The 56,641-nt window shown below is 60.9% G+C and carries 58 protein-coding genes (2 of these 58 cut by a window edge); 26 read left to right on the top strand and 32 right to left on the bottom strand.

Annotated elements, in window-relative coordinates; all coding sequences use genetic code 11:
* The 3 genes from C453_RS11700 to C453_RS11690 form a co-directional block, all read right to left on the bottom strand.
* Nucleotides 1-50, bottom strand: the beginning of a protein-coding gene (locus C453_RS11700; RefSeq protein ID WP_008324728.1) for an NAD-dependent epimerase/dehydratase family protein. 895 nt of this gene lie to the left of the window's left edge; 50 of the gene's 945 nt are visible here — the first part of the coding sequence; the start codon lies at nt 48-50; its stop codon lies beyond the left edge, outside the window.
* A 101-nt stretch (nt 51-151) separates the two neighbouring features.
* Entirely contained in the window at nt 152-1,846 is a 1,695-nt protein-coding gene (locus C453_RS11695; protein WP_008324727.1) for a thiamine pyrophosphate-binding protein, read from the bottom strand.
* Between the two features lie 7 nt (nt 1,847-1,853).
* Nucleotides 1,854-2,174 carry an EthD domain-containing protein gene (locus C453_RS11690; protein ID WP_049907658.1) on the bottom strand — a complete coding sequence of 107 codons (321 nt, stop codon included), beginning with the start codon at nt 2,172-2,174 and terminating at the stop codon, nt 1,854-1,856.
* Between the two features lie 124 nt (nt 2,175-2,298).
* On the opposite strand from C453_RS11690, the gene C453_RS11685 reads away from it, so the two are divergent.
* Nucleotides 2,299-3,066, top strand: a complete 768-nt coding sequence (locus C453_RS11685; protein ID WP_008324725.1) for an IclR family transcriptional regulator — start codon at nt 2,299-2,301, stop codon at nt 3,064-3,066.
* Here the strand turns inward: C453_RS11685 and C453_RS20835 are convergent.
* The 3 genes from C453_RS20835 to C453_RS11675 all read right to left on the bottom strand — a co-directional run bounded on the left by C453_RS20835 (nt 3,053) and on the right by C453_RS11675 (nt 5,381).
* Complete coding sequence (locus C453_RS20835; protein ID WP_275039771.1) at nt 3,053-3,184, bottom strand: hypothetical protein; 132 nt, start codon at nt 3,182-3,184, stop codon at nt 3,053-3,055. The two genes, C453_RS11685 and C453_RS20835, sit on opposite strands and share 14 nt — an antisense overlap.
* Nucleotides 3,185-3,687: 503 nt before the next feature.
* Nucleotides 3,688-4,500, bottom strand: coding sequence for an enoyl-CoA hydratase/isomerase family protein (locus C453_RS11680; protein WP_008324724.1), 813 nt, complete (start codon nt 4,498-4,500; stop codon nt 3,688-3,690).
* Nucleotides 4,497-5,381, bottom strand: a complete 885-nt coding sequence (locus C453_RS11675) for a 3-hydroxyacyl-CoA dehydrogenase family protein (protein ID WP_008324723.1) — start codon at nt 5,379-5,381, stop codon at nt 4,497-4,499. The genes C453_RS11680 and C453_RS11675 overlap by 4 nt, the downstream gene beginning before the upstream one ends.
* Nucleotides 5,382-5,466: 85 nt before the next feature.
* On the opposite strand from C453_RS11675, the gene C453_RS11670 reads away from it, so the two are divergent.
* A complete protein-coding gene (locus C453_RS11670) occupies nt 5,467-6,618 on the top strand; it encodes a thiolase family protein (RefSeq protein ID WP_049907678.1) in 1,152 nt (383 codons plus the stop codon).
* A 27-nt stretch (nt 6,619-6,645) separates the two neighbouring features.
* Here C453_RS11670 and C453_RS11665 read toward each other — a convergent pair whose 3' ends face one another.
* Together C453_RS11665 and C453_RS11660 are read right to left on the bottom strand one after the other, a co-directional pair.
* A complete protein-coding gene (locus C453_RS11665; protein ID WP_008324721.1) occupies nt 6,646-8,088 on the bottom strand; it encodes a zinc ribbon domain-containing protein in 1,443 nt (480 codons plus the stop codon).
* On the bottom strand, nt 8,085-9,248 hold the full coding sequence (locus tag C453_RS11660; protein ID WP_008324720.1) for a thiolase domain-containing protein: 1,164 nt from the start codon (nt 9,246-9,248) through the stop codon (nt 8,085-8,087). Before C453_RS11660 ends, C453_RS11665 begins: the two co-directional genes overlap by 4 nt.
* Nucleotides 9,249-9,348: 100 nt before the next feature.
* Between C453_RS11660 and paaK (C453_RS11655) the strand changes: the two genes are divergently transcribed.
* Entirely contained in the window at nt 9,349-10,638 is a 1,290-nt protein-coding gene (gene paaK, locus C453_RS11655; protein WP_049907657.1) for a phenylacetate--CoA ligase PaaK, read from the top strand.
* A gap of 90 nt (nt 10,639-10,728) precedes the next feature.
* Here the strand turns inward: paaK (C453_RS11655) and C453_RS11650 are convergent, their stop codons facing one another.
* Complete coding sequence (locus C453_RS11650; protein ID WP_008324718.1) at nt 10,729-11,136, bottom strand: PaaI family thioesterase; 408 nt, start codon at nt 11,134-11,136, stop codon at nt 10,729-10,731.
* A gap of 94 nt (nt 11,137-11,230) precedes the next feature.
* Here C453_RS11650 and C453_RS11645 point away from each other — a divergent pair, with 94 nt between their 5' ends.
* Nucleotides 11,231-11,695: a MaoC family dehydratase gene (locus C453_RS11645; RefSeq protein WP_007541022.1), complete on the top strand. Its 465-nt coding sequence runs from the start codon at nt 11,231-11,233 to the stop codon at nt 11,693-11,695.
* 28 nt (nt 11,696-11,723) lie between these two features.
* Here C453_RS11645 and C453_RS11640 read toward each other — a convergent pair whose 3' ends face one another.
* The gene (locus C453_RS11640) at nt 11,724-12,185 is read right to left on the bottom strand and encodes a VOC family protein (RefSeq protein WP_008324717.1); all 462 of its coding nucleotides are present in this window, start codon (nt 12,183-12,185) and stop codon (nt 11,724-11,726) included.
* 77 nt (nt 12,186-12,262) lie between these two features.
* Between C453_RS11640 and C453_RS11635 the strand changes: the two genes are divergently transcribed.
* From C453_RS11635 to C453_RS11600, 8 genes are all read left to right on the top strand, one after another.
* On the top strand, nt 12,263-13,267 hold the full coding sequence (locus tag C453_RS11635; protein WP_008324716.1) for an LLM class flavin-dependent oxidoreductase: 1,005 nt from the start codon (nt 12,263-12,265) through the stop codon (nt 13,265-13,267).
* A 99-nt stretch (nt 13,268-13,366) separates the two neighbouring features.
* Complete coding sequence (locus C453_RS11630) at nt 13,367-14,623, top strand: ABC transporter substrate-binding protein (protein ID WP_275039773.1); 1,257 nt, start codon at nt 13,367-13,369, stop codon at nt 14,621-14,623.
* Between the two features lies 1 nt (nt 14,624).
* Nucleotides 14,625-16,601 carry an ABC transporter permease gene (locus C453_RS11625; RefSeq protein WP_049907655.1) on the top strand — a complete coding sequence of 659 codons (1,977 nt, stop codon included), beginning with the start codon at nt 14,625-14,627 and terminating at the stop codon, nt 16,599-16,601.
* Nucleotides 16,594-17,358 carry an ABC transporter ATP-binding protein gene (locus tag C453_RS11620; RefSeq protein ID WP_008324712.1) on the top strand — a complete coding sequence of 255 codons (765 nt, stop codon included), beginning with the start codon at nt 16,594-16,596 and terminating at the stop codon, nt 17,356-17,358. The genes C453_RS11625 and C453_RS11620 overlap by 8 nt, the downstream gene beginning before the upstream one ends.
* Entirely contained in the window at nt 17,355-18,080 is a 726-nt protein-coding gene (locus C453_RS11615; RefSeq protein ID WP_008324710.1) for an ABC transporter ATP-binding protein, read from the top strand. Before C453_RS11620 ends, C453_RS11615 begins: the two co-directional genes overlap by 4 nt.
* Before the next feature lie 47 nt (nt 18,081-18,127).
* Nucleotides 18,128-19,417 carry a phenylacetate--CoA ligase PaaK gene (gene paaK / locus C453_RS11610; RefSeq protein ID WP_008324709.1) on the top strand — a complete coding sequence of 430 codons (1,290 nt, stop codon included), beginning with the start codon at nt 18,128-18,130 and terminating at the stop codon, nt 19,415-19,417.
* A gap of 78 nt (nt 19,418-19,495) precedes the next feature.
* Nucleotides 19,496-19,879, top strand: coding sequence for a PaaI family thioesterase (locus C453_RS11605; RefSeq protein WP_008324708.1), 384 nt, complete (start codon nt 19,496-19,498; stop codon nt 19,877-19,879).
* A 132-nt stretch (nt 19,880-20,011) separates the two neighbouring features.
* The gene (locus C453_RS11600; protein ID WP_008324706.1) at nt 20,012-21,460 is read left to right on the top strand and encodes an aldehyde dehydrogenase family protein; all 1,449 of its coding nucleotides are present in this window, start codon (nt 20,012-20,014) and stop codon (nt 21,458-21,460) included.
* 283 nt (nt 21,461-21,743) lie between these two features.
* Here the strand turns inward: C453_RS11600 and paaE are convergent, their stop codons facing one another.
* From paaE to paaA, 5 genes are read right to left on the bottom strand one after another with little or no spacing between them, the layout of a single operon-like run.
* Nucleotides 21,744-21,914, bottom strand: a complete 171-nt coding sequence (gene paaE / locus C453_RS20435) for a 1,2-phenylacetyl-CoA epoxidase subunit PaaE (RefSeq protein WP_007541004.1) — start codon at nt 21,912-21,914, stop codon at nt 21,744-21,746.
* A gap of 2 nt (nt 21,915-21,916) precedes the next feature.
* On the bottom strand, nt 21,917-22,342 hold the full coding sequence (paaD, locus tag C453_RS11595) for a 1,2-phenylacetyl-CoA epoxidase subunit PaaD (protein WP_008324703.1): 426 nt from the start codon (nt 22,340-22,342) through the stop codon (nt 21,917-21,919).
* Nucleotides 22,335-23,207, bottom strand: a complete 873-nt coding sequence (gene paaC, locus C453_RS11590) for a 1,2-phenylacetyl-CoA epoxidase subunit PaaC (protein ID WP_008324701.1) — start codon at nt 23,205-23,207, stop codon at nt 22,335-22,337. Before paaC ends, paaD begins: the two co-directional genes overlap by 8 nt.
* Nucleotides 23,207-23,536, bottom strand: a complete 330-nt coding sequence (gene paaB / locus C453_RS11585; protein WP_007540998.1) for a 1,2-phenylacetyl-CoA epoxidase subunit PaaB — start codon at nt 23,534-23,536, stop codon at nt 23,207-23,209. Before paaB ends, paaC begins: the two co-directional genes overlap by 1 nt.
* 12 nt (nt 23,537-23,548) lie before the next feature.
* The gene (paaA, locus tag C453_RS11580; protein WP_008324700.1) at nt 23,549-24,496 is read right to left on the bottom strand and encodes a 1,2-phenylacetyl-CoA epoxidase subunit PaaA; all 948 of its coding nucleotides are present in this window, start codon (nt 24,494-24,496) and stop codon (nt 23,549-23,551) included.
* Nucleotides 24,497-24,588: 92 nt separating this feature from the next.
* On the opposite strand from paaA, the gene C453_RS11575 reads away from it, so the two are divergent.
* A complete protein-coding gene (locus C453_RS11575; protein ID WP_008324699.1) occupies nt 24,589-25,236 on the top strand; it encodes a helix-turn-helix domain-containing protein in 648 nt (215 codons plus the stop codon).
* A 23-nt stretch (nt 25,237-25,259) separates the two neighbouring features.
* Entirely contained in the window at nt 25,260-26,024 is a 765-nt protein-coding gene (locus tag C453_RS11570; RefSeq protein WP_008324698.1) for an enoyl-CoA hydratase/isomerase family protein, read from the top strand.
* A 13-nt stretch (nt 26,025-26,037) separates the two neighbouring features.
* On the opposite strand, the gene C453_RS11565 is transcribed toward C453_RS11570, so the two are convergent.
* The 3 genes from C453_RS11565 to C453_RS11555 form a co-directional block, all read right to left on the bottom strand.
* Nucleotides 26,038-26,496, bottom strand: coding sequence for an SRPBCC family protein (locus C453_RS11565; protein WP_008324692.1), 459 nt, complete (start codon nt 26,494-26,496; stop codon nt 26,038-26,040).
* 104 nt (nt 26,497-26,600) lie between these two features.
* Entirely contained in the window at nt 26,601-27,473 is an 873-nt protein-coding gene (locus tag C453_RS11560; RefSeq protein ID WP_008324689.1) for an amidohydrolase family protein, read from the bottom strand.
* A 78-nt stretch (nt 27,474-27,551) separates the two neighbouring features.
* Complete coding sequence (locus C453_RS11555; protein ID WP_008324688.1) at nt 27,552-28,166, bottom strand: hypothetical protein; 615 nt, start codon at nt 28,164-28,166, stop codon at nt 27,552-27,554.
* Nucleotides 28,167-28,305: 139 nt separating this feature from the next.
* On the opposite strand from C453_RS11555, the gene C453_RS11550 reads away from it, so the two are divergent.
* The 3 genes from C453_RS11550 (at nt 28,306) to C453_RS11540 (ending at nt 31,664) form a co-directional block, all read left to right on the top strand.
* Nucleotides 28,306-29,502: an ABC transporter substrate-binding protein gene (locus tag C453_RS11550; protein WP_008324687.1), complete on the top strand. Its 1,197-nt coding sequence runs from the start codon at nt 28,306-28,308 to the stop codon at nt 29,500-29,502.
* 141 nt (nt 29,503-29,643) lie between these two features.
* Entirely contained in the window at nt 29,644-31,008 is a 1,365-nt protein-coding gene (locus C453_RS11545) for a S8 family serine peptidase (RefSeq protein ID WP_160163397.1), read from the top strand.
* 47 nt (nt 31,009-31,055) lie between these two features.
* The gene (locus C453_RS11540; RefSeq protein WP_008324685.1) at nt 31,056-31,664 is read left to right on the top strand and encodes an ArsR/SmtB family transcription factor; all 609 of its coding nucleotides are present in this window, start codon (nt 31,056-31,058) and stop codon (nt 31,662-31,664) included.
* 27 nt (nt 31,665-31,691) lie between these two features.
* Here the strand turns inward: C453_RS11540 and C453_RS11535 are convergent, their stop codons facing one another.
* The 5 genes from C453_RS11535 to C453_RS11515 all read right to left on the bottom strand — a co-directional run bounded on the left by C453_RS11535 (nt 31,692) and on the right by C453_RS11515 (nt 37,643).
* On the bottom strand, nt 31,692-33,944 hold the full coding sequence (locus C453_RS11535; protein ID WP_008324684.1) for an NADP-dependent malic enzyme: 2,253 nt from the start codon (nt 33,942-33,944) through the stop codon (nt 31,692-31,694).
* 120 nt (nt 33,945-34,064) lie between these two features.
* Nucleotides 34,065-34,670 carry a class I SAM-dependent methyltransferase gene (locus C453_RS11530; RefSeq protein WP_008324683.1) on the bottom strand — a complete coding sequence of 202 codons (606 nt, stop codon included), beginning with the start codon at nt 34,668-34,670 and terminating at the stop codon, nt 34,065-34,067.
* Between the two features lie 56 nt (nt 34,671-34,726).
* A complete protein-coding gene (locus tag C453_RS11525) occupies nt 34,727-35,941 on the bottom strand; it encodes an inorganic phosphate transporter (protein ID WP_008324682.1) in 1,215 nt (404 codons plus the stop codon).
* On the bottom strand, nt 35,941-36,825 hold the full coding sequence (locus tag C453_RS11520) for a universal stress protein (RefSeq protein ID WP_008324681.1): 885 nt from the start codon (nt 36,823-36,825) through the stop codon (nt 35,941-35,943). Before C453_RS11520 ends, C453_RS11525 begins: the two co-directional genes overlap by 1 nt.
* A 53-nt stretch (nt 36,826-36,878) precedes the next feature.
* Entirely contained in the window at nt 36,879-37,643 is a 765-nt protein-coding gene (locus C453_RS11515; protein WP_008324680.1) for a hypothetical protein, read from the bottom strand.
* 133 nt (nt 37,644-37,776) lie between these two features.
* On the opposite strand from C453_RS11515, the gene C453_RS11510 reads away from it, so the two are divergent.
* Nucleotides 37,777-38,649: a universal stress protein gene (locus tag C453_RS11510; protein WP_008324679.1), complete on the top strand. Its 873-nt coding sequence runs from the start codon at nt 37,777-37,779 to the stop codon at nt 38,647-38,649.
* Between the two features lie 8 nt (nt 38,650-38,657).
* Here C453_RS11510 and C453_RS11505 read toward each other — a convergent pair whose 3' ends face one another.
* Nucleotides 38,658-39,512 (bottom strand): DICT sensory domain-containing protein, encoded by an 855-nt coding sequence (locus tag C453_RS11505; RefSeq protein WP_049907654.1) that lies wholly within the window; start codon nt 39,510-39,512, stop codon nt 38,658-38,660.
* Nucleotides 39,513-39,650: 138 nt separating this feature from the next.
* A complete protein-coding gene (locus C453_RS11500) occupies nt 39,651-40,346 on the bottom strand; it encodes a cob(I)yrinic acid a,c-diamide adenosyltransferase (RefSeq protein WP_008324677.1) in 696 nt (231 codons plus the stop codon).
* A gap of 151 nt (nt 40,347-40,497) precedes the next feature.
* On the opposite strand from C453_RS11500, the gene C453_RS11495 reads away from it, so the two are divergent.
* Nucleotides 40,498-41,070, top strand: coding sequence for a hypothetical protein (locus C453_RS11495; protein ID WP_049907653.1), 573 nt, complete (start codon nt 40,498-40,500; stop codon nt 41,068-41,070).
* 97 nt (nt 41,071-41,167) lie between these two features.
* Nucleotides 41,168-41,635, top strand: coding sequence for an FKBP-type peptidyl-prolyl cis-trans isomerase (locus C453_RS11490; protein WP_007540966.1), 468 nt, complete (start codon nt 41,168-41,170; stop codon nt 41,633-41,635).
* Between the two features lie 132 nt (nt 41,636-41,767).
* Here C453_RS11490 and C453_RS11485 read toward each other — a convergent pair whose 3' ends face one another.
* The 3 genes from C453_RS11485 to C453_RS11475 all read right to left on the bottom strand — a co-directional run bounded on the left by C453_RS11485 (nt 41,768) and on the right by C453_RS11475 (nt 44,579).
* Nucleotides 41,768-42,904, bottom strand: a complete 1,137-nt coding sequence (locus C453_RS11485; RefSeq protein ID WP_049907677.1) for a DUF7118 family protein — start codon at nt 42,902-42,904, stop codon at nt 41,768-41,770.
* 128 nt (nt 42,905-43,032) lie between these two features.
* Nucleotides 43,033-43,689: a DUF7504 family protein gene (locus tag C453_RS11480; RefSeq protein WP_008324671.1), complete on the bottom strand. Its 657-nt coding sequence runs from the start codon at nt 43,687-43,689 to the stop codon at nt 43,033-43,035.
* A complete protein-coding gene (locus C453_RS11475; protein WP_008324667.1) occupies nt 43,686-44,579 on the bottom strand; it encodes a GAF domain-containing protein in 894 nt (297 codons plus the stop codon). The genes C453_RS11480 and C453_RS11475 overlap by 4 nt, the downstream gene beginning before the upstream one ends.
* Nucleotides 44,580-44,846: 267 nt before the next feature.
* Between C453_RS11475 and C453_RS11470 the strand changes: the two genes are divergently transcribed.
* Together C453_RS11470 and C453_RS11465 are read left to right on the top strand one after the other, a co-directional pair.
* Entirely contained in the window at nt 44,847-45,857 is a 1,011-nt protein-coding gene (locus C453_RS11470; protein WP_008324666.1) for an aldo/keto reductase, read from the top strand.
* 286 nt (nt 45,858-46,143) lie between these two features.
* The gene (locus C453_RS11465; RefSeq protein WP_008324665.1) at nt 46,144-47,568 is read left to right on the top strand and encodes a YjiH family protein; all 1,425 of its coding nucleotides are present in this window, start codon (nt 46,144-46,146) and stop codon (nt 47,566-47,568) included.
* A gap of 81 nt (nt 47,569-47,649) precedes the next feature.
* Here the strand turns inward: C453_RS11465 and C453_RS11460 are convergent, their stop codons facing one another.
* On the bottom strand, nt 47,650-48,294 hold the full coding sequence (locus tag C453_RS11460; protein WP_008324664.1) for a helix-turn-helix domain-containing protein: 645 nt from the start codon (nt 48,292-48,294) through the stop codon (nt 47,650-47,652).
* Nucleotides 48,295-48,471: 177 nt separating this feature from the next.
* Between C453_RS11460 and C453_RS11455 the strand changes: the two genes are divergently transcribed.
* Complete coding sequence (locus C453_RS11455; protein ID WP_008324660.1) at nt 48,472-49,014, top strand: hypothetical protein; 543 nt, start codon at nt 48,472-48,474, stop codon at nt 49,012-49,014.
* A 43-nt stretch (nt 49,015-49,057) separates the two neighbouring features.
* On the opposite strand, the gene C453_RS11450 is transcribed toward C453_RS11455, so the two are convergent.
* Entirely contained in the window at nt 49,058-49,825 is a 768-nt protein-coding gene (locus C453_RS11450) for a cytochrome b family protein (RefSeq protein ID WP_008324659.1), read from the bottom strand.
* A 525-nt stretch (nt 49,826-50,350) separates the two neighbouring features.
* Between C453_RS11450 and C453_RS11445 the strand changes: the two genes are divergently transcribed.
* The gene (locus C453_RS11445; protein WP_049907651.1) at nt 50,351-51,700 is read left to right on the top strand and encodes a cyanophycinase; all 1,350 of its coding nucleotides are present in this window, start codon (nt 50,351-50,353) and stop codon (nt 51,698-51,700) included.
* 571 nt (nt 51,701-52,271) lie between these two features.
* On the opposite strand, the gene C453_RS11440 is transcribed toward C453_RS11445, so the two are convergent.
* Together C453_RS11440 and C453_RS11435 are read right to left on the bottom strand one after the other, a co-directional pair.
* Nucleotides 52,272-52,559, bottom strand: coding sequence for a MarR family transcriptional regulator (locus C453_RS11440; protein ID WP_008324657.1), 288 nt, complete (start codon nt 52,557-52,559; stop codon nt 52,272-52,274).
* Nucleotides 52,560-53,479: 920 nt separating this feature from the next.
* Complete coding sequence (locus C453_RS11435) at nt 53,480-54,280, bottom strand: IclR family transcriptional regulator (RefSeq protein ID WP_008324656.1); 801 nt, start codon at nt 54,278-54,280, stop codon at nt 53,480-53,482.
* 277 nt (nt 54,281-54,557) lie between these two features.
* Here C453_RS11435 and C453_RS11430 point away from each other — a divergent pair, with 277 nt between their 5' ends.
* Nucleotides 54,558-55,904, top strand: coding sequence for a M28 family metallopeptidase (locus C453_RS11430; RefSeq protein ID WP_008324655.1), 1,347 nt, complete (start codon nt 54,558-54,560; stop codon nt 55,902-55,904).
* 112 nt (nt 55,905-56,016) lie between these two features.
* Nucleotides 56,017-56,641 carry the beginning of an ABC transporter substrate-binding protein gene (locus tag C453_RS11425; protein ID WP_049907650.1) on the top strand. Its footprint extends 1,130 nt past the window's final position, so the window shows 625 of its 1,755 coding nt (coding positions 1-625); its start codon is at nt 56,017-56,019; its stop codon lies off the right edge, out of view.

Genomic DNA, 56,641 nt, shown 5'->3' with positions numbered 1-56,641 from the left:
AGGTCCTGTGCGACGTAGGAACCGATGAACCCGGTTCCACCGGTGACCAACACGGTCGATGATGACATGCTATCATAGGTCTACCTGCATGCGAGAAAAGTGTTTCCCGGACTGCTACGGGAAACCGGAGTGGGTGTCCGGCCGGGGCGAACTATTCGTGCAGTCCGCCTACCGAGGCGTAGAACGACGACTGGAGCGTCTCGGCCATGTCCTGCTCGCGGTCGATACGAACGTCGATGACCGTCGGAAGGTCGTTCGACGCCGCATCTGTGAGCGCATCACCGAGTTCGTCGGGCGTCTCGACACGGACGCCGATTGCGCCGAACGCTTCTGCGACGCGGACGAAGTCGGTGTCGTGGAACTCGACTCCTGAGATGTCGTCCGGGCCGTGTTGCATCTGTCGGACCATCCCAAGACTGGTGTCGTTCAGGACGACGAACGTCGGCGCGACACCGTACTCGACGGCCGTCTCGACGCTGTTCATCGTCATCGAGAAGCCGCCGTCGCCCGCGACGCCGATAACGTGTTTGTCGGTTTCGAGCGCCGCGGACACTGCCGCGGGCGTCGCCCAGCCCATGCCGCCAACGCCACCAGAGCCGTAGTAGGTTCCGACCGCCGGAACTTGGAGGTAGTTCAGGAGCCAAAAGCGGTTGTTCCCCGAGTCGGCGGTGACGATTGTGTCCTCGTCGACGACGCGTTCGATTTCTTTGACGGCGCGTTGCGGGAGAATCGGCGTCGCGTCGGATTCGCACTCGGGCGCGTGGAACGACTCGCGGGCGTCGCTGGCGCGGTCTTCAGCCCACTCGTTGTCGTTGCCACCGCTGGCGGCGAGTTCGCGAAGTGACTCTGCCGCGTCACCGATGAGGCCCACGTCGGCCGGATAGACCCACCCGGCGTTCCGGGGGTCGATGTCGGCGTGGATAATCGTCTGCTCGTCGGGGCGGATGAAGTCTGGTGCCTGCCAGTTGGTGTCCATCGGGTTCATCCGACACCCGACGACGAGGAGGACGTCTGCCTCGCTTACGACCTGATTCGCTCCCTCGTGGCCGAACGAGCCGATGACGCCACCTGCGAGTCGGTGCGTCTCAGGGAACGTGGACTTGCCGAGATACGACGTGACGACTGCCGCCTCGTACGCTTCAGCAGCGTCTTGCAGTTCGTCGTAGGCGTTCGCCGCGTGGACACCGTTTCCAGCGATGATGACCGGCCGCTCGGCCGATTCGAGGGCCTCTGTCGCGGCCGCCACGTCGTGTGGCGTCGGCGCAGCCTTCCACATCCGCGTTTGGGTCTCTTCGTCCCACACCGGTGGAATCGAGTCCTCGGGGAACTCCTCTGTAATCGCGTCGCCGTCGAGGATGACCGCAGTCGGGCCGGGGCGACCTGCAACGGCGTGTTTGAACGCGAGTTGGAGGCTTCGAATCGTCTCGTTCGGTGTCCGCGGGAACCAGTGTTCCTTGGTGACCGAATCGAGGATGTTCGGTAGGTCGAGACCGCCGTAGTCACCGCGTGACTGCTGGTAGGGCGCGATAGTCGAGTAGTCACCGCGCTCAGAGGCTTCGGTGATGGCGACCATCGGCGACGATGCGAGACGGGCTTCCATCTGTCCGATGAGTCCCAGACTTCCAATCCACGGTCCCTGTCCGGCGAGGACTCCGGGTCCACCAGTGAGTCGGCCGTGCATCTCGGCCATGACGCTCGCCTCACGCTCGTCACGCGGTCGGACGAGGTCAATACTCGACTCCGGCAAGTCGTCGAACAGTTCGATGACTCGGCCGCCGGGGTAGCCGAAGATACGCGTTACGCCGAGTCGCTCGAGACTCTCGACGAGTCGTTCGCTCGTGTCCATGAGAACTTCACGACCTGTCGAGTTGCACGGTCTCTTCGACGTACTCCGTCGGACCCTGTTCCATGTCGATAAATTCGGCTGCGTCGGCGTTGACTGCCTCGCCGATTTCGGAGGAAAAAGCCGCCTTCAGCGACTCCATGTCTTCGAAGTAGAGTTCGACGATGCCGTCGTACTCCGAACGCTCGGGCGCCGTGGGAAGGCTCGTCACGTACTTCTTGAGGCCCGGGAGGTCCTTCGCGAGGTCAGCGTGCTCGCCAGTCCATCGCTCGACGAACTCCTCGTGTGTGTACTCATCCTTGCGGACGACCAAATTTACCAATTTAATCATGCACCTCAGGTATCATACTGGGTGGTACTTTGCTCTATCGCCGGTTCGCATTATTCGAACAAATCGAACAAGCGTTCGAATAGTGCGAACAACACTTATTACGGTCGACTACAGATGACAAACGATGACAGTTGACCGACAACGCCGCCCAGTGAAGACGGCAGCAACGTCTTTCGCCATTCTCGAGCGTCTCAAAGAGCAGGGCACGCTCGGGCCGACGGCCCTCGCCTCGGAGCTAGACCTCGCGAAGAGTACCGTCCATAGACACCTGAAGACGCTCGAACAGGAGGGATACGTCGTCCTCGACGAGGATGGCTATCGGGTCGGACTTCGCCTCCTCGACTTCGGTATCCACGCACGTAACCAACACAATCTCTACGAAGTGGCGAAACCGAAAGTCGACGAACTCGCCGAACAGACCGGCGAGAAGGTGTGGTGCGTGACTGAAGAACAGGGTCGGGGCTACCACCTCTACGGTGCTGGCGGCAAGCACTCGGTTCGGACGCCCGCTCGTGAGGGCACGCGGTCGTACCTCCACCAGCTCGCCGCCGGGAAAGCGATTCTCTCTGCGTTCTCCGACGACCGCGTCGACGAGATAATCGACCAACACGGCCTCCCGGCGAAGACGAACGCGACCATCACCGAGCGAGACGAACTCTTCGAGCAGTTAGCGACTATCAGAGACCGTGGATTCGCCCTCAACCGCGAAGAAATCGTTCCGAAACTCCACGCAGTCGGTGTTCCTATCACCGACCAAGCCGGCCACCCAGTCGGTGCGATTAGCCTCTCAGGGCCGTCGAATCGACTCACAGACGACCGGTTGGAAGACGAACTCGCGAACCTCCTCCTCGGGGCGGCCAACGAGGTCGAAATCAACCTCAGTTTCTCCTGATTCGAGCGAATAGCTTGAACAACTGTTCGAACTGTTCGAACATCGGTTCGGAGCGTTTGTCGCCGTCTTCGACGCTCGTATCAACCAATTCTGGTCGTTCCTCAGGTTTCAGAGCCATAATTGTCCTCTCTATGATGGTGGGACAGCCGTTCGAATAGTTCGAACAGATTTGTGAGGTACGATAATGAACATTGTGGGGAAATTGTCAGGGCTCTCGATAAACATTACAGACGTACGTTTGTAATGTATTGGCTCGATTGCCAGTCGTAATTTTAAGATGTCATTTACGACTGTATGGGTGTAATAGCCACAGTGTCGATTGTCGTCTGTACAGCATAGTCACCTGACGTGGGAGCGTAGAGCTAGCCTCGTGGCAGTTCTCACCTATCGAACGGCTGTTCCTCTCGCTCGTACGGTCGTTCTACCAGCACGGACGCTCGTTCGAATATGTGGAACAGTGCACTTCCGTTGGAGTATCCCTGTTAGCTAATCACAAGTAGAGGAACGAGCACCATTTCGCCCGACTCCACGAGTCCATCAACTCTTCTACCGTACAACGGTGCTGAGAGCAACGTACGTTCGATAAGCAGTACTAGAGGTGGTGTTCGAATTATTCGAACGCTATCTGTCTTCCCACTGGGGGTCTCTGTCTTCGAAGAACGCGTCGATTCCCTCGTCCTTGTCGGGCCAGGCGAACAGTTGCGCGAACAGTTCTGCCTCGTACTCGATTCCCTGTTCGAGGTCCATCCGCGAGGCGGCCTTGATTGCCTTCTTCGCGTATTCGAGCGCGACAGGGCTCTTTTCGGCCATCATCCCGGCGAGTTCGTACACTCTGTCGTCGAAGGTGTCCTCGCCGTGGACCTCGTCGACGAGGCCGATATCGGCGGCTTCGTCCGCGGAGATGAGTTCACCGGTCAGGATGAGGCGCATCGCGTGCCCCTCACCGACCAACCGCGGGAGTCGCTGGGTGCCGCCACCGCCGGGCATGATTCCGAGGTTGATTTCCGGCTGTCCGATTTTCGCTCGCTCGTGGGCGATGCGCACGTCGCAGCCCTGAATGAGTTCGCACCCGCCGCCGAGCGCGTGACCGTTGATGCGCGCGATAACCGGTTGGCGAAGGTCGTCCACGTATTCGTACACACGGGGCCGCTTGCTCGCTTCGCGCTGTTCGAGCATGTCTCGCTCGCGGAGTTCTTTCACGTCAGCGCCGGCGACGAACGCCTTCGCTTCGTCGGACCCGGTGAGGACGACCACGCGGGTGTCACTCTCCTCGATAGCGTCGAGGACGCGCTTGAGTTCTGCACGGAGCGTCGCGTTCAGCGCGTTTCGGGCGTCGGGGCGCGAGAGCGTGACAGTCGTGACGCCTTCGACTCTGTCGTCGACGGCGACGTTCACTGTCTCGCACTCCGCGGCGACGGACTGGACCTCACTCATCGGTCCATCACGTCCTCGCTGACACCGACGATTTCGCCGTCTTCCCAGACGTAGAACCCTTCACCGGTCTTCTTGCCGAGTTTTCCGGCGCGGACCTTCCGCTTGAGAATCTGCGGTGGGCGGAAGCGCTCGCCGAGTTCTTCGCGGAGGTATTCGAGGATGCCGAGTCGAACGTCGAGACCGACGACGTCGCCGAGTTCGATTGGCCCCATCGGGTGGTTGTACCCGAGTTCCATCGACGTGTCGATGTCGCGGGGCGACGCGACGCCCTCCTGAACCATGCGCATCGCTTCGACGCCCAGTGCGACGCCGAGACGCGAGGAGGCGAAGCCGGGCGCGTCACCGACTTCGACGACCGTTTTGTCGATGCCTTCGACGTAGTCGCGGGCGAATTCGAGCGTCTCAGTCGCGGTCTGCTCGGCGACGACGACTTCGACCAGCGCCATGATGTGGACCGGGTTGAAGAAGTGCAGTCCGATGCCGCGGCTCGGGTCGTCGAGCGCGCTCATGATCTCGGTGACAGAGAGCGACGACGTGTTCGACGCGATGACGGTGTCCGCGTCGGCGAGCGCTTCTACGTCTCGAACCGTCTCCTGCTTGAGTTCCATGTCTTCCGGCACCGCTTCGACGACGAGGTCAGAACCCGAAACGGCGTCTTCGAGCGACGTCGTCCCCGAGAGTCGGTCGAGCGTCGCCGACTTCTCTTCGGGCGTCACCTTGTCCCTGTCGACGCCGCCTTGGAGGTTCGATTCGATAGCGTCCAATCCGTTCTGGACGTATTCGTCCTCGATATCGCGCATCGTCACGTCGTGGCCGGCCATTGCGGACACTTGGGCGATGCCGTGTCCCATCGTGCCGGCTCCGAGTACGCAAATCTTCATCACCGAAAATGGGTTCGGGGACCATCATAATCGTTTGCCTTCTTCTGACGAAGGTTCAAGGCGAATGCCCGCAGACACAACAGACATGAGCAGTGAGCGTGAGCACGCGGTAGTCGTCGATGCGGTTCGAACGCCACAGGCGAAGAAGGAAGGCGGATTCGCAGACCTCTATCCCGAGGACCTCGTCAACGCGGTTCTGAACGCGCTCGTCGATAGAACTGGCATCGAACCGGAGGAGTGGACTGACTTCCGTCTCGGCTGTGCGAATCAAGAAGCAGAACAGGGACGGAACCTCGCCAGACAGTCGCTGTTGGCCGGTGGCTTTCCCGAGTCGATACCGGGTGCGACTCTCTCGCGGCTGTGTGGGTCGTCGCTGACGACACTGAACGACGCCGCCCGCGCCGTCGAATCGGGCGATGGCGCAGTCTACCCAATCGCGGGCGTCGAACACATGACTCGAATCCCATTCTCCGATTGGTTGCATCCGGTTCTCGAAGAGCGCTACGACGGCGGCGACACGCTCTCGATGGGGAAGACGGCCGAAACCGTCGCCCGTCGATACGACGTCTCACGCGAGGACCAGGACGCGTTCGCCCTGCGGTCGCACGAGCGAGCTATCGACGCGCGCGAAAGTGGCCGGTTTGCCGACGAAATCGTCCCCGTCGAGACACCTGACGGCGTCGTCGAGTACGACGAAGGCCCGCGGGCGAACACGTCGATGGAGGTGCTTTCGGACCTCCCCACCGTCTTCGCGGACGACGACGCGGCCTCAGTCACGCCGGGCAACGCGTCACCCTTGACTGACGGTGCGGCAGGCGCACTCGTCACGGCAGAATCCTACGCCGACGCGAACGACCTGTCGGTCCTCGGTCGGGTCGTCTCCCGCGCCGTCGTCGGTGTCGACCCCGAGGAGATGGGCGTTGCACCCGTCCCAGCCACGCGCGCCGCACTCGACAAAGCGGGACTGACTATCGACGACATCGACCTCGTGGAACTCAACGAAGCGTTCGCCTCGCAGAGTCTCTACTGTAAGCGTGAACTCGGAATCGACGACGAGATACTGAACGTCAACGGGGGTGCAATCGCACTCGGCCACCCGCTTGGGTGCTCCGGCGCGCGTATCGCCACCACGCTCCTCCACGAACTCGACCGCCGCGGTGGGCGGTACGGACTCGCAACGATGTGCGTCGGGTTCGGACAGGGCGTCGCGACCGTGTTCGAGCGACCTGAGCGCTAAAAACAACGAGGAAAGTCGTCTGGTCGATTACCGTCGCGCCTCGGTCGGGACGACCTTGAACCCGTACCGAACCACGCCTTCCTGTTCGTAGATACGCCGGGGAACAGCCTCGACGCGGTCGCCGATATCGGGTGTCTCTGCCGGCGTGTGCGCGACCTGTGCCGGGATACTCACCGAGTCGTTTCCGGCGTCTCCGGCGTCCCCATCTGGACCATCGAGGGCGACGACCGCGACAGGGAACGAGCCGGAGCGCTGCTGTTGTTCGACGAATTCGGGTGGTGCGCCACCCTGACCGATGACCGTCGCAGCCTCGACCGTCCCGGTTCCTGGAAGCCGCGTCTCGTCGTACCCATCGAGTGAGCCGCATTCGAAACACGCGCCTTCGGGCGGGAACGAGAGCGCGCCGCAGTCACGACACCGACCAGCGACGAGGCGGTGACGCTGCGGAATCGTCTGCGCCCACGTTGGGACGCTGACGTACGCGCCGCCGCCTTCCGGTTCCTCGCCGGTGATAGTCCCGCGTCGCCGGAGTGCTTCGGCATAGGAGAGTTCCACGTCGCCGTCGAAGACTGCATCCACCGGGACGTCACTGGAAGCCGAGAGGGTGAGTGCAGTCGCGCCCGCACCGCCGCCGTAGCCGACGAGCAGGACCGACTCGGCTCCGTCGTCGAGAGCTGACGCGAGGCCAAGGAAGGGACCTGCCGTGCCAGTGTCGCCAGTCTGCGAGACGGCCGTCCCAGCAGCAATCGTCTTGGTCGAGACGCCGAGTGCTCGTGCGGCCCGATAGGGGAGTTTCCCGTCAGGGGCCGTGAGTGCCGCCGCATCGACATCCGAGACATCGGCGTCGAGTGCATCTACCGCGCCACCGACTGTGGACGTGTAGGCGTCGCGCTCGTATTGAGTGATGCCGATTGACTCCGTCTCCGTGCTCCCACGACGACGGAACCGGGTACCCGGAGATGGGTCGCTGTACTCACCGACTGCATCGACTGTGAGTGGCCCATCGTCGGTCAGAACGACCGCTGCGGCACCTGCGCCCGCACCAGCCGCTTCGTCACTCTCGGGTGCACCTGCCGGGTTGTCGGCGACGACGACGAGGGTTGGTCCCGCCGCATCGCGCGCTGCCGCGAGTGCGACAGCACCGGCTCGGGTTCCGCCGCCGTACTGCCGCATCGTCGCGTTCGATGGAACACCGAGCAGCGACGCGAGGCGAACCACTGCTTCCTCCTCGTCGGCTGGGGGCGTCGTCGTTGCAAACGCAAGGTGGGAAACCGTGTCGGCGTCGACACCGGCTGCTGAGAGGGCGCGTCGGCCAGCTTCAGTTCCCATCGTCAGCGTATCTTCGTCCGCGTCGGCGACGGCAACTTGCTCGACGCCAGCAGCGCCGCCTTTGCCCCACGCCTCACGGTAGGCTTTGGCGGGGAGATAGAGCCGCGGTACGTACGCGCCGACACCTGCGATACCAGTCATAGCACACCTCCTTCGAGGACGTGAACGACAGCAGCGCCACCTGAACCACCGACGTTGTGGGTGAGGCCGACGTTGGCGTCGGAGATTTGGCGGTCGTCAGCGTGGCCCGTGAGCTGTTTGAATGCCTCGACGACCTGTCCGGCTCCGGTCGCGCCGATTGGGTGGCCCTTCGACTTCAGACCGCCCGAGGGGTTGACTGGGAAGTCGCCGTCGAGGTCGGTGACGCCCTCGTCGAGCAGCTGAGGTGCTTCGCCGCGTTCACAGAAGCCGAGGTCTTCGTACGCGAGGAGTTCGGCGATGGCGAAGCAGTCGTGAACCTCGGCGAAGTCGATGTCGTCGGGACCGAGACCGGCCATCTCGTAGGCCTGTGAGGCGGCCTGCTCAGACGACCGAATCGACGTGTAGCTGTCGCGCTGGAAGAGTCCGACGCGCTCGGAGGCTGCGCCGACGCCCGCGACGCGGACCGCCTCGTCGCACGTGCTGGCTACGTCTTCGCTGGCGACGATGACCGTTGCGGCCCCGTCGGAGGTCGGACAGCAGTGATAGAGATTGAGGGGGTCGGCGACGACGGGCGCGTTCTGTGCGTCCTCCAGCGAGCACTCGAATCCGAGGTGCGCCTTCGGATTCTTCGCGCCGTTGGCGTGGTTCTTGACCGCGACCTTCGAGAAGTGGTCGGGAGAGGCGTCGTACTCGTCGATGTACGCCGAGGCCATCTGCGCATACACGCCCGAGAACGTCGTTCCGGTCAGTCGCTCCCACTCCGTCTCGCCGCTGACACCGAGCCAGTACTTCGCCACGTCGCCGCTCATGTCGGTCATGACTTCGTACCCGCCCGCGAGTGCAACGTCGGCCATGCCGCTTTTGACGGCCTGCACAGCTTGTCTCACGGCGTACCCGCTCGCCGCGCAGGCGTTCTCGATGCGGGAACTGGGGACGCCGTGGAGTCCGACGTGCTCCGTGACTGCTGGACCGGACAGCCCGAGTTGCCGCCCGCCGACGCCGAGTGACCCGATGACTGCCTCGTCGACGTCGCCGGAGGAAATCCCACCAGCGCTGTCGAGTGCTTCTTCGAACGCGGTCGCAAACAGCGACCGATAACTCTCGTCCGGGAACGCGCCGTAGCTCGACTGGCCCGCTCCGACGATGTACGCATCTCGCATGATAGTGGCTTGCGTGTCCCCCGCGATATAGGTTCGCCCGGAAACAGGAGGAAACGACCGCATCATTTTTATCACTTTCAATCATCGACTTCAACTGTACATGGTATTCGATAGCATGGAGACCGCTCCGCGGAGCGAACTCCGCGAGGTGCAAGACGAGCGTCTCCAAAAGACAGTGCAGAACGCCTACGAGAACGTCGAGTTCTATCGTGAGGTGTTCGACGAGCACGGGCTCACACCGGACGACATCGAGAGCGTCGAGGACCTCTCGAAGCTCCCGTTCACGACGAAAGAGGACTTCCGCGACCACTACCCGACGGGGATGTTCGCCCGAGAGATGGACGACGTGGTCCGCATCCACGCCTCGTCGGGGACGACAGGCAAGCCGAAAATCGTCGGCTACACCCAGGACGACCTCGACGTGTGGAGCAAAGCCGTCGCGCGCTGTCTCGTCGCCTCGGGACTCGGGCCAGACGACGTGGTGCAGAACGCCTACGGCTACGGCCTCTTCACGGGAGGTCTCGGTCTCCACCAGGGTATCGAAGAACTCGGTGCGACAGTCATCCCCATCGGCGGTGGCAACACCCAGCGACAGGTCGAGATGCTCGCCGACCTCGGAAGCGACGCCATCTCGTGTACCCCGTCGTACGCGCTGTACCTCGCAGAAGTCGCCGACGACATGGGCTACGACATCAAGGACCTCCCGCTCCGTGTCGTCATCTTCGGTGCAGAGCCCTGTACCGAGCCGATGCGCGAGGAAATCGAAGAACGCCTCGGCGTGAAGGGAATCGACATCTACGGGCTCTCCGAAATCGTCGGCCCCGGCGTCTCCATCGAGTGCGAAGAACAGAACGGCCTCCACATCTGGGAGGACTACTTCTACCCCGAAGTGGTCGACCCGAACACCGGCGACCCAGTCGAAGAAGGCGAAGAGGGCGAACTCGTGTTGACGACGCTCGCCAAGGACGCCCTTCCGGTGCTGCGCTACCGCACTGGCGACCTGACGACCCTCAATTACGACACCTGCGAGTGCGGCCGAACGTGCGTCCGCATGGACAACATCACCGGTCGCGCAGACGACCTCATCATCGTTCGCGGGGTCAACTTCTACCCCAGCGAAGTCGAGTCAGTCGTCCTCGAATTCGACGAAATCGCGCCCCACTACCGCATCGACATCCGACGCGAGGACAACCTCGACAAACTAGAGATAACCGTCGAACTCGCCGAGGACTTCGATGGCTCCCGAAGCGACCTCACGTCGCGTATCCAGAAGCGCCTCTCGAACGTGCTATCGTTTACACCGGACAAACTCGACCTCGTCGAGTACGGGAACATCGCCCGCACGGAGGTCGGAAAGGTCCAGCGCGTCTACGACCACCGCGGTCAGTAACGGCGCGACTCGTCTTTCGGTTCTCGTGTCTCCGTTTCGTGCCTACAGTCTCACCGACCGGGGTCACCGACCGGTTTCGCACCTGAACGCTCACCGACTGGGCTTGTAGACGCGCCCGCGGAAGGTGGCGATTCTGTCACCCGACTCGTCGGAGACGACGACTTCGTACTCCGCGGTTCGGCCGCCGAGGTGTGTCTCTTCGGCGACGGCGCGAATCGTATCACCAACCTCTGCGGCGGCGAGATAGGAGATATTGGTCTCTAGGGCGAACGCCGCATCGCCGTGGCTGTTCGACGCCGCGGCGAACGCCGCATCTGCGAGGGTGTAGACGACGCCGCCGTGTGGCGTGCCGTGGAAGTTCAAGTGGTCCTCATCGAGTGTGAGCGTCGTCTCCGCGTATCCCTCGCCGAAGTCAGCGAGGTCGATGCCGACGCGAGCACAGAATGGGTCGTTGGCTGCACGCTCGCGTATCGCTGCCTGCTCGTCGGAGTTTGGCATACACGCACACACATCGTCATCGGTCAAGTAGGCACCGACTGTCAGGAATGATAAGTATGTAAAATTCTTTATTCAGTGAGGGTGACGGGGAGATATGGCATACAGCTACGAGCCGCACTACTTCGAGGACTTCGAGGAAGGCAAAGAGTTCGAGAGCGTCGGTCGCACGGTCACCGAGGCGGACTTCATGATGCACTCCGCGCTCTCGGGCGACTGGACCGAACTCCACACCAACAAAGAGTACGCAGAAGACACCCAGTTCGGCCAGCGCATCGCTCACGGGCCGATGACGTTCGTCCAGTCGACCGGATTCGTCTACCGCTCCGGCATCGTCGAGCGCACTGCCATCGCCTTCCTCGGCATGAACTACATGGACCTCCCGAACCCGGTCTTCATCGGTGACACACTCTCGCAGACGATGGTCGTCACCGGGCAGAAGGAACTCAGCCGCGAGGACGCCGGTCTCGTCACTATCGACGTGGAGATGACAAAGCAAGACGGAACCGTCGTCCTCGAAGGCGACATGAAGTTCCTCATCAAGCGGAAAGACGCCGAGTAATCGGCACCCCCGAGAACAGCCCCCGAACTCACTCGTTTTGCAGTCGCTCTCCGTGGACGAACAGCGCCTCGTCTGGCCCCTTGTCCGCGTAGTCGTCGTGGTACTCCATCAGCTGAAACAGCGCGCCGGTCGGGTTCTGTGGCGACACGAACGCTTCGGTCCAGCCGTCTTCGACGGAGTGCCCGACCACGCGCTCGCCTGCGTCTTCCAACGCCTCGATTGCGGCGTCGATATCGACGACTTCCAGCGTGACGTGATGGAGTCCTGGCCCGTTGGCGTCGAGATAGTCAGTGAGGAACGACTCACCCTCGACGGGGGCGATGAGTTCGAGACGCGACGCGTCGCCGAGGACGTAGGTCGCCCACTCGAACGAGCCGTCGGCGACTGTCTCTCGATGCACGCGCTCACACCCCAGTGCGAAGAGCGTCTGTTCCGCCGTGTCGACGTCCTCGACGGCGATTCCGACGTGGTCGACGCGAGCAGGAGGCATACGGGAGTCGTCTGAAACCGGCATACGCTCCCTTCGATGTTCCTAACTATTAATAGACGAGGTAGATACTCACAGTCATGGAACTCGGGACTGGCTTGTTCACCTGTCAGAAGCGGCCGGACGACGACCGACCGATGTCGGAACTGTACGACGAGATGCTGACGCTCGGGCGAGCGATAGACGACGCCGGACTGGCGAGCGCGTGGGTCTCGGAGCATCACTTCCTCGACGACGGCTATCTCTCCGGGACGATGCCGGCACTCGGCGCGCTCGCGGCAGTCACCGACGACATCGAAATCGGAACCTGCATAGCGCTGGCGCCCCTGTACGACCCGATTCGCCTCGCCGAGGATACGGCGACAGTCGACTTGCTGTCCGGCGGGCGAACGACGCTCGGTCTCTCTATCGGGTCGAATCCGCGAGAGTTCGACGCGTTCGACGTCCCTCGGGACGAGCGCGTGGAACGGCTCTCTGATACGGTGTCGCTCCTGCGGGACGCGTGGTCCGACGGCCCAATCGAACACGAGTCGGCGTTCCACGCCGGGGCGACGGGCGTCGACGTGACACCCAAGCCAGCACACGACGTTCCGTTGATGCTCGGCGGTGCTGCAAAGCCCGCAGTCCGTCGCGCAGCGCGAACCGCCGACGCGTGGTGTGCGCCCTCGTCGCTGTCGATTGGTGGCGTGAAAAAGCGCGTCGACGACATCAGAAACGTCCGCGAGGAGGAAGGCCTCGACGACGACTTCACAATCTATGTCCTCCAACACGGGTTTGTCGGCGACTCGAAAGAAGAGGCGTGGGACGCGATGAAAGACGGCTATCTGTACATTCAGCGCCGCTACGCCGAAATCTTCTCCGGTGAATCGGTGCCCGAACTGTCCGAAGAGCGTCGGCAGGAACTCAAAGAGCAGGCGATTTACGGGACACCAGAAGACGTCGTCGAAGACCTCGAACGCTATCGGGACGCCCTCGGCGACGATATCCACTTCATCTTCCGAACGTACCACCCCGGTATCGGAACCGAACGGATGGTCGAGTGCATCGACCGCCTCGGCGAAGAGGTCGTTCCGCACGTCTCGTAAGTTCGTTTTCAGGTACCGCAGCCTTCTCGAAGGGGCGGAAACGCAAACATTTAAACGTGAAGATTTTCATGTTACTTGTGAACATACATACTCACCATGATGAGAGACGAGAATTCCGCGGACAGCGGTAGTGGGCTGCGTCCGTCACGGCGGAGATTCGTACAGGCAGCAGGGCTCGCCGGTGTAACCGGCCTCACAGGCCTCTCAGGGTGCCTCGGCGGCGGTGGCGGCGGGGCGAACGAGATCACCTACGGGATAATCAGTCCGATGACTGGTCCTTACGGTGGCCTCGCAGAAGGGCAACGCAACGGCGCGGAGCTCGCCATCGCACACGTCAACGAGAACGACGACATCGACGTCGAGATTACCGGCGTCTACGAGGACACCGAAGCAGACCCCTCGACAGGACGACGAAAGGCACAGTCGGTCGTCGAGCAGGACGGCGCATCCTATATCATGGGTGCAATTTCGTCCAGTGTCGCGCTCGCGCTCAACGAGTTCGCGAAGGAAGAAGAAGTAATCTACAACCCCGGTGGTGCGGCCGTGCCCATCACCGGGTCGAACTGTAACGAGTGGGTGTTCCGCGCGGAGACCAACACAGCACAGATGGCCGAAGCTGTCTCCGACTTCACCGCGGAGAACCTCGGGACCAACGTCTGGTTCCACATCGCCGACTACGCCTACGGTGAGTCGGTGATGCAGCGCGTCGAAAAGCGGATGAAAGACGGCCACGACATCAACGTCGTCGGCCGCAGTCGTTCGCAACTCGGTTCGACCAACTACAACTCGTACGTCAGTCAAATCGCCAACTCCGACGCCGACGTGGCGGTCCTCGGGATGACTGGCGGCGACCTCATCAACTTCGTCAAGCAGGCGGCGGGGCAGGGTCTCAAAGAGAACGTGAACCTGATGTCACCGACGATGACGTTCGCCGTCGTCCGCGGCGCGCTCGGCGAGGCGGCTTACGGAACCTACGGCGGTGTCCGCTATCTTCCGTCGATCGAAACGGGCGACAACCAGTCCTTCGTCGAGGCCTACCAGAGCGAATACGGCTCCGCCCCCGACAACTTCGCCCGCGCGGCCTACATGTCCATTCGGATGACTGCGCAGGGAATCGCGGAAGCTGACTCCACGGACCCAGCCGAGGTCAAGGACGTCCTCCCGGGACTGGAGATGGACACCATCCTCGGACCGAACCAGTTCCGCGACTGCGACCACCAGGCGATGAATCCCGTCTGGCCGGGTGAACTGGTGGCACCGGAGGGCGGCAGCGGTCCTGCGGCCGTCGAACTCGGCGAGATGATAGACGGTGCCGACGCGCTTCCCGACTGCGGCGAACTGGGCTGCACCCTCTGATATGTCTGTCGCCACCGCAGTCGCAGAACAGGTCCTCAACGGACTCGTCGTGGGGATGGTGTACGTCCTCCTCGCGGCCGGCCTCTCCATCATCTTTGGCGTGATGGACGTCATCAACTTCGCCCACGGCGAACTGTTCGCCCTCGGGGCGTACTTCGCGTTCGCCATCGCCGGACCACTGGGAGGCGCAGGCTTCTGGGTCGCGCTCGTCGTGGCCCCGCTACTCGTCGGTGTCATCGGCATGGCTATCGAACGGCTCACCGTGAAGCGACTCTACGGCCGCGACCCGCTGTACCATATTCTCCTCACATTCGGCTTGGTGCTCATCATCAACGACCTCATCACCTCGGTGTGGGGGAAGTCGGCCCAGCCGTTCCCAATCCCGGCCGCACTCGACCAGCCGATTGCGCTGTTCGGGTTCACGTACTCGATGTACAACTACGCCATCATCGTCATCGGGTCGGTTCTCGCACTCGGAACGTGGCTCCTCCTGAGCCGCACCCAGTTCGGGATGATAATCCGCGCCGGGTCCGAGGACCGCGAGATGGTTCGAAACCTCGGCATCAACATCGACCGCTACTACACGCTGACGTTCGGGTTCGGCGCAGCGCTCGCTGGCGTCGCAGGCATCGTCCTCGGGGCGTTCCAGAACGTCAGCCCCACGATGGGTAATGCCGTCATCATCCCCGCCTTCGTCATCGTCGTCCTCGGCGGTCTCGGGTCGTTCCGGGGCGCAGTCGCTGGCGGTCTGTTCGTCGGCCTCGTCCAGACGCTGGCGCGGACCTACACGCCGTTCTTAGAGGGACTCATCGTCTTCCTCCTCATGATTGTCGTGTTGGTCGTCAAGCCGACGGGTCTCTTCGGGACTTCTATCGGTGCCGGTGAGCACCACGACGGCGCACTGCTGCACGGTGCAGGCGGTGGCGTCCTCTCGTCTGAGACACGGGCGAAACTCGGCTACGCTGCCGTGGGTGTCCTCGTGCTCGTGCCGTTCCTCGCGGAGTTGACGGGCGTCACCTACTCCGTGACGCTCCTCGAAGACATCCTCATCTGGGCGCTGTTCGCGCTTAGCCTCGACTTAGTCCTCGGCTACGCGGGACTGGTCTCACTCGGGCACACGCTGTTTTACGGCGTCGGCGCGTACGCATCGGTTCTCACGCTGATTCACATCTCGCCGTCGGTGTTCGTCGCGCTCGTGGTAGCCGTGGTAGTCTGTGCAGCTATCGCGTGGTTCGTCGGCTACCTGTCGATACGGGTCTCCGGGGTGTTCTTCGCGATGATTACCCTCGGGTTCGCGGAGTTGTTCTACAACGCCGTGTTCAAGTTCGACTTCACCGGCGGCTCTGACGGCCTCTTCGGCGTGGACGTGTTCTACGGCCTCGCCGGACTCGGCATCGACCCCGGTGAGTTCGAGATTCCGCTGGGCCTGTTCGTCTTCGACGGCGGCATCGTCCAGTACTACTTCCTCCTCGCCATGGTCGTGGGGTCGTACCTGCTGGCTCGTCGGCTCATCCGCGCGCCCTTCGGGTCGGTTCTGCAGGCCATCCGCGAGAGCGAAGACCGGGCCTCGTTCATCGGCTACGACGTGACGGCCTACAAGCGCCGTGCGTTCGTCGTCTCCGGCGGGCTCGCCGGACTCGCTGGCGGGCTGTTCGCCGCGAACAACGGCTACGTCGCCCCGTCGTTCCTCCACTGGATTAACTCCGGTGAGGTCATCGTGATGACCGTCCTCGGCGGCATGGGGACGCTCTACGGCCCGATGATTGGCGCAGGCGTCTTCGTCGCCGCAGAAGACATCCTCTCGTCGTACATCGACCAGTGGCAGCTCGTCATCGGCGTGCTGTTCGTCCTGTTCGTCATTTTCGTCCCGCGGGGGCTCGTGTCGCTCCCACGGACGGTCGCCGACCACCCCACGTTCGGGTCGGTGGTCCGCGACCAGACGAGCGTGACGGAAACGGAGGTGGAACAGCATGACTGAGCCCATCCTCCAGACGACGAATCTGACCAAAGAGTTCGGCAAACTCGTCGCCGTCGACGACGTGAACCTCGAAGTCGAACGCGGCGAGTTCCGGAGTCTCATCGGTCCCAACGGGGCCGGGAAGACGACGACGTTCAACCTGCTGACGGGGGCGCTTCGCCCGACGAGCGGGACAGTCACGTTCAACGGCGAGGACGTGACCGGGCTGCCGCCACACGAGCGCGTCCGCAAGGGTCTCGGTCGGTCGTTCCAGATTACGAATATCTTCTCCGGGCTGACGGTCCGCGAGAACGTCAGGCTCTCGGCACAAGCGGCACAGCACGGAGACTTCCGCCCGACCGAGGAGTTCCTCAAGCGAGCGAACACCTTCGAGGAAGTAAACGCGCACACCCAGCGCGTCCTCGACCGGTCTGGCCTGTCGGGTCGCGGTGAGGAAGTCGCCGACAACCTCGCGTACGGTGACAAGCGGCGACTCGAAATCGCCATCGTGCTCGCCACGGACCCCGACATGGTCCTCCTCGACGAGCCGACGGCGGGGATGAGCGCCGAGGAGACGCGTGCGACGATGGACCTCATCCACGAGGTGCTGTCGGACCGGACGCTGCTCCTCATCGAACACGACATCGACCTTGTGATGCGCGTCTCCGACCGTATCACGGTGCTCCATCGGGGCGCGATACTCGCTGAGGGGACACCCGATGCGGTGTCGGAAGACCCCGAAGTCCGCAGAGCGTACTTCGGAGGTGTCGAAGCGTGACCGACCCGCTGCTTTCGGTCCGAGACCTCGTCTCCGGGTACGGGTCGACACGGGTCCTTCAGGGCGTCAACCTTGACGTCGACAAGGGGTCTGTCGTCACGCTCATCGGCCGCAATGGTGTCGGGAAGACGACGACGCTCCGCAGCATCCTCGGGAGTGTGAAGCCAACGAGCGGCACTGTCACCTTCGATGGCAACGACATCACCGAACTCTCGCCCGAGAAGACGGCGCAGGCAGGTATCGCGCTCGTCCCGGAAGAGCGTCGCGTGTTCCCCGGACTGACAGTCCGCGAGAACGTCGAAATCGGCCGTATCGGTGGCCGACGCGACATCGAGAAACCGAGCGTCGACGAGATAATCGACGAGTTCGAAAACCTCGCGCGCCACCACGAGAGCAGGGGGGCGAACCTCTCGGGCGGCGAGCAACAGATGCTCGCTATCGCCCGCGCGCTCGTCTCCGCGCCGGACCTCCTGATGCTCGACGAGCCGACCGAGGGTCTCGCTCCGTCTATCGTCAAGCAAGTCCAGCGGAAGATAACCGAGCTAAACGACGAGGGCGTCACCATCCTGCTCGTCGAGCAGAACGTGCAGGTGGCACTCGACGCGGCCGACTACGTCTATATCCTCGACAAAGGGCAAGTCGTCCACGAGGGTCCCGCAGACGAAGTCGCCGAGTCAGAAGAAGTGCTCGACCGGTACCTCGGCGTCTCGCTCGCCGAGTAACTCGGTCGTGGACAATTTTTTATGATAGTACTGAGGAGTGTAGCGTAATGAGGGACAGCGACGCGGACGCGACACGACTCCCCAGAGACGAGTTACGGGACCTGCAGGACGAGCGACTCGTGAAGACGGTTCGACACGCCTACGAGAACGTCGAGTTCTACCGCGAGGCGTTCGACGAACTGGGACTCACGCCGGACGACATCGAGGGCGTCGACGACATCTCGAAACTGCCGTTCACGACGAAAGAAGACTTCAGAGACGAGTATCCGACTGGCTTGTTCGCCGTCGATATGGACGAGGTGGTCCGCATTCACGCGTCGTCGGGAACCACCGGGAAACCGAAAATCGTCGGCTACACCCAAGACGACTTGGACGTCTGGCGCGAAGTGATGGCACGAGGGTTCCGCGGTGCCGGACTGACCAGCGACGACAGCCTCCAGAACGCCTACAGCTACGGGCTGTTCACAGGTGGTTTCGGCTTCCACGATGGAGCGACCGCGATGGGAATGGCAGTCGTTCCGACCGGCGGCGGCAACACCCAACGACAGGTCGAGATGCTCGCCGACCTCGACGTCGACGCCATCTGTCTCACCCCGTCGTACGCGCTGTACCTCGCGGAAGTCGCCGAAGACATGGGCTACGACCCGGCCGACCTCGCACTGTCGACGATTCTCTTCGGCGCAGAACCCTGCACGGAGCCGATGCGAAACGAGATAGAGACGCGCTTCGACGCGACTGCCGTCGAGAACTACGGACTCTCGGAGATAATCGGTCCGGGTGTCGCCGTCGAGTGTCTCGAACAGGACGGCATGCACATCTGGGAGGACCACTTCTATCCCGAACTCATCGACCCGAACACCGGTGACCCGGTCGAAGAAGGCGAGGAAGGCGAACTCGTGCTGACGTCACTCACGAAGACTGCGTTGCCCGTCCTCCGGTACCGAACTGGCGACTTGACCACCCTCGACTACGACACCTGTGGGTGCGGGCGGACCAGCGTGCGGATGAACTCTGTAACTGGCCGTGCAGACGACCTCATCATCGTCCGCGGGGTCAACTTCTACCCCAGCGAAGTCGAGTCGGTCGTCCTCGAATTCGACGAGGTCGCACCATACTACCGCATCGACCTCAAGCGAGAGGGGTCACTCGACAAACTCGACTTGACGGTCGAACTTGCCGAGGACTTCGACGGGTCCAGAAGCGACCTCAAATCCCGTATTCACAAACGACTCTCCAGTGTGCTGTCGTTCAGCCCCGACGACGTGACGCTCGTCGACCCGGGTGAGATGGAGCGCACGAAAGTCGGAAAGGTACAACGCGTCTACGACCATCGGTGACTGAGTTCCGGTCGCTTTTTTCCGTCCGAGAGTTTCGACGGGCGAAACCAACTTAACGCCCACCTGAGATATGACCGTATGGACATCGAGGAGTTCTTCGAGAGCATGCCATTCGCCCAACTCCTGGGCGTCGAGGTGACAGAAGTCGAAGACGGCTACGCAGAGGGCTACATCGAAATGCGAGAGGACCTGTCGTGGAACGCCGACCAGGTCATGGCCCACGGCGGCGTCACGTTCACACTCGCGGACACGGTCGGCGGCGCGGCTCTCGTGAGTCTCGTCGACCAACCCGTCCCGACTATCGACATGCGTATCGACTACCTGAACGCCGGAACTGGCGACCTCCGTGCAGAGGCTAACGTGGTTCGCCTCGGCGGCGACGTGGGGACCGTGGACGTGGATGTATACGCCGAGGACGGAGCGCACATCGCCAGCGCACGCGGCGTCTACAAGACTGGATGACTACTAGACAGGATAACCTGCTTCTACGTCGGGCGTGGGACTCTTGCGACCCTCTTCCCAGATGCACCCGACCCCGTCGCGGTTGGCGTAATCGGTAACAATTAATAATTGCGCTCCGAACACGAATCCGTAATGGAATACAGTGGACCGACGAGTCTCTACATCGACGGCGAGTGGGTAGACGCCGCCGCCGGAGAGACCATCGAGACCGTGGACCCCGCGACCGAGGAACTGTACGCAACAGTAGCGCGCGCCGACGAGGAAGACGTCGACGCTGCAGTTCAGGCAGCAGACGCGGCAGCCGAGTACGGAAGCGAGTGGCGGTCGATGGGCCCCTCCGAGCGTGGTCAGAAACTCCACGCGATGGCCGACGCCATCGAGGAGATGAAAGACGAGATTACGCTGGTCGAATCCCACGACAACGGCAAGACGCCGTTCGAAGCCGGGATGGAAGTCCAGATGGTCATCGACACCTTCCGGTACTACGCCGGGTGGGCAGACAAAGTGACCGGCCAGTACAACCCGGTTCCGGGCGAGCGCGTGAACTTCACGACGCGCGAACCGCTCGGCGTCACCGCGCACATCGCCCCGTGGAACTACCCGTTCCAACTCGCCGGTCGGAGCCTCGCCCCCGCGCTAGCCTGCGGTAACACCACCGTCCTGAAACCATCGAGCCAGACGCCGCTGTCGGCGCTCTACTACGGCCTCGCCGCAGACGAGGCTGGCATCCCCGACGGTGTCGTTAACGTCGTGCCCGGCTCTGGGTCCGGCGCAGGGTCCGCACTCGCGTCGCACCCCGGCGTCGAACACGTCACCTTCACCGGCAGCACCGAAATCGGCAAGCAAGTCATGGCCGACGCCGCCCAGAACGTTACCGGCGTGACGCTCGAACTCGGCGGGAAGGGACCGAACATCGTCCTCCCGGACGCCGACCTCGACGCCGCCGCGAAGGGCATCCACTACGGCATCTTCATGAACGCCGGTCAGATGTGCTGGGCCGGGTCGCGCCTCCTCGTCCACGAGGACGTCGCCGACGAACTGGTCGAGAAAATCGTCCAGCGCGCCGAGTCCACCCCGCTCGGCTCCGGCATCGACGACGACGCCCGCATGGGGCCGGTCGTCAGCGAGAGCCACATGGAGGACGTACTGGAGTACATCTCCATCGGTGAGAACGAGGGCGCAACTGTCGCCTGTGGCGGCGGCGTCGACGAAGCCAAAGACACGGGCTACTTCGTCAGACCGACCGTCCTGACCGACGTGACCAACGACATGACCGTCGCCCGCGAGGAAATCTTCGGGCCGGTCCTCTCGGTCATCGAGTTCTCGGACACCGAAGAGGCAGTCGAACTCGCCAACGACTCGCCGTACGGTCTTCTCGCCGGTATCTGGACGCAGGGGCTCTCGAAAGCCCACCGCGTCGCCGACCGCCTCGACTACGGCATGGTCAGCGTCAACGAGTACCCGGTGACGTTCCCGCAGACGCCCTTCGGCGGCACGAAACAGAGTGGCCACGGCCGCGAGCAGGGCGAAGAAGCAGTCCGCGAGTTCACGCAGGCCAAGAACGTCAACATCAACATCTGAGGACGACGGTCGGCGTCTTCGAGTGCCAACCAAGCGTCGATTGGGGAACTCGGCGACCGACCCCTGACGTACGGCGAAGTGCCTCTGACACGCTTCGTCTATTCCCCTCACTTTTCACGAGTCCATTTTCGGTTCAGGAAAAGACAATTCGACCGCTGCAAGCCTCCGGCTCAGCGGGATGACTGACTCAGTCAGCTACGACTCAGCGTTTCGAAGAGAGATGGAGAAAACGAGGAATGGATGCAATCAGCGAGCAGACGGGCACAACCGGGAGTCAGACCGCTCAGCCGAACTTCTCGAACGGTTCTTCGCAGTCGTGGCAGTAGTGCATCGACCGACAGAGCGAGGGCCCTTTCGGATGCTCGCGGTCGGTGTTCGTCCCATCGCAGTAGGGACATTGTGCACCTGCCGTCTCTCCGGTCGTCGTAACGCTCGGGTCTGAAAGTCGTCTCATGGTTACACGCTCAGGCCGAAATCGCGGAGGTCTTCGCGGCCCTGTTCGGTCACCATCGCGGTGGACCACGCGGGACTCCACACGAGATTGATGAGCACGTCTTCGACGCCCTCGACCGCCTCGACTGCCGACCGGATATCGTCTCTCAGCATGTTCCGAGCCGGGCAGCCGGTGTAGGTGAGGGTCATGTCGATTCGCGCTTCGCCGGTCTCCGGTTCGACCCCGACAGCGTAGATGAGACCCAAGTCGACGATGCTGATGGGCATCTCCGGGTCCTCGACCGTGTAGAGGGCGTCCCACACGTCGCGCTCGATGCCGACAGAACCCTCGCCAGTCGCGGGGAGTTCTTCGTGGGCGGTGCCCTCGCTGTAGTCTGTGTGTGCGCAGTACTGCGCCTCGGTCGGGTCGGGGTCGAATTCACTACTCATCGTCTGGGTCCTTCATAATCTTCGCCGCCTCGTGGCGGCCGAGTTCACGGTAACTCTTCGTGAACTCGTCGTAGAGGTCGAACCACGCGTCGGTGTGCGATTGGTCACGTCCGAGTTCGTCGGGCATGTCGAAGTCCGCGTGGTGGACATCGTACTGTTCGGGTAACTGTGCTTCCTCGACGTGCAGACCGACCGATTCGAGTCTCGGGACGACCTCGTCCAGCCACTCCTCGCGCATGGTGAGGAGGTTCTCCGTGCGGATGCCGAGGTCGTCGATTCGAGCCTCGATATCCTCATCGGTCGGTGCGAACAGCGTCAGCGCGTGGGGCATGAGCCTGTCCACGGCGTCCTGCATCCGAGCGCGCGACTCGTCGTCCTCACAGAGGCGTTCGAGCCAACTGCGAGCGTGTTCGCGGTGGTACTTCTCTTCGGCCATAATCTTCCCGATGCGGTCGGCCAGACGCGGGTACGACGAGCCTTCGAGCGCCTGCAGGCGAATGTACTCGGCTTCGTCGAAGAGGAACGACCGGACGACGTAGTCGGCCCAGTCACCCTCCTCGAACGGGAGTTCACAGAGCGTGCTGTGTCGCCATTCGTCAGCGTCGCGCTCCCAGATGAGGTCGGGTTCATCGTAGCCGAAGTCTTCGAGCAGGTCGTAATAGAGGCGGGCGTGCCCCAGTTCGTCCTGCGCGATGTTGGCGACCGAGATGTCGGACTCGATAGTCGGTGCGCGAACCTGCCACTCGGTGTAGCGCTCGGCGATGACGAACTCGTCGTCGGCCAGACTGAACAGGAGTGCTTCGAGAGCTTCGCGCTCGTCGTCCGAGAGGTCCTGCGGTCCGGGGAGTTGCTTCGCTGCCGCCATCAGTCGTCACCCTCCACGACGGAACGTCGCTGTTGTTCGGCTTCGGACTGTTCGCTCTCGGAGGCGGCGACCTCTTCGGCCGCGGCCTCGAAGTTGTAGGTCATCGCCCAACGGTAGGACTTGTCGGTCGTGCCACCGAAGGCGACGTCCTCGGTGTCGACTTCGCCGATTTCGTCCTTCGGGACGACCCACAGACTGTTGGTGGGCATCCGTCGCCCGTGCTGTACTTCTGCGAACAGCAACGCCATGTCGCGGTCGGGTGCGTGGACGTTGCCGCAGTGGGTGTGATAGTCACCTGCCTTCTTCTGTCGGAATACTTCCCAAATCATCGAATCACTCCGTTAGTCTGCCGCCTGCGGGCTCTCGCCGCCGCCGTAGATGGTCTGTTCGTGTTTGTCCATCGATTCGCGGACCCAGGCGACCGCCTCTTGGGCCTTCTTGCGACCGTCGATTTGGCCGACACCGGGTTCGTACTCGTTTTTCGCAATCTGGAAGAACTCGTCCCAGTCGAGGTCGTCTTCGTTGACCTCGTAGGTGCCGTCGTCGTTCTTCGTGATGCGCGGCGTGTCCGGGATTTCGAGGCCGTACTTCTCGGCTTTCGGGACGTAGCTGTTGAGGAACGCCCGCCGGAGTTCGTCGTTCGACATCTGCTTGAGGCCGACCTCACTGGCGAAGCCGTGGTGGGTCGACTGCTTGTCGGTGGGGCCGAAGAACTGGATGATGCGAGGCCACCACTTCTCGAAGGCCTCTTGGGTCATCTCCTGTTCTTTCTTGGAGCCGGTCATCAGTTCGTGGAGGATTGCCTCGCCGTGTTTGACGTGGAATCCTTCCTCGAAACAGACCTTGTCCATCGCGTGAGCGTACGGCTCCCACGAGGTGTTCTTCAGCGTCGCCTGTCGGCGCATCGCCGCGCCGTCGACGAAGAACGCAATCATCGGGGTCTCCACCCACGACTCCATCGGGTAGTGGAAGCAGTTGAGGAACTTTCCTTCACCGTTGGCGAGTTCGTCGAGCATCTCGTCGCGGGTCTTGACGCCCAGACTCTCGGCGGCGCGGTACAGGAGTTGCCCGTGGCCGAGTTCGTCCTGCGTCTTCGCCGAAAAGGCGAGTTTGCGCTCTAAGCTCGGTGCCTGACGGATGAAGGGTCGCTCCAGATACGCCCCCATAATCTCACTGTTCGCGTGGAACTGAATCATCCGGGTCGCAGCCTTACGATACTCCTCCGGCATGTCGTCTTTGGCGGAGAACTCTCGCGGCCCTGCCCGTTCTTTGACGGTTTCGATGTCCATCTCTCTGCCATTAACTATCGTGAGCAACCACTTACCGATTGGCCCGCCTATAGACTGCATTTTTATACCGGTCGTGCGTGTGTACATGTGTCATGATAGACGAGTGCCTCGTCGCGGAGTTTCGTATCGAGGGTGACGACTGTCCCCTCGCACGAGCGACCGAGGACGCAGCAGTGACTGTCGATGCGGCGGCTCCACAACTTCGGACAGATGGGAACGTGCTGCTCCGCTTTTCAGCGCCGCTCGACGACCGACTGGCGACGACGCTGGACCGCGACGAGCGAATTCGGTACCTCCACGTCACGGGGGGTGACGACACCTGTACGTATCGTTGTCTCTCGAAGCATCCGTGTGTCGTCCACGAACTCGTCGACGAGGGCTTCCTCGTCGAGTCGATGCAGTACAGCGGGGGCGGGGCGACGATGCGTGGTGCCGTCGTCGGGTACGACGTGCTTCGGGGTGTGATGGAGAAAGCAGGTCAGACGGTCGGCATCACGCTCCAGCGTGTCTATCCGCTCCGTGCCGACGAAGACGAACCAATCGGCCGTGCGTGGGACCTGACCCCAGCGCAAGAAGAGAGCCTTCGCGTCGCGTTGGAGTTGGGCTACTTCGCCATCCCGAGAGAACGCACCGCAAACGAGGTTGCCGCGGAACTCGGCATCAGCAAGTCAGCGTTCCTCGAACGCCTGCGCCGAGCACAGCAGTCGCTCTTCCAGACAATTTTCGGCGAGTCTATATAAGTACTGTCCGTGTACACCGGCGTATGCGAGTCGAAGACGCCGACGGCGTGCGGGTTGTAGCGTTCGACCGCCCCGAGGTAAAGAACGCCTTCACCGGCGACGTGGCACGCGAACTCTCGGAAGCGCTCGAAGCGGTAACTCCCGACGAATTCGATGCTGTCGTTCTCACCGGCGACGGCGACGCCTTCAGCGCTGGTGGCGATATCGAGGCGATGGCCAAGCGAGACGAGACCGCTCGCGAGGCATACGAACGCGTCCGGGGAACGCTCGGGCGGGTCGCCGAAGCGATACTCACCGCCCCGGTTCCGGTCGTCGCCAAGGTCAACGGCGACGCCGTCGGTGCTGGGACCTCGGTCGTCGCCGCCTGCGACTTCGCCTACGCCGCCCAAGATGCTCGGTTCGGTGCGTCGTTCGTCAACGTCGGCCTCGTCCCCGACGCAGGTGCGACTGTGACTCTTCCTCGTCTCGTTGGTCTCCGAGCGGCGAAAGAGCTGGCGTTCACTGGGAAGCTCATCTCGGCCGAGCGAGCGGCCGAACTCGACTTGGTGAATGAGGTGGTCGACGCCGACGAACTCGATTCGACCGTCGACGAGATGGTCGAGACGCTGGCCTCGCGCCCGACGGAGACGCTCGCACTCGCAAAAGAGGCGATTCACGCGAATCTCGGCCGGTCGTGGCGCGACGGCCTCGAACACGAAGCGCACGCCCAGACGCTCGCCTACGATACCGACTCCCACGAGGAAGGCGTCTCGGCGTTTCTCGAAAAGCGGCGGCCTGAGTTCGACTGAAGCAACCCCGCTCTCAGACAGTACTGGTGGCTTCTGATTCGAGGATGCGCTTTAGATTCTCCCCTTCCGCGGTCATATGCTCACGGACGGCGTCGAACTCCCGCCGATTCAACCGAGCACCGATTGGACCGGTCCGTACCTTGATTCGCTGGGTGAAGTCGCAACCGTCGGTGGCTGGGTCGATAGTAAAGCTGAGAGACGGCATGAGCATCCCCACCAGCCACGACGTGGGTTTGAACTCGATGTATCGGTTGGGAATGACCTCTGTGAATCGGACTGTCTTCCGCTGTAACTCGCCTGCGATTCGCTCCTCGAAGTACGCCTCCGCGCCGGTCTCTAACCCATCTCCACTCACCCACCGAAATTCGATGTGGTCGGGGTGCCAGCGCTCGTAATTCTCGTCCATCGCCCCGAAGAAGTGGTAGATGTCTTCGGCGGGCGCGTTCACGCTGGTGGTCTCTTCGAGAATCATCGTACATCTAGATACTTCCTGCCACACGATAACGGTTCGTTCGGTGGCACACGCTGAACCCCCGGGAAAATCATGACACGCCAAAAAAATCGGCGTGAGCCGAGTTACAGCCCGAGGAACTCCTCGGCGTTCTCCCAGAGAAGCTTTCGCTTGACCTCGTCGGGCGCGTCGAAGTATTCGTCGAACGATTCGAACCAGCGTTCGGGGCGAATCATCGGGTAGTCGGTGCCGAACATCACCTTGTCCTGCAGCACCGTCTTCGCGTAGTGAAGCACCTGGTCGTCGATGTACTTCGGCAGCCACCCCGAGAAGTCCATGTAGACGTTCCCCTTCTGCTGGCAGATGGCCAGTTGCTCTTTCTCCCACGGGAACGCCGGGTGAGCGATGAGGATCTGGAGGTCGGGATGTTCCGCCGCTACGTCGTCGATGAGCATCGGGTTTCCGTACTTGATTTTGAGTCCACGGCCACCCGGAGAACCGGCACCGAGCGTGGAGTTTCCACCGTGGAAGACGACGGGCACGCCGAGGTCCTCGATGGTGTCGAACAACTCGGTGTGCGCCTCGTCGCTCGGGTCGAAGCCCTGTGCGATTTGCTGGAACTTGAACCCAGAGAGGTCGAGGTCTTCGACGCATCGAATCGCTTCCTCGACACAGTTGTCTTTCAGCGGGTCGACGCTCCCGAACCCGATAAAGAAGTCCGGGTACTCGTCGCGGATTTCGGCGACGTAGTCGTTCGGAACCGGCGGATTACCCGTGTTCGTCTCGGCGTCCCACCCAAGCATGATGGCCTTCCCGATACCCTGTTCGTGGTACTCCTCTATCATCGCCTCGTAGTCCCACGTCTCCATCTCCGTGCCGAACTTGTTCGCCGCGTCCTGCATCATCTCGCCGCCAGCGTCGCGCAAAAACTCCGCCGTCGGCTGGTGTGCGTGGGTGTCGATGATGCGCGGCTCGTCGAGTGTATCCCTCACGGTCATCAGTGTACAACTACGCCGTGACGGTAAAAATCGAACGGAGTCGCACGATTCCGTGACGGAAAATCGAACTAACCAGATTCAGTCCGAGAGGTCGTTTGCCATCGACTGGAACGCGTCGGTGACAAGCGGGACAATCCACGCGTGGTCTTCGATAGCCGTCTGCAACGTCTCGTGGTAGGCGACGTCGTCACCGGCCGAGAAATTGTAGGTCGCTCGCCAGAGAACGTGCTCGTCGTCTTCGACCAGCGTCGACTCCACCCACGACCCGTCGACGAGTTCGTCAGGGTCGTCGTGGGCGACAGCGTCAGCGAGGACCTCTCGGAGTGTCCCGAGGTTCTCGTCGGCCGGTGACGCTTGGTTCCCATCCTCGACAGTGTCGACTGTGAGTTCGAGATGGAACGTCCCGCGACCGAACAACTCCGGGGTAGGGTGGTGTCTGAAATACAGGTCGACCCCAAACTCTCGCCCGACGCTCCACGCGTCGGGAGCGACACGGCCCCACGAATCGCCGATGTTTCCGGGTACCCACGAGATTCCCTCTGTCTCGGGTGGATTGGCGACGATAGTATCTGCCCATTCGTATTGGAGTGTGCGCGTAACAAACTCTTCGGCGCGACTGTCGGACAATCCTCGCTGTCCCTCCCGTTTTGCAGCAGATGGCCCGTCGTCGCCACCGTCTGTTGGTTCACCCATACGTGACGGTAACACGACAGTACACCATATATCTTTCATCGTTTTGACGTGATATGGAAGCAGACAGTACGCGTCCAGACTTCGACCGTGTTCGAAGTGTAGTCCGGGTTATTAGAGATACCAGTCAGAACGAGAGAGTATGCGACGTCGAAGCCCTGCCGACCGACGTAGCCCCTCCACGGCGAGCAGACGACGATTTCTCACGTATGCAGCGACGGCCGGACTAGTCTCTGGACTCGCTGGCTGTTCTGCTCGCGGCCCAGACGCGACCCGCGCGCCGACAGACATCGAAGAGTGGCCGCCGACGAACTATGGAACCAAACTCGTCACGAGAAACAAGTACAAGTCACTCGCCGGACGTCGAAGCGGGTTCGGCGACGAGTTCGACGTCGAGGTGACGAACTACGGCGACCCGTACGAGTGGAAAGAAAGCAAAAAACAGGGTGGCCGAACGGACTCACCGGGCCTCCTCGACGGGATTGTGCAAGCGGTCACACAGCACGCGACGGGTGAGGACGTTGGTCCGAAGTCCGTGCTCGACAGTGTCAGCACGGACGGTGGGTGGATACTCGGGCGAGCCTTGGACGACGAACTCGTGTTCGAACTTCCGGTGGATGTGATGCCGAACTGGAGCCACCTCGACGAGCGTGTTCGAACTCACACCCCCGCACAGCAGGATGGGAGTTTCTATGCGGTTCCGATGGAGATGCAACTCGCCCCGCTCGTGTACAACACCGAGCACTTCGACGAACCGCCATCCAGTTGGGAGGTCCTCTTAGACGAGCAATACGCCGACCGGATGGCCATCGGCGCACTCGACTTCGTCAAGCCCGAATTTCTCCTCGCTGGCTTACTGACACAAGCGGACCCAACGTCGCCGGACGACTACGAAACGCTCATCGACACCGTCCAGACGCTCGACGAGCGTGAGATGTACCACGGGACGATATCCGAATCCATCGAGGCGTTCGCGAATGGAGACGCAGTCGTCGGCGTCCTCGACCTCCCGATGCTGTACACCGCTCGATTCGGCCGTGATGCGCCGCTCGACTACACGGTACCTGACGAAGGAGCGTGGGCGACAGCCATGCACACTGTGATTCCGAAGGCAGCGCCGAACCCCGCGACTGCAGTCCTCTTCGCCAACTGGTGTCTGAACCCGAAGAATGCGGTTAAAATCTGTGACACCGGCCACAAACCGAGTGTCGATGTGAGCGACTATCTGGACACCGAACGCGAGGCGTTCTATAGCTGGTCGGACGACTGGACCCTCCACTGGATAACACCCGCGTTAGAACACCAGTACTACGACTACTGGAGTCGGATGGCTGAATAGACGACGGCGTATGGAACGGGAGACAACGCCACGACACCGACGGACTGCAAACCCGATGGAATCGGCCCTCCAGCGCGTCGAATTCCCTCATCAGGTGCGATTACCGTGAACAGCGATACGACGCGTTTCGGCGTGGTTGTGGTGGCCATACTCGTCGTTACGGCGGGCTTCGCGTGGGTGTCGCTGTCGAATCCTCACACGGTAGCAGGCGAACTGCGCGGTCCAAAAGCAGGACCAGCAGACACGGTCCCCGTCGATTCAGATACATTTGACGTTCCCACTGGCGTCGAGCACGTCCACGAACGAGGCGTGACAGGCGAGGGTGTGACTGTCGGAATCGTCGATGTGACGGGGTTCGACACTGACAATCCAGCGCTCGATGGACGAGTCAGTGCGACGAAAGCGTTTGGAAAGGGAAGTCGCCTCGACAACGGTGGTGTCAACCACCACGGAACCGCAGCTGCCGTGACGATTGCCAAAACCGCACCGGACGCCGACCTCGCACTGGCAAAAGTCGACTCCGCGACGACCACTCGGAAGGCGATTCAGTGGTTGTCCCGACAGAACGCGGACGTCATCGTCCTTCAGTTCAGTGCGTTGGGCGTCTCCGACGATGGTCGCTCGGGCATCTCTCAGGCAGTCACACGCGCGAGCGAGCAGGGCGCTGTCGTCGTTGCTCCGACTGGAAACCTCGCGCAGGGCCACTGGGAAGGGCAACTCCGTCCGACCGCCCGGTCTCGTCACCAATTTCCAAACAGCACCGCGGTTCGATTGAAGCCGTTACGCGGGGAGCGCGTAGAGACAGCAGGACCAATCGACCTGTGGCTCACGTGGAACACCACGTCGTCGTATCCGATAGACCTCTCGCTGACAGTCTATCGGCACCGTCCCACCACGTTCGACAAGGCCGTAGCAACGTCCGAGTCGGTTCGTGACGGTTCGGTCGCAGTCGAACGACTCCGAGCCACGTTGCAGTCGGGTGTGCACTACGTCGTCGTCGACTACGGCGACTCGGCGTCGGCCAGTGCTGCGGCCGCTTCGGTCACGTTCGAGGTCTCCTCGCCGACGAACAGGTTCAACCAAACCCGTGAGAACGGGTCGATTACCGCCCCAGCGACTGCCCGGAACGTCGTCTCGGTCGGCGCGTACAACCAATCGACCAACGAAGTCGAACCATACAGTGGTCGTGGACCAACCGCGGACGGACGAGTCGGCGTCGATGTCGTCGCCCCAGCCGAGTTGTGGACGGTATGGCCTCGGACAGAGAAGCCAGGAACGTCCACCGCTGCCGCCTACACTGGTGGCGTCGCTGCACTCGTGTTCGATGTCGTCCCCGAAGCGACTCCGGCCGAGGTCGAGCGCAGTCTCGAACTCGGTGCAGCGTCCAAAACACAGACCCCGACTGTCCGGTCCGGATACGGAGTGGTAGACCCAGTGGCCAGCGTCGAACTCGCAATCCGGGAGCGCCCGTTTGGTGATGGCGAATCGAACACGGATAGCCAATAACGATTTTGTCGCATGCCTAACAAGCAAGAGTAACAGAGAACCAACCCATGTCTGGCGGAATCTCACAGCTACACACTGCACGCCTCGACGAGGGAGAGACGACCCCTCGGTTCGTCGAGAACGGAACCGAAGAGAGCGAGACAATCATGGACGCCCTCGGCTCCGACACCGGCCGTTCGATATACCACCACGTGCAATCTGAGCCGTCGACACCCTCAGAACTCGCTTCCGTGACCGACCGCTCTATCCAGACTGTGACCTATCACATTTCGAATCTCGAATCTGCGGACCTCATCCAAGAAGTCGGAACGACCTACTCGGACCAAGGAAAGGAGATGACGATTTGGGGACCAAAGAGTGGTCCAATCGTCTTCGTCGACGACGAATCCGCGGCCAAAGAGACGCTCGCGAAGTACCTCGGCGCGATTGCGGCGCTCGGTGCCGGGAGTGTTCTCGTGCAATATCTCACCGACCGGTTCGTCGCCTCGGTCCCGAGTCAAGGAAGCGGCGTCACGCCTGCGAGTTACGGGACACCGCCAGTCGTGAACGGGGCGCTTCACTCCCTCGCGGAGGTACTGGCCACCGTCGACGTCGGCCTCGTAGTCTTCATCGTCGGTGCCACCGTCCTCGCGGCCACGTACCGAACGAGAGCGTGACGGTATCGACCGCGGTTCTACCCTCTCTTACTCCTGTGCGTCGACGACTGCGACGCCAGCCATGTTGACGATGTCTTTCACTTCGTCGCCACGCTGCAGGACGTGAACAGGCTTGTCCATGCCGACGAGCATGGGGCCGATAGCCTCTGCACCGCCGAGACGTTGGAGGAGTTTGTAGCCGATATTCCCCGCTTCGAGGTTCGGGAAGACGAGGACGTTCGCCGGACCGTTGAGGTCGGCGAAGTCGTAGGTCTCGGTCAGCATCTCCTCGACGAGCGCCGTGTCGGCCTGCATCTCACCGTCGACCGGGAAGTCCACGTCAGGGTCGTCGTGCAGAAGCTTCACGGCCTCTCTTGGTTTGCGGGTGCCTTCGTTTTCGACGCTACCGAAGTCGGAGTACGACAGCAGCGCAGCGCGAGGTTCGACGTTGAATCGGCGAGCGAGTTCCGCTGTGTGTTTCGTCACTTCCGCGAGGACGTTCTCGTCGGGGTCGAGGTTGACCGTCGCGTCGGCGCAGAAGACGACGCGGTTCTTGAACGTCAGCATGTAGACACCGGCCGCGTAGTCGGCGTCGTCTGCGGTCCCGATGATTTGCAGCGGTGGGCGAAGTGCAGACGGGTAGTGGTGGGTGAGCCCCGTCAGCATCGCGTCGGCGTCGTCCATCTCGACCATGACGCTGGCGAAGTAGTTCGGGTCCTGCCGGATGAGTTCGCTCGCCTCGGTTCGCGTGAGACCCTTGCGCTGGCGTTGTTCGTACAGGTAGTCGGCGTAGTGGTTCCACTCGCCGTCGTGGGGGTTAGCGATGATGGGGTCGAAGTCGAGTCCCAGTTCTTCGGCTTTGCGGAGGATGTGAGTCGTCCGACCGACGAGAATCGGTTCGGCGATGCCCTCTTCGAGCAGTTGACTGGCCGCGCGAATCGTCTTCTCGTCTTCGCCCTCGGCGAGCACGACGCGCTTGGGGTTCGACATCGCCTTGTTGAGGACGACGCGCATCATCTCGCGGGACTTCCCGAGACGCGCTTCTAACTCTTCGCGGTACACGTCGAGGTCGCGCTCGCGGCGTGCAGCACCGCTTTCCATCGCCGCTTTTGCCACCGCCGGTGTCACCTCGTAGAGGACGCGCTGGTCGAGGGGCTTCGGGATGAGGTAGTCAGGACCGAACTGCAACGGGTCGTCGCCGTAGGCTTTGACGACCGCGTCGGGGACGTCTTCTCTGGCGAGATTGGCGAGTGCCTCGGCGGCCGCGCGCTTCATTTCCTCGTTGATTTCAGTTGCTCGAACGTCGAGCGCGCCGCGGAAGATGAAGGGGAAGCCGAGGACGTTGTTCACCTGATTCGGGAAATCCGACCGCCCCGTCGCCATGATGACCATGTCGTCGCGGGCGTTCTTCGCCTCCTCGTAGGAGATTTCAGGGTCCGGGTTCGCCATCGCGAAGATGATTGGGTCGTCCGCCATCGACCGAACCATTTCCTGTGAGACGATGCCGCCAACAGAGAGGCCGACAAACACGTCTGCACCCGCCATCGCGTCTTCGAGGTCGCCGTCCGAGACGCCTCGGGAAAACGGTTCGGTGTACTCGTCGAGATTACCGGCTTCGGCACGGGAATCCGAAAGAATCCCGTCGATATCGCACATGGTGATGTTCTCGTGTGGGATGCCGAGTGAGACGTAGAACCGGGCAGTTGCGGTTGCCGCCGCACCCGCCCCAGCGAACGTGACCTCCAACTCTGAGAGGTCCTTGCCGACGATATCGACCGCGTTCAGGAGGGCTGCCCCGGAGATGATTGCCGTCCCGTGCTGGTCGTCGTGGAAGACGGGAATCGACATCTCCTCGCGGAGGCGCTCTTCGATTTGGAAGCACTGCGGCGCTTGGATGTCTTCGAGGTTGATGCCGCCGAACGTCGGTTCCATCGCCGCGACTGCCTGCACGAACGCCTCGGTCTCTTCGAGGTCGAGTTCGACGTCGAACACGTCGATATCTGCGAAACGCTTGAAGAGGACACCCTTGCCCTCCATGACCGGTTTCGACGCCTGCGCACCGATATCGCCGAGACCGAGCACGGCCGACCCGTTGGAGACGACGCCCACGAGGTTTTCTTTGGCGGTGTACTCGTAGGCGAGCGTTTCGTCATCTGCGATATCCCGACACGGTGCTGCGACGCCCGGCGAGTACGCGAGCGAGAGGTCTCGTTGTGTGTTCGTCGGTTTCGTCGTCGAAATCTCTAGCTTGCCCGGTGGAGACTCCCGATGGTACTCCCGTGCGTCGTCTTCCAGTGTCATTGGGTACGCTCGCCTGAGGGAGGGAGGGTAGTAGTCTCTTCGTTCGGACAGCCGAGCGGGAGTGCATAACAGGGTCCACGTGTCGAATCACAGTGATCCTCGGGGCGAACGGCGCGAGCCTCAGCGGTCCCAGTGTCGAGCGGGATATGACTGTGCTCCGCCCTGCGTGTTCCGCGAAATCACCGTCGCCGTCGCCGACGTCCGGTCATCGACCTGTTCCGTCGACTCCTCGTAGTACAGCACCGTGAGGTCCAGACAGGCGCGAAGGAGTTCGTTCGACTGTAGTCGGTACCGGTCCGTCCGCGGGCCGACCGTCGCAGGCGGGTCAGACCGAAGGTGATGCTGGTAGAACAGCACGCCACCAGAGTTCAGGGCCGCTTTGATGTCGCTCAGTCTGTCGAGTGTCTTGTAGTAGCTGATAGTGATAACGTCGTAGGTGTTGTCGGGGAACTCGTAGGTCTCCGCGTCTGCGTGAATCGTCTCGATTCGGTCCTCGACACCCGTCTCGCGGGCGCGCTCACGGACGATTCGAAGCCCTTCTTCAGAGAAGTCGAGCGCGTCCACGTCGTATCCTCGCTCGGCGAGAAACAGCGAATTGCGGCCAGTCCCGGTCGCAACGTCCAGTGCCCGTCCCGTTGGAAACGTCTCGATGTGCGCCCGCAACACTGGTGACGGGTCGGGATCGGTCGGGTACTCTCCGTCGCGGAACCGCTCGTCCCACTCCATAGTGGGTTTTCGGAGCCGACTGTGTTCAACGTCCGGGAAAAGAGGCGTACAGAAACCTACCCGCCGATTGCGGCGGCAAACGCCCAGTAGACGCCGTAGCCGATGACCACCGACGAGCCAAGCGTGAGAAGCCAAAAGGCGAGCGTGACGCCAATCTTTCGACGTGAGACACCGGCCGAACCACCGGCGAGACCACCGCCAATGACGCCGGAGATGATGATGTTGTTGAAGGAAATCGGAATCCCCAGCCCGATTGCGACCTGCGCGATGATGAATCCGGGGACGAGTGCCGCAATCGAGCGTCGGGCACCGAGTTGAGCGTACTCCCGCGCCGTCGCCTGCAAGAGACGGGTCGAACCCATCCACGCCCCAGCGAGAATTCCGATAGCGCCGACGCCGAGCAGGACGAAGGACGGTAATCCGAGTTCGGTTCCGTAGAGTGTTTCGAGCGGTCCCGTCGCCAACCCAACCTGGCTGCCACCACTAGAGAACGCGACGACGCTCCCGAGACCGATGAGGAACGTTCGAACGCCCCCCTCGACAGACTGCTGGGTTCGACGGCGGATAAACTGGAAACTCACTGCTGCCAGTCCGAGTGTCACCGCGGCAGCGACGGCGTCGGAGGGCACGAGACCAGAGAGAATCTGTACGTCAGTCACCGTCCGGGCAATGAAGCCCGACAGCGACCCCTGTTCGGAACCGGGTGCCGACGGGATAACACCGAGCCTAACGTTCGCGAGGATGCCACCAACGACGGCCGCAAGAATCGGCACACTCACCGTTTCAGGGATGTCGTCTCGGCGGAGGAGTGTCGCAGTCACGTACGCCAGCGTCCCGGAGACCGGCGGCACCAACACCCAGAACGTCCCGATGCGCCGATAGGTGTCGAAGACGGGGTCGCCTCCCAGAGAGAGGCCGACACCAATCATCGCACCCGTCGTTGCGAACGCCGCCGGAACCGGGTATCCGGAGTAGATACCGAACGCCATAAATGTCGCAGCGGTCAGCAAGCCCGCTGTCGCCGCGAGCGACGTGATGGCGACGCCGTCTATCAGGCCGACACCGACCGTCTCAGAGATGCTCCCACCCTGCGTGAGCGCGCCCAGCATCGCGAGGATGCCAATCATGAAGGCGGCACGCATCGTCGAAATCGCGTTGGCACCGATAGCCGGGGCGAACGGGGGTGAATTGCTGTTTGCACCAAGCGTCCACGCGGTAGCGACACCTGTCGCAGTCGCCATCGCAACCAGAATCCAGAAGCCAGCGTCCATCACCGTCGGAGCAACTCACCGAGTCGTTGGAGTGGCGTTCTGACGACGCCGGCATCTCGTGCGAGAATGACCGTCGTGTCGGTTCGTGCGATGACCTGCTTGGCGACCGACCCGATGAGTCGCCGTCGGAGCGGCCCCTTTCGAGTCGCCCCCAAGACGACGATGTCGTGGGCGTCCGACTCCTCGATAATCGCCGTCGTCGCATCGTCTGTCGCCTCGATTTTCGTCTCGATAGGACCGCCGAAGGGCGGTGTCATCTTCACCGTATCGCTCGCCGCCTCGACAAATTCGCTGGCACCGTCCGTGCCAAACGACGGTGTCGCGACCGAGTAGATAAGAATCCGGGCGTCGTTGCGGTCGGCGATAGCGCTGGCGACTGCCGCTGCGGCCTCCACGTGAGGGCCACCAGCGACTGGCAGGAGTATCGAATCGACGCCGTTTGCTTCCTGTCCAATTCGTTCGACGTACACGTCACAGGGAGCGTTCTCGATGAGTTTGTCTACAGTCGTCCCGAAGACTGCGTCCGACCGCCGCGAGAGGCCAGCCCATCCGACCACGAGGGCCGACGGCGCTGTCTCTCCGACGGCCTTCAACACCCCACTCGCAACCGACCGAGCGACGACGACGTCGCGTTCGACGACGACACCCTCAGGCGGTTCCGCCTTCGCGAGGAGTTCCCGCGAGTCACCAGAGAAATTACGGACAATGGTCTCGTCGTCGAACACGCCGAACGGAGAGTCGTACGGCTTGACGAGAACTGTGACGAGTCGTACGGCTCCCGACCGCACCCGCGCGAGGTCACCCGCCGTACGAACCAGTTGCTGGACGTGGTTCGGGTCTTCGACTGCGACGAGGACAGGCCCGTCAGTGTTCGAGTGCTCCATCATTCGAAATTTGTGACAACGTACCAAAAGACTTCGCGCGGTGAGTGGCTCGACTACGACAGCGTGACGAGCACAGTTCCGAGGGCGAGAGAGACGATGCCGATAGAGAGACCGACGACCGACGTCGACGCCATCCGGTAGACACTTCGAATCGGCGAGAAGGACGACACGACGACCGGAGAGATTGTTGCGTCCGCGTCGTCGGAAACACGGCCGACTACGGTTACGCTGTCGCCCGGCACGACTCGCTCTTCGGTGTACCTGCGTGCACCGAGCCCGATGACCGACCACAGACGGCGAACGACACGAGGTGGAGTCCGCCACCACGTCGAAGCGGCCACAGCGTCCGTCTCACGTTCGAACGACGCGACGTGGTCAGGTGGTGACTCGGTCGGGCCTATTGTCTCGACCACGTCGGTCGAAGTGGTTACGGTCCGAGGAGGTGACCCGACCGAAACACGCTGTGACCCCGTATCGATGGTAAACGGAACAGACGCCGAGTTGGTGAAGATGGTAACGAACCACGGCACCACTATCGGAGAGAGCCGGCGTTCTGCAATCTCGTATCGAACTGCCAGCGACGGCCGCTCACTAAATGGTGCGACGAGTGCTTTATCTCCAGTTTGGGCCGCAGTGCCGGTTACTTTGACCACGTCGCCGGCGTGCTGTGACCCAACTTCTGATACCGCATCGGCCCGGACGACAGAGAGAGTTCGCCAGACGTACCGGCCACTGACGAGCACGACGAACCCGCCCACGACGAGGAACCCCACACCGAACAGCAGGGTTCCGGTGGCCGCCGATTGAAGCGAACTCACCACTGATAGACTCATCCAACGGAACATGTATCAAGTGAATAACATTCCATCCTGAAATACGGTCTGGTCGAGCGGCGGAATCCGACACCCGTCCGACGAAAGTCCTTACGTGCCACCGGTACAACAGCTATCTATGTTCGACAAAATCCTCCTCCCAATCGACGACAGCGCGGAGAAGAGTCACGTCCTCCACCACGTGAGTGAAATCTCCCACTGGGCGGACGCAACTGTCCGACTGCTGTACGTCGCGGACACGACCCGCGATAGCGTCACTGTCGTCAACCGCGGTGTCGTCGACGCCCTCGAAGAGAAAGGCGCAGACATCGTCGAGGAGGCGACGAAAACGTTCGACACACTCGGTGTCGAGTGCGAGACGGACGTCGTCCAGGGGAACCCAGCACCCACAATCGTCGAGTACGCAGACGAGTACGACTTCGACCTCATCGTGATGCCGACACACGGCCGGCAGGGACTCGCTCGAAGCGTCTACGGGAGCGTCACCGAGAAGGTGGTTCGGTTGTCCGACCGCCCCGTTTTGGCCGCCCGGATGGACCCAGACGACACGCTGAAATTCCCGTACGAGCGCATCCTCCTCCCAACAGACGGGAGTGAGGCGTCGAAGCGGGCGGCCGAGTACGGACTCGACCTCGCGGCGGCGCTGGATGCGAAAGCCGACATCCTCTCGGTCGTCGACGACTCGTCGCTCGGCCCCGATATTCGGTCGATGGTGACGAGCAGCGAGGCCGAACAGGGCGCGAACAAAGCAATCGAGGCAGTCGCCTCAGAAGCGAACGAGCGAGGGGTGACGGATGTCGGCAAACACGTCGTACACGGAAAACCGTCCGCCGCGATTCAGGAGTTCGTCGAAGAGAACGACGTCCACGCGGTGGTCCTCGGGACGACCGGAAAGAGTGGTGTCGACCGCATTCTGCTGGGAAGCGTTGCCGAAGAAACCGTCCGAACCGCACCGGTTCCGGTCATCACCGTCTCTAACCGGCAACCGTAGCCGAGCGCTCACATATTTCGCGCGATGTATTCGTCGATTTTTTCGACGAGGTCAGGCCTGAACGTCCAGTATCCTTCCCACCGCCTCGGCTCGGTCTCCAAAGCGAGTAGCGCGACGGGTGCGCCAACCTCGTGGTCGCCAGAGCGAGCATCGTCGGTAGGCGCAGGCGCGTCGCCGAGTGACGAGGAGACAGTATCAGCGTCACTGTCACCCGCACCGTCGGGCGGCGTGTAGACGACGAACCACGAATTGCGGAAGTCTTCTGTGTACCCACCGTGGTTTACGAGTCCGAATTCGAGCGGGGGTTGCCAATCTGGAATCCCATACACGTGCGTCTGCACGTCGGTCGCGGCGATGCTCTCGTACACCGTCCGCGTTCCGCGCTCGTCGTTGATTCGGGAGAGTCGCTGGAACGACGACCGCAGACGGCCTGCACCCGAACGCCACGCGTGGCGCTCGATATAGCGTGAGATAGCTATCAAGAGGAGCTTCTCTTTGTCCGACTCCGGATACCCCCGAAGCGAGAACGGGACGTCGTCTAGTTGCGTCAACACCGACGGGAGCTCGAAGTTCGCGAGGTCGGACTGACCCGTGATGTAGAGGTCGGAATTGACCATCAGAATCGAGTTCATGAACTCTTCGAGCGGGGACGTCGCGATGACCTCGACGCCGTCTTCGGTCTCCTCGCTGAGGACGAGCATGTCGGTGTCACTCTCTGGGGCGTCCTCCTCGTCGATAGAGACCGGCTGACCGTCGAACGTCGTTTCGAGCATCCGCTGTATCGGTTTCGGTGCCGAGCGATTGACGACGGTCAGCGACCGTGGCGGCGCGTCGATTTCGTGTAAGAAAGCATCCAGAGTCATCGATTCAGTTTCAATTACTCATTGTAACTCGGCAGTGAACAAATCAGTTTCCCTGATGGTATCGCTGCTGATACTCAACTCGCCACTTGAGGTGCCACAGCAGCGGACGAGTAGCACAGAAGCCGGACTGACCGACCCTCAGTATTCAGTTCCCTTGCGGGCGCGCTGTCCGTCATCGATTGGGTGTTTCATCTTGCGGACGTTCGTCACGAGGTCGGCCGCGTCGAGAATGTAGTCGGGTTCGTCGTGGCTCCCCGTCAACACGAGTTCGAGGCCATCCGGTTTGCGGTCGATGAGGTCCAAGACGTCCGACTCCGAGAGCAACCCCATCGCGACGGCGTACAAAATCTCGTCGATGATAAGCAAGTGGACACCATCTTCGGGCGGCCCATCCAGTGGAAGCGGTGATTCGAGGTCGGCGGCGTCGGCCGCGTCGAGCAGTTCGCGCGCTCTATCGAGTCCGGCGTCAGCCTGCTTTTGATGGTCTGCGTCGTCGCTTCCGTCGCGCATTCCCGCCCAGCCGTAGTGGCCGAGGTTCTCGTACGAAAACCCCGGCATCGCCGCGATGGCGTTGTACTCGCCGCGCACCGCCTCGACCGAGTCTGCTCCGCCCTTCATGAACTGAAGCATGTGGACGCGGTAACCGTGTCCGGCAGCACGGAATCCCATCCCCATCGCGGCAGTCGTCTTCCCTTTCCCGTCGCCCCACCAGACCTGAACGAGTCCAAATTCGTCTGGTGCTGCGGGGTCGATTGCTTCGGCCTCGGGTCGAATCCCTCTGCCGGGCGTGTTCGCTCTCGTCGACTCGGAGTCTGTGTCGTCGATGTTCGTCATACGTATTGTGGTCGCGGGGTGCAAACCGACCGCCACCGTAAAGAGCAAATCCATTTTCAGTAGGTAAATTTCTATTGGACATAGGAGACTGAGTCCGTCGAGTGTGAAACTATTTCTCTGTCGGATTCGTTTCTTCTCACGAACGATAGCCGTGACAAAACCCACCCATCAAGCGGGCGTCGAAAAGATCGAACGCGGTATCAGATACGCTATCGTCGCGGTGTTCCTCGTCGGACTCCGGCGGCGTAAGTTAGCCGCGGTCGTCAACGCTGTCATCTCGCTCGCGGGGACGTTCGTCCCATCCGCGGTCGAACGCCTGTGTGGCGTCGAGTTCCGTCCGTGGCAACGCGTGTACATCGAGTCGGCGATGTTCACCCACTCGGTCGGGATGCTCGGCCCGTACGACGACGTCTGGTGGTGGGACCACCTGACGCACACACATTCGGCGTCGATTCTCGCCGGGGTCGTCCACGTCGTCGCACGTCGTCGCGGACGCGACCCCAACACTCGGGTTCTCGCAGTCGTCGTCTGTCTGGGACTCCTCTGGGAACTCGTCGAACTCGCCATCCACACCGGAGCGGACCGACTCGATATCGACCCAGTTCTCGTCTCGTACGGTCACGAAGACACCGCGTGGGACCTCGTGTTCAACCTCCTGGGTGCGTTTTTAGTCCTCGTGTTCGGTGACCACTTCCTCGACAACCTCGCGTCCGCAACCGAGTGACACGCGTGACAAACACGCGACAGACCGGTGACGAATACGCGACAGAACGCTGTCTTTCGATGCCACCGTTTATCCGTCCCCAGAAACGAATGGCACTATGACGATTGCTACTGGCGACTCAGTTTCGCTCGAGTACGTTGGCCGACTGACTGACGGAACGCTGTTCGACACCTCTCGCCCAGACGTTGCCGAAGAGTCCGGCCTCGCGGAACAGCAGCCCGACCGAGAGTACGAACCGCTGACAGTCGAAGTCGGCTCTGGAGCGGTCATCGAGGGTCTCGACGAGGCACTCGTCGGCATGGAAGTCGGCGACGAGGAAACCATCGAGATTCCGCCGGAGAAGGCCTACGGACAGCCGTCCGAGGACATGATTCAGGAACACGACACCGAAGAGCTGCGTCAGGTCCTCGGCGACGACCCCGAAGCCGGCATGTACGTCCAGACCCAGCAGGGCGGACTTGGCGAAATCGTCCACGCTGACGACGACGTCGTCCGCATCGACTTCAACCACGAACTCGCAGGCAAGACGCTCGAGTTCGAAGTCGAAATTATCGACGTCAACTAACGCGTCGCCGCTGACAGAGACGGCTGTCGTCACGTTCGGTTTCGTCACCCGGTTGTGACACGTCCGATTACGTCAACCGGGTGCGTCATACTCGGTGACGACACGCCCGAATCGATTTCTACGCGACCCGATTCACTCGTCCAGCGGCGGGTGTTCGTCCAGACACGCCGCAACGTCCTCGGCTGCCGCGCGCTTTGCTTCGAGTTCTTCTTCCACAGCGCCGCGTTTGAGTCGCGCTCGTTGCTCGTCGGTGAGCACCTCTCTGGCGACCGCCGCATCGCGAAGGCGGTCGTAGTCGTCTCGCTCAGTGAGTGCGCGAACGGCCCGCGCCAGTGCGACTGTCTCTTCGTCCGCGAATCGGCCGACGGCGGCGACGAGTTCGCGCATCCGCCAGCGGAGTTCCGACGCCGGTTTCGGCGGCCACTCGACAGTAAGCGGGTCGGCAGAGAGAGTGGCTAAGAGTCGAGTGTGGGGGCCGACCGCTGCCTGGAACGACTGCGGGTCGGACACGTAGTGGTCGAGTTTCGACCGTGAGTACTCGGCGTACTCGACGAGAACCGAGACCGGTTCCGTCCCGACGCTCGCAGTGTGCAGATAGTCTCGGAGCGGTGCTGGAGGCGCTGGTAACTCGACGAGGGGGTAGGCTGTCGCCGTCTCCAGGAATTCGAGGACGTCCCGTGCCGACGCGTCCCTGAGAAACCGGTTGAACGCGTCGGTGACGGCGTCGTTGTACGACTCGATAGGCACGCGAATGTCCTGCGTCGGTGCATCGAGGTCTGCCGCACCGAGTTCTCGCACGCGTTCGAGTTCTTCGACTCGGTCTCGTAACTCCGCCTCGTGGCGTTCGGCCTCGTGGCGTGCAGACCGGTAGTCGTCGCGGGCGGACTGCCACGCGTCCAGTAACGACGCGTCGTTTCGGACTGGGTCGAGTGCCGCACGCGCACGGTCGACATCGGATGTCGAGAGTGTCGAGGTGACGCCAGTCGTCAGTGCGTCGTTGGCATCTACGAAGGCCTCACTGTGACGAATGTCGGCATCGAGTGCTTCGAGAACCTCGGTGAGTCGCTCCCGAAACTCGATGTACCCTTCCAAGTCGTCTCGGTCCGTGATTCGCTCTTCGTACCGGTCGAGTAGCGTTTCGACGTCGCGGTAGGCATCTGCGACCGTGCGAAGCGTTTCGAGGCCGATGTCGTCGACCTGTTCGCGTTTCTCGCTGCGGCGCTCTGCAGCACGTCGAAGTGACGCGATTGGGTCGTCGGGGTCGCTCACGGCGACACCGTCCAGAAGCAAGCGTTTCGGTGTCGGTTAGCGGGAACCATCGTGTGAGACGTAACCCCGGGGGAGAAAAAATGCTACTGGGATGGAGCGTCCACGTGACGGGACACCACTGGTTGGACTTAGAGCGCGACGGTCACGGAGTCGTCGGCCCCAGACAGTCCCGAAATCGAGAGCGTCGCTTCGCGACTTCCCGTCTTTTCGACGTCGATGTGGACTTTGAACGAGGTCTTCATCCCGGCGACGATACTCTGCATGTTCGCGCCGATGTCGGCACTCGTGTCGATTGCGCAGACGCCGAGTCCGTCACCGCGACGGAGTTCAGACAGGAAATTCGAGTTCAAGAGGCGGTAGACCGACCGAACGTCCTCAACTTCGCTGCAGATAGTCGAACAGAGGTAGATACCACACCGGAACCGCGGTTCCTGTTGTTGGGACTCGGCCAGCACCGACGAGAGCGTCATCCCGAGCATAGTCAGGTCACTCAAGTCAGAGATAGTCTCGACGCTGTCGTCTCGGTCGGACCCCGCGGCGGCCAGCACGGACGACCGAGACTTCGAACCGCGGGAGACCCGGTCGAGTGAGCGCAGCGTCGAGCGACCGCTTTCGTCGGTTGAGACGATGACGCCCCGCTCGTCCGCTTGCGGTGCAGAGAGTTTGTAGAAGACTGATTCGAGGGCGTCGGCGTCCTCACCCGTGAGCAGAATGCTCGTCCCCTTTTGTATCGGGTCGAGTGGAAGTGCCTCGGTAGCGAACGTTTCCTCGGACGAGATACTCATTGTGCCACCTCCAGGGAACGGGCCTCAAGAAGTGACTGCCGGAGTTGAAGAATCTCCATCGCCGTCTCGGCGAACTGTTCGAGTTCGCGTTGCTGTGCGTCCGAGTAGGACCGAACCTCGTGGTCGATGAGACACACCTGACCGATGACGTGACCGTCAGGCGTGGTCATGTTCGCCCCCGCGTAGGAGACGATACCGAGGTTCGATAACTGCTGGTTCTCGCTAAAGCGCTTGTCTTCACGGATATCTTCGACGACCATCACATCTTCTTGGAGCATACTGTGGGTGCAAATCGTGTTTTCGCGGGTGAGACTATCCCAGTCGCCGCCGTGGCACGCGAGGAAGTTCTCTTCGTCTTCTTCGAGCAGTCCGATAAACGAGATTGCGGCGTCGAAGTGGCTGGCAATGAGGTCCGTCAGTCGGTCGAAACTCTCCTGAACGGGGAGTTCGTCCACGTCGTACCGCGAAAGCGCGTCGAGACGCTCCTGTTCGTCGTCAGGTTTCAGGAACCCGACTTGCGCGCTGTGATTGATGACGTCGTCGGCGATGAAGGCGAGTCGGTCGTGGGCATCCGGCAGGCCTCGGTTGACGTACTCGATAATTACCTCCTCGAACGAGTCGGTCTCGACTTCGTTCGGAGAAACGTCGGTAAAGAGAATACAGGGGGTTTGCGGGGCGGTCTCTCGAATCGCTCGCACGACGTCGAGGCCACTCCCGTCAGCAAGTTCGTATTCGGTGACGACACAGACGATTGCCTGCTCGTCGAGGGCGGTCCGCGCCTCCTCCACAGTCGTCGCTTGAACTGCAGTCATCGTCTCCTCGGAATCGAGCGCGTCCGCAACTGCGCCGACCCGGTCGTCGGTATCGACGCACAATATCTTTCGACTCATCGATTAGACGCAAGGAGTGTTCATGCAAGGTAGGACACCCTAATTATACAAAATGAGTCCCAGATGACAATGATTTATAGTTCGACATTTTGGGCCATAAACTCCACTTACAGCCAGTTTAGAGCCTCTAAACTACTCTTAGCTTGTGCGTTCCAATATCAAAATCAATAATTAGAATCCCGGTATCGAACCCAGTATCTCGACCGCGAGCACGAGACTGACCCCACCCAAGGCTTTTCGTGTGATTCGCCGTACGGAAAGACGACTATGAGCGTTCCCGAAGATGTCGAACTCGACTTCGTCCCACTTGGAGAGACTGGGTTGCAGACGAGCGAACTCCAGTTCGGCACGTGGCGATTCGGCAAAGAGACCGAGGAAGGAAACGTCGAAATCGACCAGAAGCGCGCACACGAGCTTCTCGACACCTACGAGGAGGCTGGGGGACGCTTCATCGACACCGCAGACGTGTACGGCGGCGGCGAGAGCGAGCGCTGGATTGGCGACTGGCTCTCCGAGCGCGACCGAGAACGGTACACCATCGCGTCGAAGATTTACTGGCAAATTCGCACTGGCGACCCGAACAGTCGTGGGACGAACCGCAAGAACGTTCGAGACCGAATCGACGCCCTGCTCGACCGACTCGGCACCGACTACGTGGACGTCCTGTACATCCACCGTTGGGACGACGACACGCCGACACGCGAGATGATGAAGACGCTCAACGGCCTTGTCGAAGACGGCAAGGTCCACTACCTCGGCGCGTCGACGCTTCGTCCGAACGCGTGGAAGGTCGCGAAGGCGAACGAAATCGCTCACACGATGGGCTGGGAACCGTTTACCGTCACGCAACCGCGCTACAACCTCGTCGACCGTGAGGTCGAAGGCGACTACTTGGAGATGACTCGCTCCTACGGGATGGCAGTCTGTCCATGGAGCCCGCTGGGACAGGGCTTTCTCACCGGCAAGTACACGCGCGACGAGGGACTCACGGGAGAGTCGCGAGCCGTCGAATCGAGCCACTTCGAGAGCACCTACCTGACCGAGGAGAACTTCGACGTCCACGACGAACTCGACGCAGTCGCCGACGAAGTCGGGGCGACACCGGCTCAGACCGCGCTTGCGTGGCTGATGCACCGCGACGGCGTGACTGCGCCAATCGTGGGCGCGCGAACGACTAAGCAACTCTCTGAGAACCTCGCTGCCGCCTCTATCGGCCTCTCTGCCGAACAAGTCGCACGTCTGACCGAGGCGAAGGGCGGCCCGTACTCGAGTCTGTGAAGAATCGAGGACGCTGTCCGAGGTCACCCCCAAAACGTGGGGTTCGACACCAAGCACAGGAAATGAAGGACCGATTCGCCAGCGAGTCAGAGTCCTCGAAGCGTGTTAATCACGTCGGCTGGTAAATACAGAAATTCGGCACTAGCGGGCCGAAAGCGGCCTTTTGACTCCCCGAGCGAATTCCACGGAGACGGGATAACCATCACCAATAGCCATGCAAGACACATAAAGGACTGTCCACTGGGAGACTCCACGACTATGCAATATATTCACAAACATAAGTCCGATGGCAACAGAACAAGACCGGACGTGGACCGTAGACACCGAACCACGCGACAAGAGCATCGAGGACATCGACCTCCACGAGATTCGTGGGCAACCCGTGGTGAAGTTCGTCACCGCGTTCCTCATCGGGGCCGTGTTCTTCCTCGTTCCAGTCCCGTACAACGGGGAACTCACCGTTCCGTTCGACATCGTGGTCAGTACGATTACGGGGACGTTCCCCAACGCCGTCGGCGTCTATGCACTCAGCATCATCGTCGCTGGGGGCGTGTTGACCACGTTGGCAACAGTCGGTGACGGAGAGTTCGCGGGGTACGACCTCTCGTACTTCGAAACGTCGACCGCGTTCTGGCTCCTCAGATTGGCCGGTATCGTCGTCGCACCACTCATGTTCTTCAAACTCGGCCCGGCGTGGCTTCACACTCCCGGGACGGGCGGGTTGATGTGGGGAACGCTCGTGTACAGCGTGGGCGTCATCATCCCTATCGGCGCGGTGTTCATCACTATCTTCGTCGAGTTGGGCGGCCTCGAATTTGTCGGGACACTCGCCCGTCCAATAATGCGCCCGCTTTTCAAAATCCCCGGTCGGGCCGCCCTCGACAGCCTCGCCTCGTGGGTCGGGTCGTACAGCGTCGGCCTGTACGTCACCCGTAACGTGTTCGAGCAGGGCGGCTACAACAAACGCGACGTGTTCACCATCGCGACCTGTTTCTCGACGGTGAGCATCGGATTCGTCGGCGTCGTCGCAGCGACGCTCGACATCTTGCAGTTGTTCCCCGTCGTGTTCGGCGCGTACTTCCTCTGTGTTATCATCACCGCCGCGATTCTGGTTCGGGTTCCGCCCATCTCGACGACGCCGCAAGAGTACATCACCGAGCCAGACCCGGAGACGGCCTTTTCGGGGTCGCTGAGCGAATACATCCGTCTGGCCCTCTCTGAAGCCGTCCAGAAAGCAGATGAAGGCGAGTCGTTCCTCGAAGCCGCGAAGCGCGGGTTCGTCGACGGGCTGAAGCTTACGATGCTCATCCTCGGAACGATTCTGACTGTCGGCCTCGCAGCGACGTTGTTGTCGGCGAACACGCCGATATTCGATATCCTCGGGAAGCCGCTGACGCCCGTCATCGCCGCACTCGGGATTCCGAACGCCGAGACCGTCGCGCCCGCGACTATCGTCGGCATCACCGAGATGTACGTCCCGGTCCTCCTCGTCACCGAGACCGCGCTGAAGGCCAAGTTCTTCATCGCCGTCCTGGCCGTCTCGCAACTCATCTTCTTCTCCAGCGTCGGCCCGATGACGATGGACATGTTCAGCGACGTACCCATCCGCTTCCGCGACCTCGTCGCGATGTTCGTCATGCGGACGATTATCCTCATTCCGCTCATCGCCGGCATGACGCACGCTGCGGCAGCACTCGGTCTCCTCGGCTGACGCCGGACTCGACCCCATGAGCTGACGCCGCACCGGCGTCATCCTGACGCCACACTCACTCCGGTTTTCGCCGAGTCGTTGTCAGAGTAGGCCGACGAACGCCTCGGCCAGTTTCTGTTCCGCCCGACGGAGATGGTGTTCGAGCGTTCGGCGCTCGATACCGACTGCCTCGGCGAGTTCAGTCGTCGTCGTCTGGCGCGGAATCTCGTAGTATCCCTCCTCGTACGCGAGGGTGAACGTCTCTCGTTGCCGCGGTGAGAGCGACGGGAGAAGCGACTCCAGTGACAAGAGCGGTTGGTCCGCGAACACCTCTGTTATCGCTCGCTTCGAGTCGACGTGAACGTCGTACGACTCGGTGATGTCGGTATAAAAGCTCGTCAAGTCCTCCGACCGCGACGCGAGGACGCGGACGCGCTTGGTTCCACCTTCGTACCGAATCGGTGGGACGAGCAGGCAGTTGTTCGCCTCTAGATATGGTTCGACGTTGTGGTCGCTGTGCGTCTTCAAACACGCGCCAGTGATGATGACGCGGCCGTGTTCACCCTGTAGCTCGTTGTACACGCCGACAGTTCGTTCGATGTAGTCGAAGACCTCGTCGTCGACGTCGCCGTCGATAGAAAGCAGGTCACAGTGGCTGTTACACCAGAGTTCGATGCGAGCGTCAGACCCCGCCGTCGCCCGCTCGTACGGCGTATCGCTGTCGATTCTGAGCGTGGCTTGGTACATACTCACACTCGGTTGTTGACATATAAAATACTACCCGTACGGAGAGTGTTATTCCAGCATCACGTTCTCGGCTGATTCGGCAAGCGGTGTACTCTCTTGCGTGCCACTCTCAAGCAGTGACAATCACGTCTGCTCTTGATACGCCTGGGCTTCGTCTCGGTACACATGAGGTCGTCCGTGATTTCCGCGAACGCCCGGGCGGAGCGCACCTTCCCAGCGTACGGGCCTATCGACGCTATTCTGGGCTTCGTCGTCTTTTACATCTTTCTCACGCGAGCAACGCCGACCATCGTGGACGTGCTGACGACGGTGCTACCAGACGTGTCTGCGTCGGCGATTCAGTTCGGGCTCGCAGCGTTTCTCTGGTTCGTCTTCTTGGTGACCACGTTCGACCAACTTCGACGTCAGTTTGCAGCGCTCGGCGTGGAGTCGAAAGCAGACATCCAAGAGAGTAGGCGGAATCGCGGCGTTCCGTCCACAGAACGAGTGATGCTGTATCTCGTCGCACTGCTCGTCGGGGGCCTCGTTTCGATGTGGACGTTCGACAGCGCTATCGACGCGGGAATCTCGATGATTCGGGTCGTTGTAACCCTCGATATCGAAGCATTCCCAGTCGTCGGGTTCGTCGCCATGGTTGTCTTTTTCGTCTCGTTCGGTGTGGCGACCCACGTCCTCGACCGAGTGGTAATTGGAGCACTACGAGCGATAACTACCTCGTGAGTATCGGCGATCGAAAAAATCTGAGTCGCGCCTCGGTACCGACCTACTTCGGTGGTCGAAGCCGGTAGTACCGACGGTTGAGGTCGTACATGTACCCCTCTTGCATCGTCTTCAGGACCGCATACGTGACGACGCCGGCCACGAGCGGGAGGAGGAACGTCAGGTCGAAAAGCAGGTCGACGTTCATCGGGATGAGGTTCTTCGCCGAGTAGATGCTGATGGTGAGCGCGAAGATGACACCTCCAACGCCGATAGACGCCCAGAACGGTTCTTCGACCGGTCGGCGCGCGCTTCCTTTGTTGAGGAAGGGGACGATTGCAATTGCACCGACGACGACACCGTTCGCGAGGACGCCGTACGCTCGGTCACCCAGCAGCTTTTGGCCGCCAAGCACGGCAATTTCGGGGTTCAGCGGACCGAGCTTCAGCAGCCCGAACGACCAATAGAGGTACCAGTCGGGCAGGATAATCGACGGCGTCTGACTCGGATTCGCCGGTGCACCGATGTGCGGCGGCATCGTTGCCGCAAGAAACAGCACCATGCCGACGAAGAACGACGCAATCGACAAGTTGCGGACGAGTTCGTGTGGCCACGTCGGGAACCCGAGGACGTCGCGCTCGACGTAATCGGATTCCATGCGGAGGTCCTGGTCTTCTCTTCGGGACCGTTCGAAGTACTCGTAGGTCAGTCGTGAGAGGCCGGTCGAGCGCTCTTTTCGCTCGTGCCACGCCGGGGTTTCGTTGTCCGGCGCGACGACCCCCGTCCCGTCAGTTCGGATTTCCTCGTCGACGGATTGGTCTTCCTGACTCATGTTTACTCGGGAACCTGTTTGGAGGTAGAGAATCACGTGTAAAATAGCTGTTCGTTACGCCGAAGCAGAAAATCACAAGTTCCTGAATACATCTGCGATACGAGTCGGTGCCTAGTTTCTCATGGTGTACTCGATCGATTCTAGCGAGGCCACTAGTCAATCCCTCCCACATAGTTCACCAAAACCACAGCATATTTATTTTATCTTAAAATAAATATCCATTCCTTAGCGCTCTCAAACAAATCTCAGACAATATTACTCACCTATCTTCTCTGCAACAATAAGAAAATAAATAAAGTATTTATTTTGTATTGAAGCTCATTACGTTCGACTCTCCCGTCACGTCCATCGAACGTTCCGGAGAACTATTATTTATACTTTGTTCTATGGAGGATTTCTCTAACTTCGCTATCTCTTTCAAAAATACCCCCACTCTATCGGAGTGGACGGAATGTCCACAATTAGCACATGACACGAATGAGCTTGACACGCACGACGACTGTACTAGTTGCAGTACTCGTTGTGATGGCGACGCTGGCACCAGCGGCCGCCGCAACGACTACGACGACGACATCAACGGCCCAGATGACCTGTTCCGGTGAGGGTGACCTGTTCATGGCCGGCGGTGGGCTGGCGACGTACGAGAACGGCTCGCGTATCTACGAACGAGTAATCGACTCGGTCGGCGGCGAATCGGAAGCGAAAATCGCTATCGTCCCGGCGGCGAGTGGGACACCGGTTCAGAGCGGCGAAGGGTGGAAGCAGGACTTCGTCGACGCGGGCGTCCCCGAGTCGAACATCGAAGTCCTCCCGCTCGCGACCCAGGACGACCCTAACACCGCGTACGACGAATCGAACTGGGCGACCAATGGAGACAACCAGTCTGTTGCCAACACGGTCAACGAGAGCAACGTCATCTGGTTCTCCGGTGGCGCACAGAACCGCATCATCGACGTTCTGAAGAAAGGCACGAACAACGGAGAAGACACGCTCGTTGCGTCCGCGATTCGGTCGCAACACGAGTGCCACGGTGCTGCAATCGGCGGCTCGTCTGCAGGAACCACGATGGCTGGCGACGACATGCCCGGCGCTGGTGACAGCTACGGGGCAGTTCGAGACGGCGTTTCTCTCACCGACACGTACGGCCAGAGCGACGACTTCCGAGTGTGGGCAACCCAGGGAATGGGCTTCCTCGACGTTGGCGTCATCGACACGCACTTCCAGCAGCGTGGGCGCGTGGCCCGACTCGCACGCCTGATGGTGTACGAGAACTCGGCAGAGGACCTCGAACGGCAGACTCTCGGCTTCGGCGTCGGTGAGAACACCACGTTGGTCTTCCGCGGTGACACCACGACCGCAGAGGTCTACGGTGAAAACGGCGTTACCATCATCGACACGTCGGACACCGTCGTCGACCGGTCCGTTCCCGGTGACGACGATGCGGTGAATATGACGAACATCGAAGTCCACTACCTGACGCGTTACGACAGCTTCGACTACGGTGGCAGTTCGCTCTCGTTCAACATCGACACGACTGGGAAGACCTACGATACGGACGAATCCCCGTATTACGACGGGAACAGCGACCAAGCCGCGTGGATTTACAACACCGCGAGTGTCAAAATGATGACTGAGGACCTCGTCGATAACACTGAAACGAAGGTCGTCGGTACCGAACTCGGTAACGGAACCGACTACTACGCCGGCGGCGACAAAGGCGTCAAGGTCGTCTACACCCAGGATGCGGACACCCAAGGCTGGTGGGGAGACAACTACGACGACGGTGTCGGACGATACGCCGCCACCAACATTCGGATGGACCTCTACTCCTACACGGCAGAGAAAGCATCCAACGGCAAAGGCAAACAAGAGTAACGAAGAACCTGTCTTGCGGTTCTTCTTTTCGAGCCAGTCCGATAGCACCAGCGTCGGCAGTTCCCAGGTCCGTTCTACTGCTCGGTGACGTGTAGTTACAACCGTAGAGGCGAGACACGTCGGCAGAAGTGACCAGCCACCTCGTCGAAGCTGACACTGTCGGTGCCGATAGTTTCGGAGCAGACTGTGTTGACGGCGCGCACGGGCTTGCATTCTCTGAGCCCCGCTAGACTTCGCAGTCTGAACCACGCTAGGCTTCGAAAGCGTTCGGCGTCTGTCGGTATCCAATTCACGTTGCATCCACCGCTGTATCGCCGTTTTGACGCGCTGAATTTGATAACTACGAACGTTAGACATACTAACATGTGTAATGGTCTTGTGTACCCATATCTGGTAGTCACATCACATACAGTCGAATACGAGGTCTGACTGGCTGTTCTTCGCCAGGGGAATTGGGTTGTTCCAGACGGTGAGACAAGCAAAGCAGAATTTACCCACCATACTATTACAGGCATACTTCTGTAATGGTCTCCACTTAATCTGTTTGCTAATATCAAACAAATACGACCAGTTAGGTATCCATCGCAAGTTCGTACAGACGCTTTCGCGGGTCTCGGAGGTCAGGACGGGAGTGGACGAGTCCGTTTTCTTCGAGGCGATTGAGCGCGTACCCGACAGTTCGTCGCAGAAGCAACGATTCGGACATCAGCTGTTCTTGGGTCATCTGGTCGTTGTTATCGAGAATTCTCGCGACCAGTTTCGCACTCGGTGGGAGGTCAGAGATTCGTTCGCGGAACTCCTCGTCAGTCCAGTAGTCTGTCTGCTCGCGGTCGTACGACTCACCCTGGGGGTGGCTCATACATGCCCTGACGTGCGAAGGGGTTATTGATGTTTACCCTTTGTGGCGACTGGTGCCGACTGCCGTGACGTCGAGTACGCGCCACCACTGGTCTACAAAACCACGCTCGTCGCCGGTCGATACGGACAGCGTGTGGTCGGAGCGCTGAACATAGAGTTTCATATAATTCAAGAAAGTATTGATATATACTCAGTATCTCAACTTGAGTTTTATTTTGCTCTTCTAATAGACTAGAAGCGCAGATTGTGATGCGTCTACTCTGAGTCCCCTATTTAGAAGAGAAATACATAGTAAAACGAGTGTGAGGTTAGTTCGTGACCCCTGGGTTTGGATACTCACCGGCGGTGGAAGCTAAGTCGGTTGTAGTGCGAGAGGGGCATCACAAACCGATCGGAGATAACATACTTTCGCTCCCCCTATATTCAGAATCAGGTACCAATTTCCTCACAGCACAACCATTTCGCTAACGTCGAGGGACAACCCAAGTGACGGAGGTCGGCGAAGCACCCGGCCCAGAAAGAACTCCCCACCAAAGGAAAACCGCTGGCGGTATCATCCTACGGTGGCATTACGGTGGTATGCTTGTAATGGGAGTGAGTCGAGCTGTCTGTACAGCCTCAACAGGACTTCCGGGAGGTTTCCCACAAAACACATATCTTCCAAGAATAGAATAACTATCAATCCATTTGTTGCATGAAATACAATAATTCACTATGTTTTGAATTTGTTGTTGGCATACAGTTTGATGCTCTCAAACAGTAGCGGGTGATTCAGAACACACACCACTGAGATATACTCAGTGAGCGTTCTATTCGAACGTAAGAACGGCCGATTCAGAGAAGGAAGCAGTAAATTTTGAGACTAAATTGGGGAATGTTCGGCTTTATCAAACAACTGTTGACCATCGCTCCGGAATGCATTCATCCGGTTCGGCGGCCGTGTGCCGACGTGTCGATGTCGATTTCGACGACGTTCGTCGCCTGCATCACGCGGTCAGGAATTTCGGTTTCGAACCGTTCTCCTTTCAGACGGCTCGTCGGAGCCGAGACACTGATTGCCCCGATAGGGTTGGAATCGATATCAAGGATTGGTGCACCGACGGCGCGAAACCCACGGATGTCTTCCTCGTCGTTCACCGCGTATCCTCGCTCACGGATGACAGCTAACTGGTCGAAGAGAGCGTCGCGGTCGGTGATAGTGTTCGGTGTTCGCGGATTGAGACCGTGTTTGTCGATGATTTCGTGGACTCGGTCCTCAGGGAGGTGAGCGAGAATCGCCTTTCCGGCCGAGCTATTGTGGAGGTACTGCGGCGTCTCCTCGACGCTGATGTGGTACTCCGTCTCCATGGCACGCTTTCCTCGGGCGACTTTGAGTGCGACCTCCAGCCCCTCGTTTTCGACGACCAAATCCGCGTACTCCCCGGTCTCTGCAGCCAACCGGTCAACCTGGTTTTTCGCGGCTTCGTACACACGCTGTGTGCCTTTCACGTACTCACCAAGCGTTACGAACCGAAGACCGAGCTGATACTCGTCTCCCCGCTTCGTGATGTATCCCGCATCCCGGAGCGTCGCCAGTTGCGTGTGAATCGACCCCTTCGAGAGGTCGACGTGTTTCGTCAGGTCGACGAGCCGTGCGCCGTTTAGCTGCTCGATTGTCTCGATGAGTTTCGTCGCCCGCTGTAAGGACTTCAACCGCCGGGGCTCGTTTTCGGTGTCGGTCATGGGTTGCTCTACTACCGGCACTCTCGTCGTCGGCAATATATGTTTGGCATTGTCAAAACAAATCTCTAAATTGTTCACATGTTTTGTGGGCGTCAGTTCCGGCAAAGACCCCGTTTCCCGGTAATTATAAATAACGCCCCAGGGTCAACTGGGCGTGTATGCAATTGCCAAGGCTAGTGCCGAGGCCGTCAGTGCAACCGCACTCGGCTTACGGGACGATAGCTCTGCGAGCAGTGTTCGATTCGGGACAGAGACGCGGTGAAGGAGCTGGTCTCTGATGGCGCAGTCCTCGTCTACATTACTCCCGACACACGTCGTCGGCGACGCGTATACGCAAACCGAAGCGTGGGAGTTCCTCGTCAACCTTGCGGACGGTCCCGACCGCTTTGCCGGCACGAAAGGTGAAGAATGGGCTGCACAGCAGATTGCCGAAGCGTTCCGGAGTCGCGGATGCGACGAGGTGTCAATCGATGAGTTCCAGATTCCGGGATGGGAACGCGGTGAAAGTATCCTCACCGCCGCCGGCACAGATTTCGCGGCCGACCACGAGGTCATCGCACTTCCGGGGTCACCACCTGAAACCGTGAGCGGCGAAATCGTAGACTGCGGGCACGGACTCCTGCGGGACTTCGAAAACCGTGACCTGGAGGGCGCAATCGCGATGGCCGCAGACACGACACCCGCCGACCACGGTCGGCACATTCACCGCCTAGAGAAGTACGCGTGGGCGGCCGAGGCCGGTGCGAGTGCGTTCATATACAGAACTGACCGGCCGGGGAGTCTCCCACCGACCGGTGACGTGGGAACCGACGATGGTGCCGGACCAATCCCTGCTATCGGTGTCTCGCGCGAGGTCGGCGCGTGGTTGGAGCGCCGGTGCAACCGAACGTCTATCGAAGGAACGGTCACCGTCGATTGCGAGACGCCTCTGACAAACAGCCGCAATGTGTCCGCCGCATTGGGACCAGAGACGGCGGACGAAATTCTCGTGACAGCCCACATCGACGCGCACGACATCGGAAGCGGGGCAAACGACAACGGTGTCGGCTGTGCCCTGCTCACAGAGACTGCGAGACTCCTATCGCAGGTCACAGAGCAACTGGAAACGAGGGTTCGATTCGTCGCGTTCGGCGCCGAAGAAGTCGGGTTCCGCGGCTCGCGCGAGTACGTGCGAGAACACGACCTCGACGCCGTGAAGGCCGTCGTCAACGCAGACGGTATCGGATACTCACGGACCATCGACCTCTACACCCACGGGTTCGACGAGATTGGTGCGGCATTCGAGGCCGCACTCGACGCGTTCGGCGTCCCCGGGTCGATAAACGACGCTGTCCGCCCCCACAGTGACCATTGGCCGTTTGTCAAACACGGCGTTCCCGGAGTTCAGCTTCGGTCTGAATCGGAGCAAGAACGAGGATGGACACACACGCACGCCGACACCGCCGACAAAATCGACCTCCGAGACCTCCGCGACCTCGCAGTGGTTCTCAGCGAAGCCGTGCTCAGATTAGCCCGCTCGGAACACGAAGTCGAGCACGTGGACCCGTCGGTCATTCGGGATGCAACGAAACGAGCCGGCCTCGAAGCAGGCCTTCGTGCAACAGGAGACTGGCCATGGGAGTAACACAGCAGGCGACTCCGGAGCACATTTCGGAGCGAAACGCCGTCGATATCGTAACCAATCAAGGTCATGATGGAAAATTATATAACCCCCCAAGTAATTGGCTATCATTGTCATGGTAAGCGATAGCCAGACGAAAGTCGACAGACGCCGATTCCTCAAAGCCGCTGGTGTGGCTGGGGGAGCATCGGTTCTTGCAGGGTGTAGCGGGAGCAGTGGGGACCCATCGACGCCGTCCCAGACTCAGACGACCGCTCAGCAAACGACGGTCCAACAGACGACCGAGGAACCGGATGCAGTGAAAAAAGGAGGAGACCTCGTCGTCACCGTCGCCTCCCAAGCACAGACGCTCAATCCGCACCTCGGTGACCAGACGACCGACTCGACGCTCTCGAAGGCGTACTCGAACAGCCTCCTGCGGTTCAAACAGGACGGGAGCATCGCGGGTGACCTAGCCAAAGACTGGAGCGTCAGTGACGACGGGAAGACCTACACCTTCACGCTTTACGAGGGTATCCAGTTCCACGGACCGTACGGCGAGTGTGACGCAGAGGCAGTCCGACAGAACTTCCTCAAAATCATCACCGACAAAGAGTATAGTGCAGTCAATCGCAGCGAATTCAAAGGAATCCTGTTCGGTGAGGGGCCTGACGGGGAGACGCTCGACCCGAAGGAACGAATCACCGCGACCGGCGACTACGAAATCGAATTCTCGCTGGCGAACGAAGACGTCACCTTCC

Origin of the sequence: Haloferax elongans ATCC BAA-1513 (assembly GCF_000336755.1) — an archaeon.
Taxonomy (GTDB): Archaea; Halobacteriota; Halobacteria; order Halobacteriales; family Haloferacaceae; genus Haloferax; species Haloferax elongans.
Note: the sequence above shows the minus strand (reverse complement) of the source record. Positions and strands in the feature narration are given on the sequence as shown.

Coding starts and splice junctions, on each gene's coding strand:
- C453_RS11695 (WP_008324727.1), bottom strand. CDS start 1,846: ATGGACACGAGCGAACGACTCGTCGAGAGTCTCGAGCGACTCGGCGTA.
- C453_RS11690 (WP_049907658.1), bottom strand. CDS start 2,174: ATGATTAAATTGGTAAATTTGGTCGTCCGCAAGGATGAGTACACACAC.
- C453_RS11685 (WP_008324725.1), top strand. CDS start 2,299: ATGACAGTTGACCGACAACGCCGCCCAGTGAAGACGGCAGCAACGTCT.
- C453_RS20835 (WP_275039771.1), bottom strand. CDS start 3,184: ATGGCTCTGAAACCTGAGGAACGACCAGAATTGGTTGATACGAGCGTC.
- C453_RS11680 (WP_008324724.1), bottom strand. CDS start 4,500: ATGAGTGAGGTCCAGTCCGTCGCCGCGGAGTGCGAGACAGTGAACGTC.
- C453_RS11675 (WP_008324723.1), bottom strand. CDS start 5,381: ATGAAGATTTGCGTACTCGGAGCCGGCACGATGGGACACGGCATCGCC.
- C453_RS11670 (WP_049907678.1), top strand. CDS start 5,467: ATGAGCAGTGAGCGTGAGCACGCGGTAGTCGTCGATGCGGTTCGAACG.
- C453_RS11665 (WP_008324721.1), bottom strand. CDS start 8,088: ATGACTGGTATCGCAGGTGTCGGCGCGTACGTACCGCGGCTCTATCTC.
- C453_RS11660 (WP_008324720.1), bottom strand. CDS start 9,248: ATGCGAGATGCGTACATCGTCGGAGCGGGCCAGTCGAGCTACGGCGCG.
- paaK (WP_049907657.1), top strand. CDS start 9,349: ATGGTATTCGATAGCATGGAGACCGCTCCGCGGAGCGAACTCCGCGAG.
- C453_RS11650 (WP_008324718.1), bottom strand. CDS start 11,136: ATGCCAAACTCCGACGAGCAGGCAGCGATACGCGAGCGTGCAGCCAAC.
- C453_RS11645 (WP_007541022.1), top strand. CDS start 11,231: ATGGCATACAGCTACGAGCCGCACTACTTCGAGGACTTCGAGGAAGGC.
- C453_RS11640 (WP_008324717.1), bottom strand. CDS start 12,185: ATGCCTCCTGCTCGCGTCGACCACGTCGGAATCGCCGTCGAGGACGTC.
- C453_RS11635 (WP_008324716.1), top strand. CDS start 12,263: ATGGAACTCGGGACTGGCTTGTTCACCTGTCAGAAGCGGCCGGACGAC.
- C453_RS11630 (WP_275039773.1), top strand. CDS start 13,367: ATGAGAGACGAGAATTCCGCGGACAGCGGTAGTGGGCTGCGTCCGTCA.
- C453_RS11625 (WP_049907655.1), top strand. CDS start 14,625: ATGTCTGTCGCCACCGCAGTCGCAGAACAGGTCCTCAACGGACTCGTC.
- C453_RS11620 (WP_008324712.1), top strand. CDS start 16,594: ATGACTGAGCCCATCCTCCAGACGACGAATCTGACCAAAGAGTTCGGC.
- paaK (WP_008324709.1), top strand. CDS start 18,128: ATGAGGGACAGCGACGCGGACGCGACACGACTCCCCAGAGACGAGTTA.
- C453_RS11605 (WP_008324708.1), top strand. CDS start 19,496: ATGGACATCGAGGAGTTCTTCGAGAGCATGCCATTCGCCCAACTCCTG.
- C453_RS11600 (WP_008324706.1), top strand. CDS start 20,012: ATGGAATACAGTGGACCGACGAGTCTCTACATCGACGGCGAGTGGGTA.
- paaE (WP_007541004.1), bottom strand. CDS start 21,914: ATGAGACGACTTTCAGACCCGAGCGTTACGACGACCGGAGAGACGGCA.
- paaD (WP_008324703.1), bottom strand. CDS start 22,342: ATGAGTAGTGAATTCGACCCCGACCCGACCGAGGCGCAGTACTGCGCA.
- paaC (WP_008324701.1), bottom strand. CDS start 23,207: ATGGCGGCAGCGAAGCAACTCCCCGGACCGCAGGACCTCTCGGACGAC.
- paaB (WP_007540998.1), bottom strand. CDS start 23,536: ATGATTTGGGAAGTATTCCGACAGAAGAAGGCAGGTGACTATCACACC.
- paaA (WP_008324700.1), bottom strand. CDS start 24,496: ATGGACATCGAAACCGTCAAAGAACGGGCAGGGCCGCGAGAGTTCTCC.
- C453_RS11575 (WP_008324699.1), top strand. CDS start 24,589: ATGATAGACGAGTGCCTCGTCGCGGAGTTTCGTATCGAGGGTGACGAC.
- C453_RS11570 (WP_008324698.1), top strand. CDS start 25,260: ATGCGAGTCGAAGACGCCGACGGCGTGCGGGTTGTAGCGTTCGACCGC.
- C453_RS11565 (WP_008324692.1), bottom strand. CDS start 26,496: ATGATTCTCGAAGAGACCACCAGCGTGAACGCGCCCGCCGAAGACATC.
- C453_RS11560 (WP_008324689.1), bottom strand. CDS start 27,473: ATGACCGTGAGGGATACACTCGACGAGCCGCGCATCATCGACACCCAC.
- C453_RS11555 (WP_008324688.1), bottom strand. CDS start 28,166: ATGGGTGAACCAACAGACGGTGGCGACGACGGGCCATCTGCTGCAAAA.
- C453_RS11550 (WP_008324687.1), top strand. CDS start 28,306: ATGCGACGTCGAAGCCCTGCCGACCGACGTAGCCCCTCCACGGCGAGC.
- C453_RS11540 (WP_008324685.1), top strand. CDS start 31,056: ATGTCTGGCGGAATCTCACAGCTACACACTGCACGCCTCGACGAGGGA.
- C453_RS11535 (WP_008324684.1), bottom strand. CDS start 33,944: ATGACACTGGAAGACGACGCACGGGAGTACCATCGGGAGTCTCCACCG.
- C453_RS11530 (WP_008324683.1), bottom strand. CDS start 34,670: ATGGAGTGGGACGAGCGGTTCCGCGACGGAGAGTACCCGACCGATCCC.
- C453_RS11525 (WP_008324682.1), bottom strand. CDS start 35,941: ATGGACGCTGGCTTCTGGATTCTGGTTGCGATGGCGACTGCGACAGGT.
- C453_RS11520 (WP_008324681.1), bottom strand. CDS start 36,825: ATGGAGCACTCGAACACTGACGGGCCTGTCCTCGTCGCAGTCGAAGAC.
- C453_RS11510 (WP_008324679.1), top strand. CDS start 37,777: ATGTTCGACAAAATCCTCCTCCCAATCGACGACAGCGCGGAGAAGAGT.
- C453_RS11505 (WP_049907654.1), bottom strand. CDS start 39,512: ATGACTCTGGATGCTTTCTTACACGAAATCGACGCGCCGCCACGGTCG.
- C453_RS11500 (WP_008324677.1), bottom strand. CDS start 40,346: ATGACGAACATCGACGACACAGACTCCGAGTCGACGAGAGCGAACACG.
- C453_RS11490 (WP_007540966.1), top strand. CDS start 41,168: ATGACGATTGCTACTGGCGACTCAGTTTCGCTCGAGTACGTTGGCCGA.
- C453_RS11480 (WP_008324671.1), bottom strand. CDS start 43,689: ATGAGTATCTCGTCCGAGGAAACGTTCGCTACCGAGGCACTTCCACTC.
- C453_RS11475 (WP_008324667.1), bottom strand. CDS start 44,579: ATGAGTCGAAAGATATTGTGCGTCGATACCGACGACCGGGTCGGCGCA.
- C453_RS11470 (WP_008324666.1), top strand. CDS start 44,847: ATGAGCGTTCCCGAAGATGTCGAACTCGACTTCGTCCCACTTGGAGAG.
- C453_RS11465 (WP_008324665.1), top strand. CDS start 46,144: ATGGCAACAGAACAAGACCGGACGTGGACCGTAGACACCGAACCACGC.
- C453_RS11460 (WP_008324664.1), bottom strand. CDS start 48,294: ATGTACCAAGCCACGCTCAGAATCGACAGCGATACGCCGTACGAGCGG.
- C453_RS11450 (WP_008324659.1), bottom strand. CDS start 49,825: ATGAGTCAGGAAGACCAATCCGTCGACGAGGAAATCCGAACTGACGGG.
- C453_RS11445 (WP_049907651.1), top strand. CDS start 50,351: ATGGCGACGCTGGCACCAGCGGCCGCCGCAACGACTACGACGACGACA.
- C453_RS11440 (WP_008324657.1), bottom strand. CDS start 52,559: ATGAGCCACCCCCAGGGTGAGTCGTACGACCGCGAGCAGACAGACTAC.
- C453_RS11435 (WP_008324656.1), bottom strand. CDS start 54,280: ATGACCGACACCGAAAACGAGCCCCGGCGGTTGAAGTCCTTACAGCGG.
- C453_RS11430 (WP_008324655.1), top strand. CDS start 54,558: ATGGCGCAGTCCTCGTCTACATTACTCCCGACACACGTCGTCGGCGAC.